General features: G+C 57.8%; 51 protein-coding genes, 1 tRNA gene and 2 pseudogenes (1 of these 54 running past the window's edge). 22 read left to right on the top strand and 32 right to left on the bottom strand.

Features of this window, described 5'->3' with window-relative positions; all coding sequences use genetic code 11:
* Positions 1-195: 195 nt before the first annotated feature.
* Positions 196-1,479 carry a cytochrome c gene (locus EDC30_RS16085; protein ID WP_132259868.1) on the bottom strand — a complete coding sequence of 428 codons (1,284 nt, stop codon included), beginning with the start codon at positions 1,477-1,479 and terminating at the stop codon, positions 196-198.
* Positions 1,480-1,493: 14 nt separating this feature from the next.
* On the bottom strand, positions 1,494-2,222 hold the full coding sequence (locus tag EDC30_RS16080; RefSeq protein ID WP_132259885.1) for a c-type cytochrome: 729 nt from the start codon (positions 2,220-2,222) through the stop codon (positions 1,494-1,496).
* A 344-nt stretch (positions 2,223-2,566) separates the two neighbouring features.
* Between EDC30_RS16080 and EDC30_RS16075 the strand changes: the two genes are divergently transcribed.
* Genes EDC30_RS16075 through EDC30_RS16065 form a run of 3 tightly spaced genes read left to right on the top strand, consistent with a single transcriptional unit; the run spans position 2,567 to position 5,191 of the window.
* Entirely contained in the window at positions 2,567-4,237 is a 1,671-nt protein-coding gene (locus EDC30_RS16075) for a nitrite/sulfite reductase (protein WP_132259867.1), read from the top strand.
* Positions 4,238-4,248: 11 nt separating this feature from the next.
* Positions 4,249-4,749, top strand: a complete 501-nt coding sequence (locus EDC30_RS16070; RefSeq protein ID WP_132259866.1) for a DUF934 domain-containing protein — start codon at positions 4,249-4,251, stop codon at positions 4,747-4,749.
* A gap of 16 nt (positions 4,750-4,765) precedes the next feature.
* Positions 4,766-5,191: a hypothetical protein gene (locus EDC30_RS16065; protein WP_243656820.1), complete on the top strand. Its 426-nt coding sequence runs from the start codon at positions 4,766-4,768 to the stop codon at positions 5,189-5,191.
* 239 nt (positions 5,192-5,430) lie between these two features.
* Here the strand turns inward: EDC30_RS16065 and EDC30_RS20010 are convergent.
* Positions 5,431-6,064: pseudogene (locus EDC30_RS20010) on the bottom strand (EAL domain-containing protein).
* 60 nt (positions 6,065-6,124) lie between these two features.
* Positions 6,125-6,442: a hypothetical protein gene (locus tag EDC30_RS16050; protein WP_132259864.1), complete on the bottom strand. Its 318-nt coding sequence runs from the start codon at positions 6,440-6,442 to the stop codon at positions 6,125-6,127.
* Between the two features lie 141 nt (positions 6,443-6,583).
* Between EDC30_RS16050 and EDC30_RS19830 the strand changes: the two are divergent.
* Together EDC30_RS19830 and EDC30_RS20005 are read left to right on the top strand one after the other, a co-directional pair.
* Positions 6,584-6,840, top strand: a pseudogene (locus tag EDC30_RS19830) (transposase); the annotation flags it as partial.
* Positions 6,841-6,867: 27 nt separating this feature from the next.
* Positions 6,868-6,996, top strand: a complete 129-nt coding sequence (locus EDC30_RS20005) for an integrase core domain-containing protein (RefSeq protein ID WP_132259882.1) — start codon at positions 6,868-6,870, stop codon at positions 6,994-6,996.
* A gap of 99 nt (positions 6,997-7,095) precedes the next feature.
* On the opposite strand, the gene EDC30_RS16040 is transcribed toward EDC30_RS20005, so the two are convergent.
* The 4 genes from EDC30_RS16040 to EDC30_RS16025 all read right to left on the bottom strand — a co-directional run bounded on the left by EDC30_RS16040 (position 7,096) and on the right by EDC30_RS16025 (position 9,191).
* Positions 7,096-7,170, bottom strand: a tRNA-Val gene (locus tag EDC30_RS16040).
* A 37-nt stretch (positions 7,171-7,207) separates the two neighbouring features.
* Positions 7,208-7,927 (bottom strand): DNA polymerase III subunit epsilon, encoded by a 720-nt coding sequence (gene dnaQ, locus EDC30_RS16035; protein WP_165973854.1) that lies wholly within the window; start codon positions 7,925-7,927, stop codon positions 7,208-7,210.
* A 13-nt stretch (positions 7,928-7,940) separates the two neighbouring features.
* A complete protein-coding gene (gene rnhA / locus EDC30_RS16030) occupies positions 7,941-8,387 on the bottom strand; it encodes a ribonuclease HI (protein ID WP_132259862.1) in 447 nt (148 codons plus the stop codon).
* 9 nt (positions 8,388-8,396) lie between these two features.
* A complete protein-coding gene (locus tag EDC30_RS16025) occupies positions 8,397-9,191 on the bottom strand; it encodes a class I SAM-dependent methyltransferase (RefSeq protein WP_132259861.1) in 795 nt (264 codons plus the stop codon).
* Here EDC30_RS16025 and gloB point away from each other — a divergent pair.
* Positions 9,190-9,963 carry a hydroxyacylglutathione hydrolase gene (gloB, locus tag EDC30_RS16020; RefSeq protein ID WP_132259860.1) on the top strand — a complete coding sequence of 258 codons (774 nt, stop codon included), beginning with the start codon at positions 9,190-9,192 and terminating at the stop codon, positions 9,961-9,963. The two genes, EDC30_RS16025 and gloB, sit on opposite strands and share 2 nt — an antisense overlap.
* A gap of 527 nt (positions 9,964-10,490) precedes the next feature.
* Positions 10,491-12,104: a transglycosylase SLT domain-containing protein gene (locus EDC30_RS16015; protein WP_132259859.1), complete on the top strand. Its 1,614-nt coding sequence runs from the start codon at positions 10,491-10,493 to the stop codon at positions 12,102-12,104.
* Positions 12,105-12,188: 84 nt separating this feature from the next.
* On the opposite strand, the gene EDC30_RS16010 is transcribed toward EDC30_RS16015, so the two are convergent.
* From EDC30_RS16010 to EDC30_RS15990, 5 genes are all read right to left on the bottom strand, one after another.
* On the bottom strand, positions 12,189-13,775 hold the full coding sequence (locus EDC30_RS16010) for an ABC transporter ATP-binding protein (RefSeq protein ID WP_132259858.1): 1,587 nt from the start codon (positions 13,773-13,775) through the stop codon (positions 12,189-12,191).
* Positions 13,772-14,788, bottom strand: a complete 1,017-nt coding sequence (locus tag EDC30_RS16005; RefSeq protein WP_243656821.1) for an ABC transporter permease — start codon at positions 14,786-14,788, stop codon at positions 13,772-13,774. The genes EDC30_RS16010 and EDC30_RS16005 overlap by 4 nt, the downstream gene beginning before the upstream one ends.
* A gap of 95 nt (positions 14,789-14,883) precedes the next feature.
* The gene (locus tag EDC30_RS16000) at positions 14,884-15,942 is read right to left on the bottom strand and encodes a microcin C ABC transporter permease YejB (RefSeq protein ID WP_132259856.1); all 1,059 of its coding nucleotides are present in this window, start codon (positions 15,940-15,942) and stop codon (positions 14,884-14,886) included.
* A gap of 40 nt (positions 15,943-15,982) precedes the next feature.
* Positions 15,983-17,782: an extracellular solute-binding protein gene (locus tag EDC30_RS15995; protein WP_132259855.1), complete on the bottom strand. Its 1,800-nt coding sequence runs from the start codon at positions 17,780-17,782 to the stop codon at positions 15,983-15,985.
* Positions 17,730-18,023 carry a hypothetical protein gene (locus EDC30_RS15990; protein ID WP_132259854.1) on the bottom strand — a complete coding sequence of 98 codons (294 nt, stop codon included), beginning with the start codon at positions 18,021-18,023 and terminating at the stop codon, positions 17,730-17,732. Before EDC30_RS15990 ends, EDC30_RS15995 begins: the two co-directional genes overlap by 53 nt.
* Between EDC30_RS15990 and fabI the strand changes: the two genes are divergently transcribed.
* Together fabI and EDC30_RS15980 are read left to right on the top strand one after the other, a co-directional pair.
* The gene (fabI, locus tag EDC30_RS15985) at positions 18,022-18,813 is read left to right on the top strand and encodes an enoyl-ACP reductase FabI (RefSeq protein WP_132259853.1); all 792 of its coding nucleotides are present in this window, start codon (positions 18,022-18,024) and stop codon (positions 18,811-18,813) included. The genes EDC30_RS15990 and fabI overlap by 2 nt on opposite strands.
* 389 nt (positions 18,814-19,202) lie before the next feature.
* Positions 19,203-20,606 carry a DEAD/DEAH box helicase gene (locus tag EDC30_RS15980; RefSeq protein WP_132259852.1) on the top strand — a complete coding sequence of 468 codons (1,404 nt, stop codon included), beginning with the start codon at positions 19,203-19,205 and terminating at the stop codon, positions 20,604-20,606.
* Between the two features lie 155 nt (positions 20,607-20,761).
* Here EDC30_RS15980 and senA read toward each other — a convergent pair whose 3' ends face one another.
* Positions 20,762-21,970, bottom strand: coding sequence for a selenoneine synthase SenA (senA, locus tag EDC30_RS15975; RefSeq protein ID WP_132259851.1), 1,209 nt, complete (start codon positions 21,968-21,970; stop codon positions 20,762-20,764).
* Positions 21,971-21,987: 17 nt separating this feature from the next.
* On the opposite strand from senA, the gene senB reads away from it, so the two are divergent.
* From senB to EDC30_RS15960, 3 genes are all read left to right on the top strand, one after another.
* On the top strand, positions 21,988-22,998 hold the full coding sequence (gene senB, locus EDC30_RS15970) for a selenoneine biosynthesis selenosugar synthase SenB (RefSeq protein WP_243656818.1): 1,011 nt from the start codon (positions 21,988-21,990) through the stop codon (positions 22,996-22,998).
* Positions 22,995-24,050 carry a selenide, water dikinase SelD gene (selD, locus tag EDC30_RS15965; RefSeq protein ID WP_132259850.1) on the top strand — a complete coding sequence of 352 codons (1,056 nt, stop codon included), beginning with the start codon at positions 22,995-22,997 and terminating at the stop codon, positions 24,048-24,050. The genes senB and selD overlap by 4 nt, the downstream gene beginning before the upstream one ends.
* 288 nt (positions 24,051-24,338) lie before the next feature.
* Positions 24,339-26,720 carry a penicillin-binding protein 1A gene (locus EDC30_RS15960; RefSeq protein WP_243656817.1) on the top strand — a complete coding sequence of 794 codons (2,382 nt, stop codon included), beginning with the start codon at positions 24,339-24,341 and terminating at the stop codon, positions 26,718-26,720.
* Here the strand turns inward: EDC30_RS15960 and ntrC are convergent.
* From ntrC to glnA, 4 genes are all read right to left on the bottom strand, one after another.
* The gene (ntrC, locus tag EDC30_RS15955) at positions 26,707-28,281 is read right to left on the bottom strand and encodes a nitrogen regulation protein NR(I) (protein ID WP_132259848.1); all 1,575 of its coding nucleotides are present in this window, start codon (positions 28,279-28,281) and stop codon (positions 26,707-26,709) included. The two genes, EDC30_RS15960 and ntrC, sit on opposite strands and share 14 nt — an antisense overlap.
* A gap of 57 nt (positions 28,282-28,338) precedes the next feature.
* Positions 28,339-29,427, bottom strand: coding sequence for a nitrogen regulation protein NR(II) (glnL, locus tag EDC30_RS15950; RefSeq protein WP_132259847.1), 1,089 nt, complete (start codon positions 29,425-29,427; stop codon positions 28,339-28,341).
* 65 nt (positions 29,428-29,492) lie between these two features.
* Positions 29,493-29,981 (bottom strand): DUF4124 domain-containing protein, encoded by a 489-nt coding sequence (locus EDC30_RS15945; protein WP_132259846.1) that lies wholly within the window; start codon positions 29,979-29,981, stop codon positions 29,493-29,495.
* 165 nt (positions 29,982-30,146) lie between these two features.
* On the bottom strand, positions 30,147-31,562 hold the full coding sequence (glnA, locus tag EDC30_RS15940) for a type I glutamate--ammonia ligase (RefSeq protein ID WP_132259845.1): 1,416 nt from the start codon (positions 31,560-31,562) through the stop codon (positions 30,147-30,149).
* A 403-nt stretch (positions 31,563-31,965) separates the two neighbouring features.
* Between glnA and EDC30_RS15935 the strand changes: the two genes are divergently transcribed.
* Positions 31,966-32,430 (top strand): rhodanese-like domain-containing protein, encoded by a 465-nt coding sequence (locus tag EDC30_RS15935; protein WP_132259844.1) that lies wholly within the window; start codon positions 31,966-31,968, stop codon positions 32,428-32,430.
* 66 nt (positions 32,431-32,496) lie between these two features.
* Here EDC30_RS15935 and EDC30_RS15930 read toward each other — a convergent pair whose 3' ends face one another.
* From EDC30_RS15930 to EDC30_RS15915, 4 genes are all read right to left on the bottom strand, one after another.
* On the bottom strand, positions 32,497-33,861 hold the full coding sequence (locus tag EDC30_RS15930) for a TAXI family TRAP transporter solute-binding subunit (RefSeq protein WP_132259843.1): 1,365 nt from the start codon (positions 33,859-33,861) through the stop codon (positions 32,497-32,499).
* 162 nt (positions 33,862-34,023) lie between these two features.
* Positions 34,024-34,587 (bottom strand): hemerythrin domain-containing protein, encoded by a 564-nt coding sequence (locus EDC30_RS15925; RefSeq protein ID WP_132259842.1) that lies wholly within the window; start codon positions 34,585-34,587, stop codon positions 34,024-34,026.
* 339 nt (positions 34,588-34,926) lie between these two features.
* Positions 34,927-36,597 carry a peptide chain release factor 3 gene (locus tag EDC30_RS15920; RefSeq protein ID WP_132259841.1) on the bottom strand — a complete coding sequence of 557 codons (1,671 nt, stop codon included), beginning with the start codon at positions 36,595-36,597 and terminating at the stop codon, positions 34,927-34,929.
* A 68-nt stretch (positions 36,598-36,665) separates the two neighbouring features.
* Positions 36,666-36,986 (bottom strand): hypothetical protein, encoded by a 321-nt coding sequence (locus EDC30_RS15915; protein WP_132259840.1) that lies wholly within the window; start codon positions 36,984-36,986, stop codon positions 36,666-36,668.
* 246 nt (positions 36,987-37,232) lie between these two features.
* On the opposite strand from EDC30_RS15915, the gene EDC30_RS15910 reads away from it, so the two are divergent.
* From EDC30_RS15910 to EDC30_RS15900, 3 genes are all read left to right on the top strand, one after another.
* Positions 37,233-38,105, top strand: coding sequence for a DNA/RNA non-specific endonuclease (locus EDC30_RS15910; RefSeq protein WP_207907307.1), 873 nt, complete (start codon positions 37,233-37,235; stop codon positions 38,103-38,105).
* 5 nt (positions 38,106-38,110) lie between these two features.
* Entirely contained in the window at positions 38,111-38,359 is a 249-nt protein-coding gene (locus tag EDC30_RS15905) for a hypothetical protein (protein ID WP_132259839.1), read from the top strand.
* A gap of 213 nt (positions 38,360-38,572) precedes the next feature.
* Positions 38,573-38,911: an HPF/RaiA family ribosome-associated protein gene (locus EDC30_RS15900; RefSeq protein WP_132259838.1), complete on the top strand. Its 339-nt coding sequence runs from the start codon at positions 38,573-38,575 to the stop codon at positions 38,909-38,911.
* 109 nt (positions 38,912-39,020) lie between these two features.
* On the opposite strand, the gene EDC30_RS15895 is transcribed toward EDC30_RS15900, so the two are convergent.
* From EDC30_RS15895 to prpB, 6 genes are all read right to left on the bottom strand, one after another.
* Positions 39,021-39,347: a hypothetical protein gene (locus EDC30_RS15895; protein WP_132259837.1), complete on the bottom strand. Its 327-nt coding sequence runs from the start codon at positions 39,345-39,347 to the stop codon at positions 39,021-39,023.
* A gap of 282 nt (positions 39,348-39,629) precedes the next feature.
* Positions 39,630-40,370, bottom strand: coding sequence for a 3-oxoacyl-ACP reductase FabG (fabG, locus tag EDC30_RS15890; RefSeq protein ID WP_132259836.1), 741 nt, complete (start codon positions 40,368-40,370; stop codon positions 39,630-39,632).
* A 308-nt stretch (positions 40,371-40,678) separates the two neighbouring features.
* Positions 40,679-41,872 (bottom strand): 2-methylaconitate cis-trans isomerase PrpF, encoded by a 1,194-nt coding sequence (prpF, locus tag EDC30_RS15885; protein ID WP_132259835.1) that lies wholly within the window; start codon positions 41,870-41,872, stop codon positions 40,679-40,681.
* Between the two features lie 55 nt (positions 41,873-41,927).
* Positions 41,928-44,528, bottom strand: coding sequence for a Fe/S-dependent 2-methylisocitrate dehydratase AcnD (gene acnD, locus EDC30_RS15880; RefSeq protein ID WP_132259834.1), 2,601 nt, complete (start codon positions 44,526-44,528; stop codon positions 41,928-41,930).
* Between the two features lie 176 nt (positions 44,529-44,704).
* Positions 44,705-45,859 (bottom strand): bifunctional 2-methylcitrate synthase/citrate synthase, encoded by a 1,155-nt coding sequence (prpC, locus tag EDC30_RS15875; protein ID WP_132259833.1) that lies wholly within the window; start codon positions 45,857-45,859, stop codon positions 44,705-44,707.
* A gap of 46 nt (positions 45,860-45,905) precedes the next feature.
* Positions 45,906-46,796, bottom strand: coding sequence for a methylisocitrate lyase (gene prpB / locus EDC30_RS15870; protein WP_132259832.1), 891 nt, complete (start codon positions 46,794-46,796; stop codon positions 45,906-45,908).
* Between the two features lie 220 nt (positions 46,797-47,016).
* Here prpB and prpR point away from each other — a divergent pair, with 220 nt between their 5' ends.
* On the top strand, positions 47,017-48,633 hold the full coding sequence (gene prpR, locus EDC30_RS15865; protein ID WP_132259831.1) for a propionate catabolism operon regulatory protein PrpR: 1,617 nt from the start codon (positions 47,017-47,019) through the stop codon (positions 48,631-48,633).
* A gap of 95 nt (positions 48,634-48,728) precedes the next feature.
* Here the strand turns inward: prpR and EDC30_RS15860 are convergent, their stop codons facing one another.
* Positions 48,729-49,457 carry a glutathione S-transferase gene (locus tag EDC30_RS15860; RefSeq protein WP_132259830.1) on the bottom strand — a complete coding sequence of 243 codons (729 nt, stop codon included), beginning with the start codon at positions 49,455-49,457 and terminating at the stop codon, positions 48,729-48,731.
* A gap of 190 nt (positions 49,458-49,647) precedes the next feature.
* Between EDC30_RS15860 and EDC30_RS15855 the strand changes: the two genes are divergently transcribed.
* Positions 49,648-50,286, top strand: coding sequence for a Crp/Fnr family transcriptional regulator (locus EDC30_RS15855; RefSeq protein ID WP_132259829.1), 639 nt, complete (start codon positions 49,648-49,650; stop codon positions 50,284-50,286).
* Here the strand turns inward: EDC30_RS15855 and EDC30_RS15850 are convergent.
* The 3 genes from EDC30_RS15850 to egtD all read right to left on the bottom strand — a co-directional run bounded on the left by EDC30_RS15850 (position 50,258) and on the right by egtD (position 53,010).
* On the bottom strand, positions 50,258-50,584 hold the full coding sequence (locus EDC30_RS15850; RefSeq protein WP_132259828.1) for a hypothetical protein: 327 nt from the start codon (positions 50,582-50,584) through the stop codon (positions 50,258-50,260). The genes EDC30_RS15855 and EDC30_RS15850 overlap by 29 nt on opposite strands.
* 126 nt (positions 50,585-50,710) lie before the next feature.
* On the bottom strand, positions 50,711-52,009 hold the full coding sequence (gene egtB, locus EDC30_RS15845) for an ergothioneine biosynthesis protein EgtB (RefSeq protein ID WP_424446924.1): 1,299 nt from the start codon (positions 52,007-52,009) through the stop codon (positions 50,711-50,713).
* 17 nt (positions 52,010-52,026) lie between these two features.
* On the bottom strand, positions 52,027-53,010 hold the full coding sequence (gene egtD / locus EDC30_RS15840) for an L-histidine N(alpha)-methyltransferase (protein WP_132259827.1): 984 nt from the start codon (positions 53,008-53,010) through the stop codon (positions 52,027-52,029).
* A gap of 304 nt (positions 53,011-53,314) precedes the next feature.
* On the opposite strand from egtD, the gene EDC30_RS15835 reads away from it, so the two are divergent.
* The 4 genes from EDC30_RS15835 to EDC30_RS15820 all read left to right on the top strand — a co-directional run.
* Positions 53,315-53,962, top strand: a complete 648-nt coding sequence (locus EDC30_RS15835) for an ABC transporter ATP-binding protein (protein ID WP_132259826.1) — start codon at positions 53,315-53,317, stop codon at positions 53,960-53,962.
* Positions 53,963-54,008: 46 nt separating this feature from the next.
* Positions 54,009-56,519, top strand: coding sequence for an FtsX-like permease family protein (locus tag EDC30_RS15830; RefSeq protein ID WP_243656816.1), 2,511 nt, complete (start codon positions 54,009-54,011; stop codon positions 56,517-56,519).
* A 65-nt stretch (positions 56,520-56,584) separates the two neighbouring features.
* Positions 56,585-57,661: a lipocalin-like domain-containing protein gene (locus EDC30_RS15825; protein WP_243656815.1), complete on the top strand. Its 1,077-nt coding sequence runs from the start codon at positions 56,585-56,587 to the stop codon at positions 57,659-57,661.
* A protein-coding gene (locus EDC30_RS15820; protein WP_132259825.1) for an ABC transporter transmembrane domain-containing protein crosses the window boundary here: on the top strand, positions 57,658-57,671 show its 5' portion. The gene runs 1,777 nt beyond the window's last position; 14 of the gene's 1,791 nt are visible here — the first part of the coding sequence; the start codon lies at positions 57,658-57,660; the stop codon falls past the right edge of the window. Before EDC30_RS15825 ends, EDC30_RS15820 begins: the two co-directional genes overlap by 4 nt.

The raw sequence follows: 57,671 nt of genomic DNA, 5'->3' as shown, positions 1-57,671 counted from the left end.
ATCTCAACACCGCCAGAACAGCCTTGTGACGCTTGACGGCTTCACGCCACTTTGCACGAAGCCGGGACAGAAATACAGAATCAGTTACGCGCCAAAAGGCCATCGCAGCTGAAGCCGCATGGTGACAAGTGCACAAGCATTGATGAGTCAGGCCTGTCCTGGCAATGTCGAATGACTTTGTGCCGTCAAGGCACATTACTCAACAGGAGCGCCCCGGAAACGGCCGACCTCGACTGAGGAAACCAAGGACCCTTTGTTCCCCCACGACATCCGGATATAGGAAGCGACTGCCGCAATCTCCTGGTCGCTCAAGGTCATGCTGAACGGCGGCATGCCATACGGACGTGGATTGCCACCTGTACTTGGCGGATAGCCGCCATTGAGAATCATCCGGATCGTGTTGGTGGCGGCGCTGGCAGACAATGACCTGTTGGCTGCCAAGGGCGGATACGCTGGTGGCATGCCCTTGCCATTCGCCTGGTGACAGTTCACACAATGGTTCTCATAAATGGCCGCGCCTTGCTTTAATACGGCTTCGACATCTCCTGTTATCTTCATTCTGCCGGTTTCAATGCCGGCATCCCGTTCCGGCAGCGACTTCAGATAAATCGACATCGACTGAATATCCGAGTCCGAAAGATGCTGCAAGCTGGAGGCAACCACTTCCGCCATGGGACCGAAGACGGCGCCGCGATGCGATACGCCGGTTTTCAGCAGGCTGGCAATTTCTTGCTCGGACCACTCCCCCAAGCCGGTTTCTTTTCCGGACGTCAGGGATGAGGCATACCAGTTTTGCATTGGAATCATGCCGCCAGCAAGATCGCCTTCTGCAGTTGTCCCACCCAATGCATTTCTGCTGGTGTGACAGGCGGCGCAATGGCCGAGACCTTGAACCAGGTAGGCGCCACGATTCCACTCGGTACTCTGATTGGCCTGAGCCTCGAATTCACCCGGCGTGAAATAGAGGGTGCGCCAGAACGCCAGCAACACCCGCTGGTTGTATGGGAATCTCAGCTCATGGTCTTTGTTCGCTTGCTTTACCGGCGCAACGGTCCTCAAGTATGCAAACATCGCGTCAGCATCGTTGCGGCTGACTTTCGTGTAGTTCGGATAAGGAAATGCCGGGTAAAGAAACTTGCCGTCTTTGGATTTGCCGTTATGGATGGCGCGCCAGAAATCGTCCGCAGTCCAGGAGCCAATTCCTGTTTCCTTGTCCGGGGTAATGTTGGAGGTATAGATATTGCCAAACGGCGTGGCGATTTGCCTGCCGCCCGCATACGACTCGCCACCCCTCGCCGTATGGCAGCCCATGCAATTGCCTGCGCGGGCAAGGTACTCACCCCGGGCAACCTGTTGGTTCGGATCGGCGCTGGCTACGCTACGTTGCTCGCTGCCTGGGTCGTGCGCGAGCTGATAACCGATGATCGCCAGAGGAATCAGGATGACTGCAGCAACGATAATGAGAAGAATGCGCTTCATGGGACGACTCGGCGTTATTGCGGCACGCTGCCACAAGGGATGGGGAGCTTGACGGAGTGGGCTGGAGCGGCCGCCATATTTTCCGGAACAGGTTGTGCGGCAAGCCATGCCGATACAGCGCTGATTTCATCAACGCTGAGTTGCTTGCTGATCTGCGCCATGCAATCGGGTGCCGCGGCTTTTCGCGAGCCGCTTTTCCATGCGCCGAACTGGGCGTTCAGATAGTCACGCGGCAGACCAACCAAGCTGGGGACAGAAGGTAACAAGCCAGTCAGTTTTTCCCCATGACAGGCGATACAGGCCGGAATGTTTCTCGACTGATCGCCTGAAAACACTAAAGCTTTGCCGCGCTCCAGTGTTGACGCTGGCAGGTTGGCTGGCTGAGGAGGCGGATATGGCGGATGGAGATTGGCAAAATGCTCTGCCATTTCCTTCAGATAGGTATCCGATAGATGGGCGACCATATAGGTCATTGCCGGATAACTTCGCCGCCCCTCACGGAAGTTCACTAACTGGTTATAAAGATAGCCGGCCGGTTTGCCTGCAATGCGTGGAAAGTAGCCTTCATTTGTTGCTCTTCCCTCTTTGCCATGACAGGCCGCGCAAGCAATCGCGCGTTGCGCGATGGTGTCTGGAACAGTTTGCTGTGCCAATGCGCCTGAATGAGCAAATGAAAGCGTCAGGCACAACAAGCAGGTTCTTATCGAAGAGCTGATCAGTTTTAGCGTATGAGATTTGCTCATGCTTGCAATAAGGTTAGGTTTATCCGGCGACATTCCTGCAAAAGAGACTGCCGATCTCAAAGTGTGCCGTTTTGAATTTGATAAAGACAGATTCAGATTGCCTTCAAAACACCATATCAGTTTCGATTCCACCTCGCCGGCCAAGTTTCAATTTATGCAATCATCTTAAGTACGAGTCAGCGCACGGTCTATAAGGCACAGGCTTTGCCTAAGACACTGAGCCTTTCAACAATCTTTTCCATGCCTATCTGATACGCTTTTCTAATCGGTTTCTGATTCTGTACTTTCTCTTGCTGCTCCACCACACTCCAGATCCAGAAAGTTGGTTCAGGCGAGGTAAACCGATGTATCAGTACGATCAATATGACGAACTCCTGGTCCGGGAGCGGGTAGCTGAATTTCGAGATCAGGTAGCACGACGTATTTCCGGCGAATTAAGCGAAGAAGAATTTCTGCCCCTTCGATTACAGAACGGGCTCTACATGCAAAAGCATGCCTACATGCTGCGTGTCGCCATTCCCTATGGCTTGTTGTCCGCCCGCCAGCTTCGTATGCTGGCCCATATCGCCCGCACCTATGACAAGGGCTATGGCCACTTCACGACGCGTCAAAACATCCAGTACAACTGGATTCAACTGGAACAGGCACCGGATATCCTGGCCGATCTGGCGACGGTCAACATGCATGCAATCCAGACTTCCGGTAACTGCGTACGCAATATCACGACCGAGCAATTTGCCGGAGTGGCGCAGGACGAACTGATCGATCCGCGGCCGCTTGCTGAAATCCTGCGCCAATGGTCGACGTTGAACCCTGAATTTGCCTTCCTCCCTAGGAAGTTCAAGATTGCACTCTCCTCTTCCGCAGAAGATCGCGCCGCAGTCAGGATGCATGATGTCGGCATCTATCTGCATCAAAACAGCGCAGGAGAAAAGGTGCTGAAGGTGTTCGCCGGAGGTGGCTTGGGCCGCACGCCGATTCTCAGTTCGCTTATCCGCGAAGACTTGCCGTGGCAGCATATGCTGACCTATGTCGAGGCCGTATTACGGGTCTACAACCGCTACGGCCGTCGGGATAACAAGTACAAGGCGCGCATCAAGATTCTGGTCAAGACCTTAGGCGCAGATGTCTTTGCCAAGGAAGTGGAAGAAGAATGGGCGCATCTGAAAGATGGCCCGGCAACACTGACCGAGCAGGAATACGAACGTGTCGCGCGCCACTTTCAACGGGCGCACTATGAGCAACTGCCGGATGAAGATACCGACCATCAACGGCATCTGGCTGAAGACAAGCGATTCGCCCAATGGGTCAAGCGCAATACCCAGCCGCATAAGGTGGCAGGTTACACGGCAGTTACCTTGTCGACCAAGCCCGGTGCGGCTGTGCCACCCGGCGATGTCACGGCCGAACAAATGGACTTGATTGCAGACTGGTCCGAGCAATTTGGCTTTGGCGAGGTGCGGATCGCACACGAACAGAATGTCATTCTGCCCGACATCCGCAAAAAAGACCTGTATGCGCTGTGGCAGCTTGCTTCCAGTGCTGGCCTGGGCACCGCCAACCTGGGACTGCTGACCGATATGATTGCCTGCCCTGGGGGCGACTATTGCTCCCTTGCGAATGCAAGATCGCTGCCGATTGCGCAAGCCATTGCACAGCGCTTCGATGACCTGGATTACCTGCTGGATCTGGGCGATCTGTCGCTGAATATTTCTGGCTGCATTAACGCGTGCGGTCACCACCATATGGGCAATATCGGCATTCTGGGCGTCGATAAGAATGGCGAAGAGTGGTACCAGGTGACCATCGGCGGTGCCCAGGGCAACAACTCCGCAATTGGCAAGATCATTGGACCTTCGTTCCGAGCGGAAGAAATGCCATCGGTGATTGAGAGACTGGTGCTGACGTTTTCCGAATGCCGCATTCAGGATGAAGCCTTCATCGATACGCTGACCCGTGTAGGCATCGAGCCGTTCAAAACCGGTGTCTATGGCCACGCAGAGCAAGCAAGCTAAGGAGAGATGATATGGCTAATGTCATCAAGATTATCAAGAGCGAACCGCAGATTGTGGAAGATGCGTGGACTGTTGTTCGCGGCCCGGAAGCAACGACGGAAGCCAACACTCGGCAATTGATTCTGCCAATCGCTTATCTGGAGAATGCGCCGGCTGAATATGAAGCCATCCAGCCCCGGGCGGTGTGGATTGCGCCGGATGACGAATTTGAGTCCTTAGCGCAGCACTTTCATAAGCTCGACCTCATTGCAGTTGATTTCCCGAGCTTCAGGGATGGTCGTGGATACAGCATCGGTTATCTGTTGCGAACCCGGTACAAGTGGCAAGGTGAATTACGCGCTATCGGGGACGTGTTGCGTGACCAGTTGAACTATATGCGCCGTTGCGGCTTTGATTCATTCGCCGTTCGCGCAGACAAGAACATTCACGACGCCGTCAAGAGCTTCAGCCATTACTCCGTGCAGTACCAAGGCGCCGTCGATCAGCCATTGCCTTTGTTTCGGCGTCGCTAGATCGTCAGGCGTCAATATGCTGACCATGGCCCATAAGCATAAGACCTTTGCAACGCTGCTCGCTGGCCTCGTTGGCGCGAGCGGCGCGCATCGCTTTTATTTATATGGAAAGCGCGACTTCTGGGCATGGACCTATGTCGGCTTGCTGCTTTTGTATCTTTGCCTGGCCTTGTCGGCTTATCTGGAGCTTTCGCCAATTAGCAGCATTCTGGTCGTGTTCCCGATACCCGCTTATGTTGGATTGATTGAAGCACTTGCGCTGGGATTAACGGCGGATGAAAAGTGGGATCAAATCCATAATCCCCAGTCCGGGCTGCGCACCAGATCGACCTGGCGGCTTGCCGTGGTCCTCGTGCTGACATTGTTTTTCGGCTTTATTGCGCTTGTCGCCGGCTTGGCGCGCGCAACAGATCTGTACTTAACCGGCGGATCGTTTGGGTAAGTAGGCTGTCGCTCTACCCTTGTCTTCTACCCTTGTCTATTAAAGAGCTCATCTGCTAGGCGATAAGCAGCCTGTCTGCAGCAATAACGCTGGTGGCAATGCGCTTCCGGCCGGAAGCAGACGCCCACGACCTGACACATCGCGTTTACTACACATAAAGGCCTGCGGATGCTGCAACGTTATTACCATCCTCGCGCATCGGACTTAGCACGTAAGCTGGGTTGAATGCTTTAACATCCTCAGGAAGAATGAGTAGATGGCATGAGTGGTAACACATTTTGACTGCTACTGTACGTCGAAAACCATGTTTTGAAGTCGCTTGCTGGCATCGGCTTGGCTATTACATAGCCCTGCGCAATATCGCAACCCAACTGCCGGAGCAAGTCGAACACTTCCGCGCTTTCGACTCCTTCTGCCACTGTTCGCATTCCCATGCGATGGGCCATTGAGATGATGGTTTCGATGATGTGCGCCGCTCTTACGTCATCGGGCAGTCTCTGTACAAAGTCGATGCAAATATTGCAGTGAGGAGTAACCCGTGCCGAAATCGTCGATTGAAGTAGTAACGTTGACTCTGGCCAGTCGATTAAGCTGGCCAATTATTCCTTCCACATCGGTCATAAGTGCGCCTTCAGTGACTTCAATTTCCAGTGACTCCCCACCCAAACCGTAGTCTTGAAGAAGGCGCAGAACCTGGTCTGAAAAATCTGGCTGCAAGAGATTGCGTGGCGACACATGCACTGCGACCGGAATATTAATTCCGCATTTCCTCCAATGCACCACTTGCTGCAACGCCTGATTTAACACGGACTCGGTGATCAAATGGATCAGGGTGCTTTGTTCGGTTCTTGAAATAAAGACGCCGGGTGGAATATATCCCCTTTCCGGGTGATTCCATCGTATTAAAGCTTCTGCACCGTATAACTGCCCATTTCAGATTGACACTTTCGGCTGGTAGTGAAGCGTCATTTGACCACTATCGATACCGTTCTTCAGTTCACCCAGCATGGAGAGATTCTCTTTGGCGTACACGGCGATTTTTGGCGTATAGGCCACACAATCGCGTCCATGCTGATGCGCGACCACAGACGCATCCTCAGCCCATTTTAAATACTGCTCCGGCGACTCGGTGATGGCGGTAAACGTAACGTAACCAATGCGGGAATCCGCATGAATGGGAACGCCGTTGAAAAGGAAAGGTTGGCGCAGCGCTTCAACGAGCGGCTCCAAGACATGTTGGATATCGGCCATGCCATTGCTACGGAAAAGCATCCCGACCTGTTTAGTCCTGGTGCGATAAACAGGAAATTTTTTCTCTTGGAAAGCATGCAACCGTTTTGACTTTCTACCCGAGATTAGTACGGACTTGACGCCTGCCTCTTGGGAGGCAGTATGAAGAAGCGATTCACCGAAGAACAAATCATTGGCATCCTGGAGGAAGCCGAGGCTGGAGCGAAGGTGGCTGAGCTAGACCGCAACTCGACATTGCCGATGCCACGTATTACAACTGAAAGGCAAAATTCGGCGGAATGACTGCGCCGGAGGTTCAGCGCCCGAAGGCCCTGGAAGCGGAGAATGCCCGACTCAAGCGATTTCTGGCTGAATCAATGCTGGACAACGCCGCCTTGAAGGATATCGTTGGCCGAAAGTGGTAAGCCCACAGATCAAGCGCACCTATCGGGTGTGTCGAAGAGTGGCGTTGCGAATACAATCAGCAGCGTCCACATAGCTCGTTGGGCTACTTGGCGCCAGAGCAGTCCGCAGACAGTTTTTTAACCGCAGACTCCATGTCCCTTCCGGACTAAATTGAGTGGCGGGTCAGGTCTGATAGCTAAATATTTTTGCGCAAAAAAGAAAAAAGGACCGAGCATTTCTGCTAAGTCCTTGATTCATCTGGTGTTCGTTGGTGGGCGGTGCAGGGTTTGAACCTGCGACCCCTGCCGTGTGAAGGCAGTGCTCTACCACTGAGCTAACCGCCCAACGTGGCCGGCATTATGGCACAAAAGAAGAAATGGATCAATTCGTATTCGCTGGCGCTACTTCGGCGCGCCAGACACAGGCGCCCTTCGATTCCTTGTCCACCCTGTCCAGCGTGGCTTCATGCTCGGCCAGTTCCTCGGCGCTCGCCTGCAGCACGATGATCGATTCGAGCGCGGCGACCGCCGCCCCGCTGCCATCCGCATGGCCGTCGGCTTCGCCGAGATCGATCGAGAAGCTCTCCTGCCCGCGCGTCATTGCCAGGTAAACTTCCGCCAGCAATTCCGCATCCAGCAACGCGCCGTGCAAGGTGCGGTGGGAATTGGAAATCTCGTAACGGTCGCATAACGCATCGAGCGAATTGCGCTTCCCCGGATGCATTTCCTTTGCCCGCACCAGCGTGTCGGTGACCTCGCTCACATGCTTGATAAAGGCCGGCCATCCCAGGCGCTCGAATTCGGCATCCAAGAAAGCCAGATCGAAGGGTGCGTTATGGATGATGATTTCCGCATCCTTCACATACTCGCGGAATTCTTCCGCGATTTCGGCGAACTTCGGCTTATCGCTCAGGAATTCGGTGGTCAGGCCGTGCACCTGCAGCGCGCCCTCTTCCGAATCACGCTCGGGATTGATATAGCGGTGAAAATTATTGCCGGTCAGGCGGCGGTTGACGACTTCTACGCACCCCACTTCGATGATGCGGTTGCCCGCGCGGGGATTGAGGCCGGTAGTTTCGGTATCGAGGACGATTTGACGCATGGCGGGAATCTTATCACAGCACCGATTGCCGGACCGACTCAACGCCGCGGTTGGCAAGCGCATCGGCGCGCTCATTGCCCTCATGACCGGCATGGCCCTTGATCCAGCGCCATTCGATCTTGTGGCGCGACTGCGCTTCATCCAGCGCCTGCCACAGGTCCACATTCTTGACCGGAGCGCGGGCAGCGGTTTTCCAGCCGCGCGCCTTCCAGCCATGGATCCATTCGCTGATCCCCTTCTGCACGTATTCGCTATCGGTGTGCAGGATGATTTCGCAGGGGCGCTTCAAGACCGACAGCGCTTCGATCACGGCGCGCAGCTCCATGCGATTGTTGGTGGTATTGAGTTCGCCGCCGAATAATTCCTTTTCATGCGAACCGGAGCGCAACCACGCGCCCCAGCCGCCGGCCCCGGGATTACCCTTGCAAGCCCCGTCGGTATAGATTTCTACTTTATCCACTTCAACCTGTTATTTGATTTGTCTGAGTCTGCGTATTCTATTGGTAGCCGGCACGCCCTGCGGCTGTACCTGCGCCATGCGGGTATTCCAGGCCGGCCCGATCAGCCGCATGCCCTTGACCCGCTTGATTGCCTGCACCACGTAAACTGCGCCAAGGTAGGGCCACCAGCGCTCGCCGGTCTCTTCCATGAACGCGAACCGGTTGAGCCACTTCTCGCGGCTGAATGGCGGCGCATAACAGCCGAAATAGCCGCGATTGACGCCGAGGTTCAGCAGTTTCATCCAGTCCTTTATGCGCGGCATGCTGATGAATTCGACATGCGGCGGCAGAAAAGGCGCCCCCGACAAGCGCCCGACAGCTTGCCGCACGGCCCACAGGCTCGCCGGATTGAAGCCGGTGATGATGACCTGGCCTTCCGGGATCAGAACACGTTCGACCTCACGCAATACCTGATGCGGTTCAGGCGCGAATTCAAGCACATGCGGCAGGACGACCAGATCGAGGCTATGCGAGGCAAAAGGCAATTCGGCGAAATCATGCACCACGACTACCGGCGGCCGGCTGCCATCCAAGGACTTGCCAGGCAATTGCGTATCCGACAACCACTTGTTGGGCATGCGGCTGGATTGCAGCGCATCGATCTGCGGCAGGCCGATCTGCAAGGCATTGAACCCAAAGATATCCGAGGTTAAGGCATCCAGCCTGGCCTGCTCCCATGCCCGCACATAGCTGCCCGCCGGCGTTTCGAGCCAGGATCCGAGCGCTATAATGGGTTTTTCTGATAAGGATTGGGGTATAGGCATGCTCAATGTATTAACGATTCCAGCCTTTGACGACAATTATCTTTGGGTGATTCATGACGGTCGGCATGCCGTCGCAGTCGATCCCGGCGACGCCACTCCCATCATAAAGGCTCTGCACGCACATGGTTTGATGCTCGACGCTATTTTACTGACTCATCGCCACGCTGACCATGTCGGCGGCGTAGCGGAGTTGTTGGAAAAGTGGCAAGTTCCTGTGTACGGCCCTCTCCAGGATCATATTCCTTTCATCACCAACCCGGTCGAGGACGGCGATCATATCCAGATTGCCAGGCCGGCACTGGACCTGACCGTCATCGGCGTGCCTGGACATACCCATGGCCATATCGCCTATTACGCCCAGGAACCACGATGGCTGTTCTGCGGCGACACCCTGTTTGCGGGCGGATGCGGCCGCATCTTCGACGGCACGCCGGCACAGATGGCTGAATCACTGGCAAAGCTGGCTGCCCTGCCCGACGATACACAGGTTTATTGCGCACATGAATATACCCTGTCCAACCTGCGGTTTGCTCGTGAAGTCGAGCCTGGCAATGCGGCGCTGAAGCAGCGCTTCGCCGCTGAAACGGCCAGACGCCAGGAGGGAATACCCACGGTGCCCTCGACGATTGGCCTGGAAAAGGCGACCAACCCCTTCTTGCGTTGTAATAGCCCGGAGATTGCAGAAAGCCTGAAGCGGGCGAACCGCTTGAAGGAGAACGATCCCGTGGCCGTGTTTACAGCTTTGCGGGAATGGAAAAACGGCTACAAATAATCATCATTCCAAGCCGGCCAATCCATCTTTGGTCAATCAGTTACATCACCTAGATTTACCGGTCCGCCTTGACAGGCGACACATACCCCATCCCGCGCTGGGCCAGCATGCCGTGCTGTTTTACCCGCACGATGCTATCCATCCCAACACTCCTTCGCTTAGTCAACTGAATGACTTGCCGCGAAATCCAGATTGCAATTTACTTAATGGCAATCAGAAATTCTGGAGTGTTGTTTGAGCAAGTCCTGTCAAGGTCATAAGACAGGCAAGCTAAGGCTGCGAAGGCTTTTTTTCAAGAACGGGAACTAAAGCGGCAAGTATTTATCCCTAGCAATGCCGGGAATTACCCTGCGGAAAATTTTGCAAGTCAAATCAACAATAACGGTGTTGGGATGAAACCATTAACGGCGCATAAATTCATTCACCCAAGAAATGTAAAATTCCTTGACGCAAGAAAAGCCTCTTCCTTACACTGTGCCCCTAATTTGCCGCCCACACATGCAGGGTCGGTCTTTGAAAGTCTGCCCATGCATCCAACGTTTAAATCCACGCTCGTCATTGCTGCCCTTCTTGTCGCCCAGGCGCCACTTGCTGCCCGCGCCGCCGACATTTCGCTTTACTTGCATGGCAGCGACTATCCTTCGCACTCCCTGGCGTTCGATGAGATGGATGTGTGGGAACGTATCCGCAAGGGCTTTGCCATTCCCGACCTCGACAATTCACTGGTCGTATCGCAAACCAACTGGTATTCAGCCCGTCCGGATTACATCCAGCGCACCACCACGCGCGCTTCGCGTTATCTCTATCACGTCGTCGAGGAACTGGAAAAGCGCCAGATGCCGACCGAACTGGCGCTGCTGCCGTTCATCGAATCGGCTTTCAATCCGCAAGCCTATTCCACCGCCAAGGCGGCAGGCATGTGGCAATTCATTCCCTCGACCGGCCGCGACTTCGATCTGAAGCAAAGCGTTTTCAAGGATGAGCGGCGCGACGTGCTGGCTTCCACCGAAGCGGCGCTGACTTACCTGCAGCGCCTCTACGGCATGTTCGGCGACTGGCAACTGGCGCTGGCCGCCTACAACTGGGGCGAAGGTTCGGTGCAGCGTGCCATCAACAAGAATCGCGCTGCCGGCCTGCCGACCGATTTCAACAGTTTGTCGCGCCTGATGCCTGCCGAGACGCAGAATTACGTGCCGAAGCTGCAGGCAGTAAAAAACATCATCGCCCATCCGGAGCAGTTCGGCATTTCCCTGCCGCGTGTCGATAACCAGCCCTACTTTGTCACGGTCGGCAAGACGCGCGACATCGATATCAAGCTGGCCGCGCAACTGGCGGAATTGTCGCTGGAAGAATTCAAGGCGCTGAACCCGCAATTCAACAAGCCCGTGATCATCGGCAGCGCCGATACGCAAATCCTGCTGCCGAAGAATAACGCCGCCAAATTCAAGGAAAACCTCGCGAACTGGGGCCACTCGCTGTCTTCCTGGACTGCGCACAAGGTTACCGGCGCGCGCGAACGCATTGAATCCATCGCCAAGCGCTTCGGCACCACGCCGCAAGTGATCCGCGAAGTCAACAACATTCCGCCAAAGATGGCCTTGAAGGAAGGCTCCACCATCCTGGTGCCGCGCACCGAACTGACGCCGCAGAAGGATATCGGCGCGGAACTGGCTGACAACGCCGTCATGAAAGTGGTGCCGGATTTGCCGGAGACACGCCGCGTCTATGTCAAGTTCGGCAAGCGCGATTCGCTCGAATCGCTCGCCAAGCGCCATAAGGTCAGCGTGGCGCAAATTCGCGAATGGAATGACTTAAAGAGCGACAAGGTTGCAACGGGCAAGCGGCTGGAACTGCATGTCCCCAACCGCGTCGCCGCGCGTGCTGTCGATGGCGACAATCGTGTCGAGAAACGCGCCGAAAAGCGCACGGTTGTCGCGCACAAGGGCAGCAACGACAAGGCGAACAAGGGTAAAAGCAAGAGCGCCCGCAATGAGCGCACCCGCACAGCGGAGGCAAGCTCGAAACGCAAATCATCTGCACCTGCAGCCAAGGCGTCCAAGTCCCGCGAAGTCGCTTCCAAGAAGCCGTCCACGACACCGCGCAAGACCAGCAAGACCGTCAAGGTCGCAGCAGCGCGCTGATCCGGCATTCTTCAGCGTCTCGGCAGCAAATTCAGCATCACCTTGACGCAAAACTCTGCCGGTTCCTTCCGGCAGCCTCCTGTTCTAGGCTGCCGGCAGGGATGCGTACTGCGCTGCCGCCAGTAAGCGCCTGGTGTATTCCTGGCGCGGCTGGCTGAGCACCTCTTCCGCCGTACCGCTTTCCACGACCTTCCCATCCTTCATCACCAGCACGCGGTGCGCCATGGCGCGGATCACTGCCAGATCATGGCTGATGAAGATGTATGCCAGGCCGTACTTTCGCTGCAGCTCCGCCAGCAGGTGCAGCACCTGCATCTGCACCGACACATCCAGCGCCGAGGTCGGCTCGTCCAGCAACAGCAATTCCGGTTTTAACACCAGGGCGCGGGCAATCGCAATCCTCTGCCGCTGCCCGCCTGAAAACTCGTGCGGATAGCGGGTCATCATTGCGGCGGTCAGGCCGACCTCTTCCAGCGCAGACGCAACCGCCGCCCGCAACTCTTCCTTGCCGAGGCCAGGCTGGTGCAGCGCCAATCCTTCGCCGACAATTTGCTCGACGGTGCGGCGCGGTGACAAGGAAGCAAACGGATCCTGGAACACCACCTGCATCTTGGCGCGCAAGGGCCGTACCTGGCCGCTGCTCATGTCGCTTACCGGCTGATTGTCGAACACGATCCGGCCATCGACCCGGGCCGAAGACAAGCGAAGTAATGCCATGCCGAGCGTGGATTTGCCGGAACCGGATTCGCCGACGATGCCCAGCGTTTCATGCGGGCGCAATTGGACATCGACGGTATCCACGGCGACGAATGGCGTCTTCTTGAACCAGCCGCGACGGGTGTCGAACACACAGCGCACACCATGCGCCTGCAGCAGTGCGTTGCCATCGGCCGGAGCTTTCTGCACCATGCGCTGCGGCCGGCTGTTCAAGAGCTTGCGCGTGTAAGCCTCACGCGGATTGGCAAACAGTTCGCGCGTAGGCGCCATTTCGACCAACCTGCCCTTTTCCATCACGCCGACGCGATCGGCGAAGTGGCTCACCAGGTTGAGGTCGTGGGAAATCATCAGCACGGCCATGTTTTCTTCGCGCTGCAACTGGTTGAGCAGTTCGAGGATCTGCACCTGGATCGTCACGTCGAGCGCCGTGGTCGGTTCGTCGGCAATCAGGAGCTTAGGCCGGCAAGCCAGCGCCATGGCGATCATCGCACGCTGTCGCTGCCCGCCCGAGAGCTGGTGCGGGTACGACAAGGCACGCCGCGCCGGCTCGGGAATGCCAGTCTTTTCCAGCAAGGCGACGGCCTGCAGCGCCGCGTGCTTCGCGCTCAGTCCCTCGTGCAGCATCAGCACTTCGGCGATCTGGTTACCGATGGTGAACAGCGGGTTCAGCGCCGTCATCGGCTCCTGGAAGATCATCGCCACATCCTTGCCGCGCACCGCGCGCATCGCCGACTCGGGCTTTTGCAGCAAGTCCTGGCCTTCGAACAGGATACGTCCCCGGTATTGGGCATCCTGGTTCAGGCGCAGGACGGACAGCGCGGTGACCGTCTTGCCGGAGCCGGATTCGCCGACCAGCGCCAGCTTCTCGCCCGGCGCAACCGTCAGGCTGACATCATCGACCACGGTATTGCCGCCAAAGGCGACCGACAGGTTCTGGATCTGTAAAAGACTCATGCCTTCCTCCGTACATCCAGCGCGTTGCGCAAGGCATCGCCGATATTGGTCAGCAGGAGCAGCATGGTGGTCAGCACGACAAAAGTCGACGTGGCGATCCACCAGGCATCGAGATTGTTTTTGCCCTGTGCCAGCAATTCACCAAGGCTGGGCGTCGAAGGCGGCACGCCCAACCCGAGAAAATCCAGGCTGGTCAGCGCCAGGATGGCGGCGCTCATGCGGAATGGCAGGAAGGTCACCACAGGCGTCAAACTGTTCGGCAGCACATGCCGCCAGATGATCTGTCCATTGGACAGGCCAAGCGCGCGTGCTGCCTGCACGTATTCCAGGTTACGGTTACGCAGGAAATCGGCACGCACGTAATCAGACAAGCCCATCCAGCCGAACAGCGAGAGCAGAATCAGCAACAGGCCAATACTTGGCTGGAAAATCGAGGAAAAAATAATCAGCAGGTATAACTCCGGCATCGATCCCCAGATTTCCATGAAGCGTTGAAATACCAGGTCGATCCGGCCGGCAAAGTATCCCTGGATAGCGCCGGTGATCACGCCCAGCACCACGCCGGTGATCGTCAATGCCAGGCCGAACAGGATCGAAATACGGAAGCCATACAACAGGCGGGCGAACACGTCGCGGCCCCGGTCATCGGTGCCCAGCCAGTTTTCACTGGATGGCGGCGCAGGGTTGGGCGACGTGGCAAAATAATTCAGCGTATCGAAGCGGTAATGGTTAAGGGGATAAATGGCCCAGTTGCCCGGCTTTTGCAACTGTTCCTGAATGAAGGGATCGAGGTAATCCGCCGGCGTTTCGAAATCGCCGCCGAATGCCTTTTCCGAATAATCATGCACGATCGGGAACAGCAACTGCCCGTTGTAACGCGCCACCAGCGGGCGGTCATTGGAAATCACTTCCGCCATCAGGCTGATGGCAAACAGGATGCAAAAGATCACCAGGCTCCAGTAGCCGCGGCGATTCTGCTTGAAGCGCAGCCAGATCCGGCGGCCTGGCGACATCGATGGCGCAGCCGCCGCCACCGCAGTGAAGGTGACGCTCTCCGGCACGACAGCGGTCGCCGGTTCCCTGGGTTCGGAAGGTACGGGCGTAAGATTCATCTGGCAAGACTTTCAAACTGGACGCGCGGGTCGGCCCACACATAGCAGAGGTCGCCGATCAGCTTGACCACGAGGCCGATCAGGGTAAAGAGATACAGCGTGCCCATCACCACCGGATAGTCCCGCCGGATCACCGATTCATACGATAATAATCCCAGGCCATCGAGCGAAAACAGGGTTTCGATCAACAGGCTGCCGGCGAAGAAAGCGCCGATGAAAGCGGCAGGAAAACCCGTCACCAAGGGAATCAGGGCATTGCGAAAGACATGCTTGTACAGCACAGTCTTTTCGCTCAAGCCTTTGGCGCGCGCCGTCAACACATACTGCTTGCGGATCTCTTCCAGAAAGGTGTTCTTGGTCAGCATGGTCATCACGGCAAAGGAGCTTGCCACCGAAGCCGTGACCGGCAAGGTAATGTGCCACAGATAATCCTTGATCTTGCCGAACCAGGACAGAGTTTCCCAGTCATCCGAAGTAAGGCCGCGGAGCGGGAACCATTGCACAAAACTGCCGCCGCCGAACAACACCAGCAAGAACACGCCGAGAACAAAACCCGGAATGGAATAACCGACCAGCACGGCAATACTGGAGGCGACGTCAAAGCGGCTGCCCTCGCGCACGGCCTTGGCGATGCCGAGCGGCAGAGAAATGAAATACGTCAGAAAAAAAGTCCACATGCCCAGGCTGATCGATACCGGCAGCTTGGACTTGACCAATCCCCACACATCCTTGTGGTGATAGAAGCTTTGCCCGAGGTCGAAGGTGGCAAAGCCCTTCAGCATTTGCCAGAAACGTTCCAGAGGCGGCTTGTCGAATCCGTACAATGCCTTGATTTCCGCCACCCGTTCGGCATCGATGCCTTGCCGCCCACGGTATTGCGATGCCCCGCCACCGCTTGCCTCGCCGGCGCCGACCTGTCCTTTCAGTTCCATCATGGCCTGCTCGACCGGCCCGCCGGGAACGAACTGGATGACTGCAAAGGTAATGGCAATCACGCCGAATAGCGTCGGCAGCATCAGCAGCAAGCGCTTGGCAATGTAAGCCCAGATATTCATGTGCCCTTCCCTAATTGACTATTCAGTTTCGCAATGCCGCTTACCTAGGCTTTTCTTCCCACCAGCTTGAGACGACGTAAGGGTTGGCCTGGTAGTACAAGGGCGCGACTTGTGGAATGCCGAAGCGGTTGCGGTAGGCCACGCGATGCGTCGATGAATACCAGTGCGGCACCACGATATATTTATGCAGCAGCACGCGGTCCAGCGCACGAGCCGCCGCGACCAGGTCGCGTCGCGTATCGGCTTTCACCAGCGTTTCGACCAGGCGGTCCACGACCGGGTCCTTCAGGCCCCAGGCATTGTCCGATCCAGGCTGGTCGGCCGCTTTCGAGCCGAAGCGGTCGAACATTTCATTGCCGGGGCTCGTAGTATCGGGGAAACGGATGCTGGTCATGTCGAAATCGAATTCCTCCATGCGTTTTTGCACCAGCGCGAAGTCTGCCGTGCGCTGGCTGACCTGAATACCGAGTTTTTCCAGGTTGCGCACATACACGCTGATCACACGCGACAAGGAGGGCTGGTCGTCGAGGATTTCAAAGGACAGGATTTCGCCTTTTGCATTTCGCAAGGCGCCATCCCGATAAGTCCAGCCCGCCTGCGCCAGCAAATCTCTTGCGGCCAACAGATTGGCGCGCAGCGAAGACGGCGGGTCGGTGCGCGGCGGCACCGGCGCCTGGCCGAATACGGCCGGATCGAGCTTGTTGCGCATGGGCTCCAGCAGGCGCAGCTCGTCCGCCGATGGCAAGCCGGTAGCGGCCATGTCGCTATTATTGAAGAAGGAATAGATGCGCTTGTACTGGCCATAGAACAGCTGCCGGTTCATCCATTCATAGTCGAGCGCCAGGCCCAGCGCGCGGCGCACGCGGATATCCTGGAATTGCGGGCGTCGCAGGTTCATGACGAAGCCCTGCATGCCGGCGCCGTTGGAATGCGTCAGCTCGCGCTTGACGATCTCGCCGTTTTCAAACTTCGGCCCCTTATAGCTGCGCGCCCAGTTCTTGGCGCTGTATTCGACCACCACGTCGAATTCCCCGGCCTTGAAGGCTTCCAGCCGCGCCACGTCATCCTTGTAGAAGCGGTAGACGATGCGGTCGAAATTGAACATGCCCTTACGCGAAGGAATCTCCGTACCCCAGTAATTCGGATTACGCTTGTAAGCGATGCTGCGCCCTACATCGTAGCGCTCGATGAGGTACGGCCCGCTGGCAATCGGCTCTTGCAACTGGATCTTGTCGAAGCTGGTGCCGGCAGCCCACTTGCGCGAAAACACCGGGACGCCGCCGACGATCAGCGGCAATTCATGGTTCTTTGACTTGAAATCGAAACGAACCGTGCGCTCATCGATCACTACGCACTGCTTGACGTCGGCAAACATGATCTTGAACTGCGGCGCGCCCTTGGCCATCAGCGTATCGAAGGAATACTTGACGTCCGCTGCCAGCACCGGATCGCCATTATTGAAACGCGCCTTCGGATTCAGATGAAAGGTCATCGCCATGCGGTCTGGCGCGAGCGTCATGTCGTCGGCCAGCAAGCCATACATCGTGGCGACTTCGTCGGAGGAACCCGTCGCCAGCGACTCGAACATCAGGTCCGACACACCGGCGGCAGACACCCCTTTCAAGGAAAACGGGTTGAACTTGTCAAAGCTGGTGCGGCGATCCGGATTGGCCAGATACAAGGTGCCGCGCTTGGGTGCATCCGGGTTAACGTACGCGAAATGGGTAAATCCTGCCGGGTACTTCGGCGTGTCATAAAGGGAAAATGCATGGTCGGCCCATGCCGGATTAGCCTGGCAGGCGAGCCAGGTCAGCAGCAATATCAGGGTTTTCTTCAGCATTCGTCAGTTCGTAACACCAGGGGAAAACTCCAGCGAAAAACAAAGCCGGCTCAAAGATAAGCAAATTTGAGCCAAGTCTGGCGTATTTTAAGCAAAGTTGTCTTAAACGGGCAGCAAAAACATGACCACTGTCAAGCCATCCAGCCCGGCCTCGATCCGGCAAAAATTTGCCGTCGGTGCCCATAACTCTTACAATCTCGCTCGTTTGCATCACTATAACAGTACATTCGGAGTATCCCATGGCATTCTTGCAAGGCAAAAAAATCCTGATTACCGGCCTGTTGTCCAACCGCTCCATCGCCTATGGCATCGCCACCGCCTGCAAGCGTGAAGGCGCCGAACTGGCGTTCACCTATGTCGGGGACCGCTTCAAAGACCGCATCACCGAATTTGCCAAAGAATTCGACAGTGAACTGGTGTTCAACTGCGACGTCGGCAGCGACGAACAGATCGAAGCCCTGTTTGCCGATCTGGGCAAGTCCTGGAGCCAGCTCGATGGCCTGGTGCACGCGATCGGCTTTGCGCCCCGCGAAGCCATTGCCGGCGATTTCCTCGATGGCTTGTCGCGCGAAGGCTTCAAGATTGCCCATGACATTTCCGCCTACAGCTTCCCGGCAATGGCGAAAGCTGCGCGCAACATGCTGAGCGACAAAGCCGCCCTGCTGACCCTGAGCTACCTCGGCGCCGAGCGTGCCATCCCCAACTACAACACCATGGGCCTGGCCAAGGCTTCCCTGGAAGCCAGCGTGCGTTACATGGCCGAATCGCTCGGCCCGAAAGGCGTGCGCGTCAACGCCATTTCCGCCGGCCCGATCAAGACCCTTGCTGCCAGCGGCATCCAGGACTTCGGCAAGCTGCTGGGCTTCGTCGCCTCGCACGCGCCGCTGCGCCGCAATGTCACCATCGAAGATGTCGGCAATGCCGCCGCCTTCATGCTGTCGGACCTGGCTTCCGGCATCACCGGTGAAATCACCTATGTCGATTGCGGCTTCTCGCACGGCATGGGCTTGAATCAGGCTGATTACGCTTGATTCAACACTGAGCAGAATAGCGGCAGGATGGCCGTCGATGCACAAAAAAATGGACGGCAACCGCCGTCCTTTTTTGCAGCCGGCTTCTGCCAGCCAAAACAAATCCTGCAGGGATTCGCATTCCCCTGTAGAATATCGTTCTTGCGGTGCAGCATACACCGTACAAGTAAGTAACAAGCAGCATCGCGAACCCTTCGCTTCACGTTAAAGCCCTCCCGCCTCCTGGTGTCGTTATCTGAACACCGTCCCGGCGCAAAGCTTTCTGTGCCGAAATCTCCTCTTCTCTACGAGTACGAGTTTTCAGTCGTTTCGTTGGTTGGCGTTGCATTTTTTGCGCTCGCATAATCCCGTCTGTGGATTTGCCGCGCTGATCTTTACGAAAGAAATGAATGACATTTGAATCATTGGGATTGCACGCGTCCATACTCAAGGCCCTGACCGATGCCGGTTACACTGAACCGACCGCGGTGCAGCAGCAAGCCGTTCCGGCAGCCATCGAAGGCCGCGACCTGTTGGTCTCGTCACAAACCGGTTCCGGCAAGACTGCAGCATTCATGCTGCCTTCCCTGCACAAGTTTGCATCACAAGAATCCGCTCCGGTTGGCAGCAAAACCCCTAATCAGGAACGCCAGGCAGCACGTGCACGCGGCGATCGTCCGCGCTTTCAGCCGGCACAACCGAAAATGCTGGTGCTGACGCCGACGCGCGAACTGGCATTGCAAGTTACTACTGCCACCGAAAAATATGGCGCTCACATGCGCCGCGTAAAGGCTGTGTCGATCCTTGGCGGCATGCCGTATCCGAAGCAGATGCAACTGCTGTCGCGTAACCCGGAAATTCTGGTGGCGACGCCTGGACGTCTGATCGACCACATGGAATCGGGCAAGATCGATTTCTCGCAACTGCAGATTCTCGTGCTCGACGAAGCCGACCGCATGCTCGACATGGGCTTCATCGAAGACATCGAGAAAATCGTGGCTGCCACGCCGGAAACGCGCCAGACCATGCTGTTCTCGGCTACGCTCGACGGTGTGGTTGGCTCGATGGCCCGCCGCATCACCCGCGAGCCGCAAGTGATCCAGATCGTCAGCGCCACCAAGCGCCATGAGAATATCCAGCAGCGCGTGCACTTCGTTGACGACCTGTCGCACAAGAATCGCATGCTCGACCAGCTGCTGCGCGACACGTCGATCGACCAGGCCGTGATTTTCACCGCCACCAAGCGCGACGCCGACACCCTGGCCGACCGTCTGACCATCGCCGGCTTTTCGGCCGCTGCCCTGCATGGCGACATGAACCAGGGTGCACGCAACCGCACCTTGAACTCGCTGCGTCGCGGCCAGGTGCAAGTGCTGGTTGCCACCGACGTGGCGGCGCGCGGCATCGACGTGCCGGGAATCACGCACGTGATCAATTACGATTTGCCGAAATTCCCGGAAGATTACGTCCACCGTATCGGCCGTACCGGCCGTGCAGGACGCAATGGCCTGGCGGTCTCGCTGGTGAATCATGCCGAAAACATGCTGATCAAGCGCATCGAGCGCTTCACCAAGCAAACGATTCCGGTTGACGTGATCGAAGGCTTAGAGCCGAAGAAAACGGCAGCGCCGGCACGCGCGGCGCGCAAGCCGCAAGGCTGGAAGCCGGGCGCCGGACGCAGCGCAGGCAATGGCAGCGGCCATGCCAAGCCGGGCCAGCGCACGTTCAGCAAGCCGAATGCGCCGCGCAAGGATGGCAGTGGTTACAAAGGCGCCCGTGCGGATGGTGGCGCACGCCGCTCGTACGGCGATTGATAAGCCATAAAGCTGCGTTAGGTGCAGCTTTAACACAAGACGGCTGCCGGGATTTTCCCGCAGCCGTTTTTATTTGCCCGTGCTGCTTCTAATACCAGTCAACTTGCCGATGGCAAGATAGCGCCATTCAGGCGCTCGCCAATTTATCAGGCTACTCAGAGCGCGCAGGTACGAAAACCGGCAAAGATATCGCGCCTTCCGGGCAAATAGAAATTGCGGAATTTCGCCGAGCGCATGCGCATGGGCGTGGCAAAGGACGCGCCGCGCAAGACCTGATGCGTGCCGAACCATGGCGCGGAATATTCGCGATAGGCATCAGCCGCAAAACCGGAATAGGCTTCGAATCGCGAAGCAGTCCATTCCCACTGCGCGCCCCAGCGAAAGTCCGGATGATTCGCCAAGGCCGCATATTCCCACTCGGCTTCGGTCGGCAGGCGCCGTTTGCTCCAGGTGCAAAACGCCTGCGCCTCATGCAGGCTGACATGGCGCACCGGCTCATTCGGCATTAGAGTTTCAAGTCTTCCGAAGCGACGTACCTGCCATTGCCGGCCATCGCGCTGCCAGTAAAGCGGCTCTGAACAAGCCTTGCGCCGCAGCCAATCCTGTCCATCAGGCGTCCACAGGCGGGCATCGTGGTAGCCCCCATCCGCGACAAATTCCATGTACTGCGCATTGCTTACCGACGAGGCATCGATCTCGAATGCCGACACTTCGCGACAGTGCGCCCATTTTTCATTATCGAAGACGAATCCGCCGCCTGCCGCGCAGCCGAGCATGAAGCTATTTCCTTCAAAACGGATTACGCCACGATTGCAAGACTGCGACGGCACTTGCCGAAGCCCGGGCGGCATTTCCAGGTCCAGGGTTTGCAAGGTATAAGCAAAGGCTTCGCCATGCATGTCTTCATGTGCGAGCGCCAGCCGGAATGGGTAAAGCGCGTCGTCGCGAAAAGGTGCCACGGCCAGCTTTTCCAATACCCTGTCATGCACCTGCCCGAAATACGACTTCAGCACATTTGCATCCGGAAGGTCGAGCGACCAGCGCTGATCATGCGCCACCGTATTGGAGTCGAACCAGCGGTCTGCGCCATCGAGAAGAGAGGGACGTTTCGCTGCCGCAGGATGGCTCGATTCCGCTTCCCGCAGGATGTACCATTCGGCGAACCAGGCGATATGCCCCAGTTCCCACAACGGCGGATTCACAATGGCAAGGCACGGCACGCGATCCGCCACATCCATCCCGGCGCGTTGAAAACAGTCGAACAAGGCCAGCGTATAATCGCGCGCATCATCGAAAGCTTGCGCCAGTTGGGCTGGCGAAGCCTTACGAAAAGAAATGTCCGCGAATGGCTGGATAGAACCCATACAGGAAACCGGCGAAAGTGAAGCCACATATTGTCATGATCAGCCCCGCGCTGGCAAATGCCAACAATGGCAACTGGCAGACCGCCAGCCGTTGGGCAAACTTCCTGCGCCAGCGCCACGCGGTGACGATCTTGCCAAGCAATGACCCGGAAACCTGGTCATCTATCGATAAGCCTGACCTGCTCGTCGCCCTGCATGCGCGCCGCTCGGCCGCGGCAATGGAGGCGTTACGCGAACGCTATCCGGATGTGCCTTCGATCGTGGTATTGACCGGCACCGACCTGTACCGGGATATCCATGTCGATACCAGTGCGCAGTTGAACTTGCAGCATGCCGGCCGGCTGGTGGTGCTGCAAGAAGCCGGCCTGCAGGAACTGGCGCCGGCATGGCGCGAGAAGGCATGTGTCATTCATCAGTCGGCGCCTTCATTGAAGCCCATCGGCGCCGCCTGCAAAAGCCGCATGCCGCGCTTCGAGGTTTGCATGATCGGCCATCTGCGGGCAGAAAAGGATCCGGCCACCTTCATGCAGGCAGCCGCCCTGCTCACCTCGCCAGGCATACGTCTCACGCACATCGGCGGTGCATTGGATGCCGAACTTGCCGCCATGGCCGAGGCCACTGCTGCGGCACATTCCCATTACCGCTGGCTTGGCTCGCTGGCGCACGACGATGTGCTGCATCACTTGCGGCGCTGCCACCTGATGGTGTTGACATCCAGGATGGAAGGCGGCGCCAACGTCATCATTGAAGCGCTGATGTGCGGCGTGCCGGTGCTGGCATCGAATATCTCCGGCAACCGCGGCATGCTCGGCGAGGATTACGAGGGTTATTTCGCGGTGGGCGATAGTGCCGCGCTCGCCCAGGCCATCGCGCGCGCAGCCGCTGATTCCGTGTTTTACAAGCGGCTGGCTGAGCAATGCCAGGCCCGCGCATTTCTCTTTACACCCGAGCGAGAGGAAGCGGCGGTGCAGCAGTTGGTGGATAATATGCTCAACAGCAAGTCAACTAACAGGAATCCCTTCCCATGAATGCACCTACCGATGCCGGCATCCGGCTGACTTCCTTTTCCCATGGCGGCGGCTGCGGCTGCAAGATCGCGCCCGGCGTGCTGTCCGAAATCCTGAAAAAGTCGAGCGGTTTCGCAGTGCCAAAGGAACTGCTTGTAGGCATTGAAACCTCGGATGACGCGGCCGTCTACAAACTGAATGACGAACAGGCGCTGGTGGCGACTACCGACTTTTTCATGCCCATCGTCGATGATCCATTCGACTTCGGCCGCATCGCCGCCACCAATGCCATCTCGGATGTGTATGCCATGGGCGGCACGCCGATCATGGCGCTGGCTCTCGTCGCCATGCCGGTCAACCAGTTGCCGATCGATGTCATCGGCAAGGTCATCCAGGGCGGCGAAGCAGCCTGTGCCGAGGCCGGCATTCCGATCGCCGGCGGCCACACGATCGATTCGGTCGAACCGATCTATGGACTGGTCGTCATGGGTCTGGTGCATCCGGACAAGCTCAAGCGCAACGCCGATGCCCGCGCCGGCGACAAGCTCATCCTCGGTAAGCCGCTCGGGGTTGGCATCCTGTCGGCGGCGTTGAAAAAGAATGCGCTCGATGCCGACGGCTATGCCGCCATGGTCGCCAACACCACCAAGCTCAACAAGCCGGGCAAGGCTTTGTCGGAACTGGCCGGTGTCCATGCCTTGACCGACGTCACCGGTTTCGGTTTGCTGGGCCACACGCTGGAACTGGCGCGCGGCGCCGGCCTGACAGCGCGCATCGACATGGCGAACGTGCCGCTGCTGCCGCGCGTGGCGCAATTGGCGGAAAGCGGTTACGTAACCGGCGCATCCGGCCGCAACTGGGCAGGATATGGCCATGAAGTCACGCTGGCGCCAGGCATCAGCCCGGTGCAGCAAGCCTTGTTGACCGATCCGCAGACTTCCGGCGGCTTGCTGGTATCGTGCGCGCCCGATGCAGTGGAAGCAGTGCTCGACCTCTTCCGCCGCGAAGGATTTGGCGAGGCTGCGGTGATCGGTGAAATGACCGAAGGCCTTGCCAGCATCGAAGTAAAGTAAAGGCTTCACCACCGAAGAGTTCCACAAAAGCCATTGATATTTCCGATGGCTTTTGTCCGTTTTTTCTTAGGGTCACATCATGAATTTTCATGATGCAAATTCAATGTGACCGAACTCACTTTACCCCGGCATTTTTTTTCGCTAACTTCTGTTGCAAGTTTATTCTCCAAGAGAGAGCCTGCGCACGAACTGTGCAGGACAGGGATTGGAGATTGAACCTTGCAAAGTCAAAACAATTCGGGCGCCACAACTGCTTCCAGCAAGACAAGATGGCGCCGGATTTTCTGGTTGTTTTTCTCTTTCGTCATCGTGCTCGGGGTAGCCGGCATCCTGACCCTATTTTCCGTCCATTCCTATATCAAGCGCCAGCAGACGACGCTGCCGGAACTGACCGCCATTGACAAGTTTCGCAATGCGCGGCCCAGCAAGGTCTTTGCCGCCGACGGTACGCTTCTCACCGAATTCAAACAAACCCAGCAAGTGCCCATCAGCTTGCAGCAAGTCTCCCCCTACGTATTGCAGGCCCTGGTCGCGACGGAAGACCAGCGCTTTTACGAACATGAGGGGATCGACCTGCGCCGTACCGCGGCTGCCCTGTTATATACCCTGACGGGTCGCGGCCAGGGCGGCTCGACCATTACCCAGCAACTGGCGCGCAATTTCTTTCCTGAAGAAATAGGCCGCGAGCGCAGCATCCAGCGCAAGGTGCGCGAAATGCTCACGGCGCTGAAAATCGAGCAGACCTACGGCAAGCACGAAATCCTGGAGCTGTATCTCAATACCGTGCCGTTCCTGTACAACGCCTATGGTATCGAGATGGCTGCCCGCACCTATTTCAACAAGCCGGCTGCCGAACTCAGCATCCCGGAAAGCGCGACCCTGGTAGGCATGCTGAAAGGCACGCACTATTACAACCCGGTAAAGAATCCCGAGCGCTCACTGAAGCGGCGCAACGTCGTGCTGCACCAGATGCTGCAACAAGGCTGGCTGACTCAACAGCAATTCGAACAATTCCGCGCGCAACCGCTAGGCGCCAAACTGTACCGCACGCCGCCTCCCGCCGTCGGGCCGGCGCCGCATTTCGCTGCCTACGTGAGCAAATGGCTGACCGACTGGTCCGAACGCAACGGCATCGATCTGTATGCCGATGGCGTGGTGGTGCAGACGACGCTGGATATGCGCCTGCAAGCCGCCGCCGAAAAGGCGGTCGAGCGGCAGACCCAGGCGCTGCAGCGCATTGCCGATGTCGAATGGGCGTCGAGCCAGCTCAACACCATGATGAGCGCCGATTCGTACGCCCGCAAGCACAAGCAGATCGTCCCGTTCAACTATCTATGGAAATCGCGCCCGGAACTCATCGAAACCTTCATCCGTGAAAGCGCCGACTACAAGAAATATGCCGCGGGCGGCGCCGGCCCGGCGATGGCCTATCTGCAGATGAAGACCGACCATGAATTCATGCGCCGGCTGCTGGCCGACAAAACCCGTCTCGAAGCCGGATTCGTCGCCATGGACCCGGGCAGCGGCGAAGTGAAGGCATGGGTAGGCAGCCGGGATTTCAGCGTCGACCAGTTCGACCATGTCGCCCAGGCGGTGCGCCAGCCGGGTTCGACCTTCAAACCCTTCGTCTATGGCGCCGCGCTCGAACAGGGCATCAGCCCCCGGCATACCTACCGTGGAGGCCGGGTGGAGATCATGCTGGCGGATGGATCGAGCTGGAAACCCTCCGACATGGATGTGGCCACCCGCCCGATGAGCTTGCGCGAAGGCCTGGTGTACTCGAAGAACACCATCACGGCCCAGGTCATGGAAGAAGTCGGCGTCGACCAGGTGGTGGAGCTGGCGCAGGCAATGGGCGTGCGGCAAAGCCGGCTCGACCCTGTCGTCTCGATTGCACTGGGCACGAGCCCGGTGACCTTGCTGGAGATGGTGACTTCCTATGCCACCATCGCGCGGGCCGGAGAATACCGGGCGCCGGTTGCGGTGAAGCGCATCCTGGACCGCAATGGCAAGGTCTTGGCCGAGTTTGGTGGCCAACCGGGCCAGCGCGTGCTTTCCGAGGAAGCCTCGACCGAACTGATCGACATGCTGCGCGGCGCCGTACGCCAGGGCACCGGTCAATTGGTCAGGCAGCAGTTCGGCATCAGCGCCGACGTTGCAGGCAAGACTGGCACCACGCAGAACAATACCGACGGCTGGTTCATCCTCATGCACCCGGAAATGGTCGCGGGCGCCTGGATCGGCTTCAATGACCAGCGCATCACCATGCGCAGCAGTTACTGGGGCCAGGGCGGCCACAACGCGATCCTGGTGGTGGGGGATTTTTTCAAGAATGCCTTGCGCGAACGGCAGATCGACATGGCGGCCAAGTTCCCGCTTCCCGAGCGCGAATTCATGACCGCCGGCTCCACCAGTTACGGCAGTGACGGCGATCCTGACGAAGCCGCCGGCAATGAATCCAGCGGGGCGCAAGCCAACGACCCGTTGCAGGAACAGGATGGCGGGATGCTGCCTCAGGCCGGACTTCCCGCAGGTCACGGCATCATCGTCCGACGCAAGGGCGACCGCATCCTGATCGGCGATGCCCCTGGCATACGAAGCCTGGAAAACGACCGGGCGCCCGCCGTTTCCAGCAGGATCGGCATAGCGGGACCGGCTAGTCTTCCTTGACGCCTGAAATCCCCAGTTCCTGAATTTTGCGGGTAATGGTATTGCGGCCAATCCCCAGCCGCACGGCAGCATCGTTCTTGCGGCCATGCGTATGTTTGAGCGCTGCCTTGATGAGGGTCGATTCAAACTGGCGGCCCAATGCATCCATCACTTCGGACTGGCCGGAGGATAGCATCTGCGCCGCTTCCGATTCCAGCAAGGAGAGCCAGCTTTCCTTGTCCGCGCCGTTGGCAGCGGAATAGCTCATCACATTCGGCGCCACAGCCTGGGGCATGCCATGCATCAGCGCGCCCCCCGGCGGTGCATCGGCAGCCGGCAATGCACCAACTTGCGTCGCCGCCGAGCTTGAGCTGACGGCCATGGTCAGCGCCATTTCCGACGCGGCGACAAGATGAGGCTCGCTACCCTGCTCGTCGATCAGATCCTGTGGCAGATCCTTGATTTCGACAGTCTGGCCCGGCGCCATGACCGTGATCCAGTTGCACAGGTTTTCCAGCTGCCGCACGTTGCCCGGCAATTCGCGCGTGGCCAAGAATTGCATGGCGCTTTCCGACATGCGCTTGGGTTCGACGCCGAGCTGCTTGGCGCTCTGGCTGAGGAAATATCGCGTCAACAGCGGAATATCCTCGCGCCGTTCACGCAGGCTGGGAAGTCGCAAGCGAATGACGTTCAGGCGATGAAACAAGTCTTCGCGGAACAAGCCATCCTTGACGCGCTGTTCCAGGTTCTGGTGAGTCGCCGCGATGACGCGCACGTTAGCCTTTAAAGGCTGGTGTCCGCCGACGCGATAGAAATGGCCATCGGACAGCACGCGCAACAGCCGTGTCTGCAAATCGAAGGGCATGTCGCCGATCTCGTCGAGGAACAGCGTGCCGCCCTCGGCTTGCTCGAAGCGGCCGCGCCGCGTCACCTGGGCGCCGGTAAAGGCGCCGCGCTCATGGCCGAACAATTCGGACTCCAGCAAATCCTTCGGGATTGCCGCGGTATTGAGCGCGATGAACGGCTGCGAGGCGCGCGGACTGTGCTTGTGCAGCGCACGCGCGACCAGTTCCTTGCCGGAGCCCGATTCGCCGGTGATGAGCACGGTAACATTGGATTGCGACAGGCGGCCGATGGCGCGAAACACATCCTGCATCGCCGGCGCCTGGCCTAGGATTTCCGGCGTTTCGGTGCTGGCCTGTTCGACGCTGGCTTCTCGCAGGCTTTCTTCCAGCGCGCGCCGGATCAGTTCAACGGCCTTGTCGACGTCGAAAGGCTTGGCGAGGTATTCGAAGGCGCCGCCCTGGAATGCCGCCACGGCCGAATCGAGGTCGGAGAAGGCGGTGATGATAATGACCGGCAGTCCCGGATGACTGGCCTTTACTGCCTGCAGCAGCTCCAGCCCGGTTTCGCCCGGCATGCGGATATCCGACACGAGGACTTGCGGCGTGCTGGTCTTGAGCGCATCCATGGCATCGCGCGCATTGCCGAAGCTGCGCGTAGCCAGGTTTTCGCGGGCGAGCGCCTTTTCCAGCACCCAGCGAATCGATTCATCGTCATCAACAATCCAGATTGGTTTCATATTCTCTTTCTCTCATACGCTGCGGCCAGCTCGCTTTGTTCAAACCTGCTCAAGCGCTCAAGGCAGCGGTATCAAAATCCTGAAATCCGTGCATCCCGGCCGGCTGGCGCATTCGATCACGCCCATGTGCTGCTGCACGAAAGTCTGCGCCAGGGTCAAGCCCAACCCGCTGCCGCCTTCCCGCCCCGATACCAGGGGATAGAAAATGCGGTCCTGGATTTCGGGTGGAATGCCGGGTCCGTTGTCGATGATATGCAAATCTAATGCCAGTCGATAACGAACCTTGGCCAGCGTCACCTGACGCGCGATGCGGGTCTGGAAAATCAGCTGTGCATCGCCGGCCGCGATGCGCGGTGCGAGCGCCTGGGCAGCGTTATGCGCGATGTTGAGCACGGCCTGGATCAGCTGCTCCTTGTCGCCCCTGAATTCCGGAATCGACAGGTCGTAATCGCGCTTGATCGCCAGCCCGCTCGGAAACTCCGCCGTGATCAGGCTGCGAACGCGCTCGAACACTTCGTGGATATTGACGTCGCCGACGATGTGCGGCCGGCGGTGCGGCGCCAGCAGGCGATCCACCAGCGTTTGCAGCCGGTCCGCCTCCTTGACGATGACCTGCGTGTACTCGCGCAGCTCCTTGAGATGACGTTCGGGCAGTTCCAGCTCCAGCAATTGCGCCGCGCCGCGAATGCCGCCCAGCGGATTCTTGATTTCGTGCGCCAGGTTGCGGATCAATTCCTTGTTGGCCTGGCTCTGGTCCAGCAGGCGCTCTTCGCGGTCGAGCTTCAACTGCTGCACGTTTTCGCGCAGCTCGATGAGAATCGCCATGCCGGGCTTGTCGAGCGCGCTGACGATGCAGTGCACATGCAAGGGCTCGCGGCCGCTTCGTTCCAGCGTCAGATCCTGGCGCCAGTCGGCAAACAGGTTCTCGGTCGCCTGCCTGAATACCGCATTCAACGAGTCGGCATTCAAAAACATTTCAGTAAACCGCAGCTGCGACAGCGCCTTGACGGAGCTTTCGAGCAAATGCTCGGCTGCGGGGTTGGCATACACAACGCGGTTGTCGTCATCCAGGATGATGATCGCCGAAGCCAGCAGATCCAGCCCTTCCAGGCCACGCGGCGGGGTCAAGTTTGTGTTTGAAGCCATGCAGTCAATTATAGAAATTAAAAAGGCCGCATGATGCGGCCTCTTCCTTCAAGCAATTGCCATACCTACTTCAAGTTGGCGATTTCACGCTTGAGCGCCTCGACATTTTTTTCCGTGCGCTCGACTTCCTGTTTCATTGCGGCCGTCCGTTCCTGGTATTTGGCATAGTTGCGTTCACCGCCCTGGCGCTCCGGCTCGCCATTGTTATATTCCTTCTTCAGGCTCGCCAGCTTTTGCTCTTCGTTTTTCAACTCATCGGCCAGGATCTGGCGACGGTCATTGTCACGCGCCTTTTGTGTGCCGCTATCGACCTTGGGAAAATCGCTCGGCGTGGATACCGGTCTCGGTGCCGAAGCCGAAGCCGGACGCACTCTCGTTCCTTCTACGGTGGTGATACCGGGCAGCTCCACGCGCTTGCAGCCTTTTGTGCCGCCGGTATTCTTGTATTCCTTGTTGCCGCGCTCGTCCACGCACAAATACACCTCCGACTGCGCATGCACGTTCGCAGCACAGATCGTCGCCAGCAATACAGCTAAGGAAATGGCAAATTTCATAAATTACTTAATGGAAAGTAACATTTTGGATTGTCAGTTTAGGATAAGAATCAACGGATTACAATTGCTGCTTGACACTTTTCCTCATATTACAACGATTAATTTGCCCTGAAAAAAACTAAAGGGCGGGAAAACCCGCCCTTTAGCTAGCACGCTGTTACTGGATTACAGCGAGTAGTACATGTCGAACTCGATCGGATGAGTCGTCATGCGGAAGCGCTGCAATTCCTGCATCTTCAGCTCGAGGTAGGCATCGATCATGGTGTCGCTGAACACGCCGCCACGGGTCAGGAACTCGCGATCCTTGTCGAGGGCTTCCAGCGCCTGGTCGAGCGAGGAGCACACGGTCGGGATCAGCTTGTCTTCTTCCGGCGGCAGGTGGTACAGGTCCTTGGTCGCTGCTTCGCCCGGATGGATCTTGTTCTGCACGCCGTCCAGACCTGCCATCAGCAGCGCGGCAAAGCCGAGGTACGGGTTCATCAGCGGATCCGGGAAACGTGCCTCGACGCGGCGGCCTTTCGGATTCGCCACGTGGGGAATACGGATCGAAGCCGAACGGTTCTTGGCCGAGTAAGCCAGCTTGACCGGAGCTTCAAAGCCAGGAACCAGACGCTTGTACGAGTTGGTGCCCGGGTTGGTGATCGCATTCAGTGCGCGAGCATGCTTGATGATACCGCCGATGTAGTATAGGGCGAACTCGGACAGACCGGCATAGCCGTCGCCGGCGAACAGGTTCTTGCCATCCTTCCAGACGGACTGGTGCACGTGCATGCCCGAACCGTTATCGCCAACCAGCGGCTTCGGCATGAAGGTCGCGGTCTTGCCGTAGGTGTGAGCGACGTTCCAGATCACGTATTTCTGGGTCTGGGTCCAGTCAGCGCGTTCCACCAGGGTGGAGAACTTGGTGCCCAGCTCGTTCTGGCCGGCGCCGGCCACTTCGTGGTGGTGCACTTCAACCGGAATGCCCAGGGATTCGAGGATCATCGACATTTCCGAACGCATATCCTGGAAGCTGTCGACCGGCGGAACCGGGAAGTAGCCGCCCTTGACGGTCGGACGATGACCGGTGTTGCCGCCTTCGAACTTCTCGCCGGTGGACCAGGAAGCTTCTTCGGAATCGATCTTCACGAAGCAGCCGGACATGTCGGCTTTCCAGCGCACGCTGTCAAAGATGAAGAATTCGGGTTCCGGACCGAAATAGGCGGTATCGCCCAGTCCGGTGGACTTCAGGTAGGCTTCGGCGCGCTTGGCGATCGAGCGTGGATCGCGGTCATAGCCCTTGCCGTCGGACGGTTCGATCACGTCGCACTGCATGAACATCGTGGTCTCTTCCATGAAAGGATCGATGTTAGCGGTGTTCGGATCGGGAATCAGGATCATGTCAGATGCCTCGATACCCTTCCAGCCGGCGATCGATGAACCATCGAAGGCGTGGCCGGATTCGAACTTGTCAGCGTCGAAATGCGAAACTGGCACGGAAACGTGTTGTTCCTTGCCCCGGGTATCAGTAAAACGGAGATCAACGAATTTGACTTCGTTGTCTTTTACCATCTTCAAGACCTCTGCGACCGTTCTTGCCATGCGAATCTCCTAAATGTAAGCGGAAATTAAATACAAAATTTCAAATTGAAATTGAACCGACCGTCAGCGAAAACCGCATCGCAAACGTGCTTGAGCAAAATCAATAATTCACCCAGGAATGATAGCAGGTTCCATGCCATCAACTGAACACAAAAATTCTTCCAAACGAATAAGAAAATAAGGCTTTTACATATCAAAATGCGTTAAATCCGGTAATTCCCAAAAATGCCACGCACCAATATGATGCAATAAAAATTTATTGCACTATTTTGGGGATATGACACGAATACGTCGCCATAGTGCACCAGTTTGGTGACTCACTTATCCAGCCTCATCAAGCCCGATCTATCGGTCTGGCGGACAGGACTATAATCGTTCCCACATTATTTGGATGGATAATCCCATGACAACTAAAGATGAAATTCTGGCAAGAGCTGGGGAGCGCGCCAAGGAAAACAATTTGCCGTACGCCGGCGCGGTTACTCCCCAGGAAGCCTATGTCCTGCTGCAGGCCGATCCGCATACGAAGCTGGTGGACGTGCGTACTGCCGCGGAACGAGACTGGGTCGGTCGGGTTGCGGTGCCCGAGGAACAGCATCAGGCAGTCCAATGGAATCTGTATCCGGGCGGCGTCCATAATCCCGATTTCGTTGCCCAACTGGCACAAGCTGCCGGCAAGGATGACACCATCTTGTTCCTGTGCCGCTCAGGCGTGCGTTCGCGGCATGCCGCCAAGCTTGCGACCGAACAGGGGTACAAGCATTGCTACGATATCCTGGAAGGATTCGAGGGCGACAAGGACCAGCATGGCCATCGCAAGACCGTTTCCGGCTGGTGCAAGCACAACCTGCCCTGGATCGGCGCCTGAGCACAAGCCTTGGCACCCAAACAAGGCAGCTGAATTGCACAGCATTTAGGTCGCGCGCCGTTTAAATCACGCGTTGAAGTCGCGTGCCGGTTCACGCGCTTCGCCGGCCTCCATCAGCCACTGGATGCGCTTGCGCACCAGATTGATATGGCTGCGCAAGCCGTACAGTTCTTCGGCAAAGGAAAGCGGGATCGAGACATGGTTGGCCTTTTCCTCGATCTCGTCCAGGCGCTGCAACTGTTCCCGGTAGACGGTCGCCCGCTCGGGTGGCGGCACATCTTCGATGGCTTGCTCGACGGCGCGCAGCGTGCCATACCAGCGATAGACGCGCGAACGCACCTTCCAGACATAGAGTGGCGGAATGATCCGCGATAGCGGCACCGCCAGCGCACCCACGGCGATGATGACAACCCACATGCGGCTCAGGAAATTGGCCAGCCAAAATGGCAAGTACCGCTCGAGAAACGATGGGCCATTGCGATAATATCGCTCGGCATCCCGCGCAACCGGGATTTCCGTATAGTTTGCAGTCGGAAATGCCTTTTGCGCATTGAACCAGCCGGCGCCGCCATGAATGTTTGCCGCAGCCTGCACAAACAGGTCCATCAGCGCCGGATGCAAATCCTCGCGCGCCACCAGCGTGGCGGTCGGCGCGATCAGGTGAATGTCCTGCGCCGGCAGGTTCTTGCCGAGATCGACGATCCCGCGCGGCAGCACGACATGCGTAAGAAATGGCAGGCGGCGCGTATAGGCTTCCGCCTGCGGAAAGTCCAGCAAGCGGATTCCCGGCGTCTGCAGCAGCATCTGAATCAGCGGCGCATCCGGCGCGGAACTGAATACCACGCCATCGATCCGCCCCGCCAAGAGCTCCACGGTTGCCGGCGTATTGTCCAGCGTGCTCAGGTGCAATGCAGCCGGATCGACATGGTTCGCTTCCAGCAAACTCTTGAACAATTGCGGCACGCCGGTGCCATCCTGGCCGACATTGATGCGCAAGCCTTTCAACTGGCCCAACTCGTTGATCTTTTTGGTACCGCGCAGGAAGATCCAGACCGGTTCCGTAAACAAACTGCCCAATGACACCAGGCCCTGGCGTTCCGCCTCGGACTGCTCTGTCGACCCGCTCTGGACAAAGGCGATATCGATGCCGGAATCGTTATCCTGGAGACGCTTGAGATTTTCCTGGGACCCGGGCGAAGCACGCAATTCGATGGCGATGCCTTGCCTGGCCAAAATTGCAGCATATTTTTTGCCGAATTCTTCATACGCACTGTTTTCCTGCCCGGTAGACATGACGACGTGCTTTGGCGGCGAAGGATCGATGAGCCAATACGCGCCTATGCATAGCGCGAGCACCAGCAAACTTGCCGGGCCGGCCGTGACTATCAGGTCACGCAGGGAGAAACGGGTGAAGCGGAAAATTTTTGGCATAACGAAAGGCAATCAGGAATGCCGACACCATGCCAAGAAACTCCCAGAGGCGCAAGTCACCTGTTGAGGTTTTATGTGATCCGTTTAAATGGACAAGCAATGAAAAAGAGCGACCTTAGCCGCTCCTTTTTATCTTCTTTCAATTTACGAAATCGCCAGATTTTACGTCCGCATAACAGGCCAGGCCTCGTGTTTCGTCGACGGCAGCATATCAGCATGAGTGCGGCCTTTCTCATCAACCTCATGCAAAAATTTTGCGGCAATATCGAACCATTGTTCGTTTGGCAGAAGTCCGATTACTACAGGGAAAAGTTTTTCCTCTTCCTTGGCAAAACGCTCATGCAAATGATGGCAGTACTGCTCCATTTCCGAACAAAGCTTTTTTACACCGGTAACGCCCTGCTCGAATGCATAGCGCCATTGGTCGTGCAAGGCACGCAAGAGATCCATGCAGCGTGAACTCAGGTTTTCCAGTTCTGCAAGAATGGGATCGGCCTTGCGGGTCGATTGACGGATCGCCGGAATGACGTATGTTTCCACCTTCCGCTTATGACAATATTCTTCAAACTGCTCCAGCTTGGAAATGGCGCTCTCCAGACACGCCCTATTGATGTTGTGGAGATTCTGCAAGATATTCAGAATTTGGGCATGCAGGCTGGAAAGCATGCTACGGGCGTTTTTTTGTTCCACTGACAATGTCACAAGGGAATAAGTGGCGGTCAACATATCGAATTACCTCCTTTTCCGCGCTATTTGATTGCTAGCAATCAAAAATTGATGGCTTGTCTCTTGATTTCTTATAAACGACGTCTTGTTTTTTATTGACGCCTGTTACTTTGCAGCTTGGAGAAGGATTATATGAACAGGTCCTACAATCCAATTTGAGCCAGATCAACGTGAACATAGACGTCGAAATAGCAATTTTTACAACATTTTTCTTTCCTGTTTTGCAAAACAAAAATGCCCAACATTGACGCATTAATAAGATGCGCCCCTGTTAGGCATGACTTCCTAAATTCGGTTCCCGCAGTCTGTCAGACAAAACCGACAATCGACTCTTTGAAATTATTCGAGCTTTGCTGCGTGTTCGCGGGTGGCGTGAAAGGTTAATTGCGGCCAGCGTTCCTGCACATGTCGCAAGTTAACCGCAGATGAGGCCAGATAAGCCATATTTCCAGCAGCATCGAAAGCCACGTTATTTCCAGCAATTGATTTCTCGAAATCAGCCAATGCTTTTTTGTCATCGCTCGAGATCCAACGGGCGGTATTGATGCTGGTGCCCTCGAAGACAGCGTCGACACCATATTCGTTCAACAGGCGGCTGGCGACCACCTCGAACTGCAGCACCCCGACCGCGCCGAGAATGAGATCGCCGCCATGCACCGGCTTGAAAACCTGTACCGCGCCCTCCTCGCCCAATTGCTGCAAGCCTTTGTGCAATTGCTTGATCTTCAGCGGGTTACGGATGCGGACGGTACGGAAGAAGTCCGGGGCAAAATAGGGAATGCCGGTGAATTGCAGCATTTCGCCTTCGGAAAAGCTATCGCCGATCTGCATGTTGCCGTGGTTGGGCAAGCCGATGATATCGCCGGCGTACGCTTCTTCGACCTGCTCGCGCGTCGAGGCCATGAAGGTCACCACGCTGGAGACCTTGATCTCGCGTCCGATGCGCAAGTGCTTCAATTTCATGCCACGCTCGAAACGCCCCGAGCAAACGCGCAGGAAGGCGATGCGGTCGCGGTGCGCGGGATCCATATTGGCCTGGATCTTGAAGACGAAGCCGGAAAACGGCGTTTCCTTCGGATCGACCGAACGGACGGTCGCATCGCGTGGGCGCGGGCCCGGCGCCCAGTCGATCAGGGCGTCGAGGATTTCGCGCACGCCGAAATTGTTGATGGCGGAACCGAAGAACACCGGCGTTTGCTTGCCTGCCAGGTAAGCATCGAGATCGAAGGGATGCGAGGCGCCATGCACCAGTTCAACTTCCATCTTCAGCTGCTCGATCTCGAGCGGGAACATCTCCGCCAGGCGCGGGTTGTCGATTCCCTTGATGACTTCGAAAGTCTGGTCAGCCCGCTCGCTACCGGGTGCAAACAGCAGGATTTCATCGCGCAGCAAGTGGTATACGCCGCGGAAGCTCTTGCCCATGCCGATCGGCCAGGTCACAGGCGCGCACTCGATCTGCAGGACCGATTCGACCTCATCGAGCAATTCGAGCGGATCGCGGGTTTCGCGGTCCATCTTGTTCATGAAGGTCAGGATGGGCGTGTTACGCATGCGGCAAACGTTCAGCAGCTTGATGGTCTGCTCTTCCACGCCCTTGGCGGCGTCGATGACCATCAGCGCCGAATCGACCGCCGTCAGCACGCGGTAGGTATCTTCGGAAAAGTCCTGGTGACCCGGCGTATCCAGAAGATTGACCACATGGTCGCGGTATTCGAACTGCATCACCGAGCTGGCCACGGAAATGCCGCGCTGCTTTTCGATGTCCATCCAGTCGGAGGTGGCGTGACGACCGCTCTTGCGGCCCTTGACGGTGCCGGCAAGCTGGATCGCGCCCGAAAACAGAAGCAGTTTTTCGGTCAGCGTGGTTTTACCCGCGTCCGGGTGGGAAATGATGCCAAAAGTGCGGCGGCGCGCTACTTCACGGGTGATTTGCGCCGCGCTGACAGTGCGTGATTCGCTGGAAGCGGATTCAGGAGCTGCGGCCGCCGGCAGGTCGGATTCGGTAGACATGGAAGGGTAAAGCGTAAAACTCGCAAGTCTACCGGCTCTTGAACACGAAGTCTAATACCCGGGTCGCCTTACCTGCCATGACGGTGGCCGCCATCCCAGTGACCATGGTGATGATGGCCGCGGCCACGCCAGTATGCGGGCGGCGGAGCATAGTAATAAGGAGCGTAGCCAACCATCGGCACCGGTCGCTGGACCACGACAGGAGGCGGCGGCGCGACGACGACCGGAGGAGGCGGAGCAACCACGACAGGCGCGGGATATGCATAACCTCCGGAACCGACGCTGACCGACCAATCGACGCGATCCCTTGCCATGGCAGCCGGGCTCGCTGCCATCAAGCCGGCGCCCAGAATCGCTGCGCCGGTAATCAGGGTAAATAATCTGTTCATTTCTTGCTCCTTGGTGGCCTAAGTTTGTGCAGTTGCTGTACTGTGAATGTAAAGCAGCAAGCGATCGGCAACCAGTGCATGCACGGTAAGTTTTGAAACAATTTGTATCTTGGGCGCGGTCATCTCTCGAATTAAGGGACCATAAAAAAAAGCCCGCAGTGCTTGCGCATTGCGGGCAAAAACAACTCCAGGGGGAGTGTATTGAAGGATCAGGTGCAATGTTAATGAAGTATCAAAAGAAAGTATTTGCGATATCGCAAATACTTGCAGTTTAGATTTTTTGTTATCGCAATGTTGAAAATGAAATTGATTTTGGCTGGCTTGTTAATGATCGCAAGCCCAGTCGTTACCCTGGGATTTGGCTTTGAAGCCGATTGCAGAGACCAGTTTGCCGATGGGGCGGCACCGGAAGTCATCGCAGAAAAACTGGCGGCGAAAACCCGGAAATTATGTTTTGAAGGATTTGCGGTCTTGCATTCCGGCGTATCGCGCACGCCATTATGGTCTGCCGAGCGACTGACGCCAGCCCGGCTTGAACAAGCCAAGACAGTTGAGCGCAAAGATGCCTTTCATGAAGAAAAGCGCATTCCGTTCTGGCAGCGCGCGGAACTCGAAGATTATAAGCGTTCCGGTTTTGATCGCGGCCACTTAAGTCCTGCGGGCGACATGCCGACCGAACAGGCGAAGTTCGACAGTTTTTCGCTGGCCAATATCGTGCCGCAACACCCCAGAAACAATCAGATCCTGTGGGAGGGAATCGAGTACAGCACGCGCGAGCTAGCCTTTGAGCGTGGTGACTTGTACGTGATCACCGGGCCGATTTTCGAGGGTTCCACACTCGAGCGCCTGAATGGACGCGTGCTTGTACCGACCCATCTTTTCAAGGCAATATACGATCCGATAAACAAGGAAGCCGGCGCCTATGTCGCCAAAAACGAAGCTGGCATGGCGTATCAGGTCATCAGCATCGAAGAACTTGAAGCGCGTATCGGCATTCGGCTTTTTCCCACGATGCGGGCAGATATCCGAACAAAGGCAATGGCGCTGCCGCGTCCCCGGCCATACAAGTATCGCAACCGCGATAACAGGCAACGGCAATCTAAAGAATTCATGAGGTAAATACCATGGCACAGTTCAAACCTTTTCAGGATGAGACGACTTCATTGACTCTGGACCAGTTAACCATCGAGAACCGGATGGATCGCATCGCCGTATATGGAAGCTTGCAAATCACGCGCGACAAATCAGGCTTGCAATGGGCACGACAATTAAAGGAATGGCTTGATGCAACAGTGGCGGCGCTGGAGCAAGAGGTATTGCCGGAACAGGTGGAAATCAGACCAAAGGAAAGGATCGAAAACCCATTCAAGTGAAGCACGATCCGGCACATCCGAATCGCCCTCCTCTTGCCGACGATCTTTTCCAGCATAGAAGTCTCTGCCTGCAATATCGCGGCTCAATTCCGAGCTCAATCCTAAGCAATACGTTTCATTTTTCACACCAGTATCCAGGGTTCTGGTGTAAGCTTTGAGAGCGGGCGGAACGATCCGCTCGCTCTTTGAGCAACCATTTTTGTGACAGGCATTATGCAAAATCCTCTACAAATATTATTCAGAGACATCCCGCCATCGGAAGCCATGGATGCTGAAATCCGCAAGCGCGTCGCCAAGCTGGAAAAGCTGTGCAGCGATCTGCTGGGTTGCCAGGTATCGGTCGAATCCGAAGCCAACAAAAAGCAGCAAGGCAAACTGTACCGCGTGCGGGTCGACGTGACCGTGCCGGGTTCTGAGCTGGTTGTAGATGGGTCGCGTACTGCGAATGAAGATGCCTACGTGGCGGTACGCGACAGTTTTGACGCCATCACCCGCCAGGTGGAAGAATATGTGCAGCGTCGCCGCGGCGACGTGAAGTCGCATACCGCATGAACGTGCCTATCGTTCTCTCATAAATGAAAAGGCCTTGGCGCGCTCAGCTCCAAGGCCATCAACATCAGTCGCACCTATCGCGACAATGGCGGTTATATATGCCGCCTCTTCAGTGCAGGTTGTGCTTCAGGTCGGACAGTTCCTGATGCGCCTGCATGACTGCATCGCGGACATTCTGATTCAGATTGCCGGCCTGTTCACACGCTGCCTTGGCCCGATCGCCCAAATCTTCCAGACTATCGACGCACTGGATGATCTGCTGTTCATTCTGTGATTGAATGACCTGCTTGGCCTGACCGGTCTGCTGATCCAGTTCGGTGATGCATTGCTTTAAATCCGAAGGAATATTAGGAGAACTTTGACACGCCTGGCTCATTTGCCTGACGGTTTGCTCGATATGGTTGAAGCGCTGCTGAATTTCGCTGGATTGCATCATCTTGATTCTCCTTGCTTGAAGTTATCCAGAGCTGGCTCTGGTGCAATGACTTTCCACACTCCCCTTTGATTTGACCGCATGCTTGAGCAACGGAGTGCCCTGCCCGTCTTGTAGTTGTTATTTGATAAGGGGGCAATAGTGAAGTTCCAGGCGTACCCGGCTCAAGCCTCGACTTGGGACAAGGCATTCTTGCGCACATAAAAAAGCGCGAGGCTTTGCTCGCGCTTTTTCCGCTTGTTCAGCGGGATTAGAATTTTTCCGGACGCGGAAGTGTCGTCGCTATTACAGCGTCAAGCCGCCGGTGACCTCGATAACCGCGCCATTGATATAGCTTGCCTCATCGGAAGCCAGGAAGGCAAAGGTGTTGGCGATTTCTTCCGGTTGGCCCAGACGCCCCATAGGAACGCGATCTTCCATCGCCTTGATGACATCTGCCGGCATATCCTTGAGGATGGTAGTGGCGATGAAGCCGGGGCAGACGGAATTGACGCGGATGCCCTTGCGGCTCAGTTCGCGGGTCCAGGTCTTGGCCATGCCGATGACGCCGAACTTGGAAGCGGCATAGTTGGTCTGGCCGAAATTGCCGTACAGGCCGACGATGGATGAGGCATTCACGATGCTGCCGGATTTTTGTTCCAGCATGATATCGACCACGGCCTTGGTGCAGTTGAACACGCCTTTCAGGTTGACGTCGATAACCTTGTCGAACTGCGCTTCGGTCATCTTTTTCAGGGTTGCATCCATCACGATGCCCGCATTATTGATCAGCGTATCGATGCGGCCATATTTGGCCATGACGCCATTGACCATGGCCACGATGGTTTCCATCTTGGTGACATCCACGGCAAAGCCGATTGCCTCGCCGCCGGTTTCGCGAATCTGGTTCACCACCGCATCGACGCCAGCCTGATTCATGTCGCAGACGACGACCTTGGCACCTTCCTTGGCGAATTTCAGAGCGGTAGCTTGGCCAATGCCCTGCGCCGATCCGGTGATGATGGAAACCTTGTTAGCGAGTCGCATGTCTTCTCCCCTATTCATAATATGGCTAAAAAAAAGCATCACCGGAACATGGCCGGATAGAGATATTGTAGAACCGGATTTTATGGTTTCATAATGAATTACCGGTCAACTGACATAATTTAACCCATTCACACCTTACAGTTAAGCTAGATCAGCAGGAATTGTGGTTTATTGCTACTTGCAAAATATAATTCGTACCAAATCTTTCGCGATCACAAAACTTCGCACCAAATTAAAACAGCGGCTCGATGGCCGCTGTTTTTTTGGTTCTCTGATTTATTAGCACCGGTGATTGCGGCGCCCCGTCATCAAATCACGTCGCCGGGAATACGCACCCAGCCTTCCATCAGCACGCGCGCGCTGCGGCTCATGATCGCCTTGGTGACGCTCCATTCGCCATTGGCCTGGGTGGCCTCGGCACCGACGCGCAGGGTACCCGAGGGATGGCCAAAGCGTACGGCATTGAGTTCGCCACCGCTGGCGGCCTGGTTCACCAACGTGCCGCGAATCGCCGCCGCCGTGCCGATGGCGACTGCTGCGGTTCCCATCATGGCGTGATGCAGTTTGCCCATGGAGAGTGCGCGCACCAACAGGTCGATATCGGATGCCTTGACTTCCTTGCCGCTGGAAGCGACGTAATCCTTCGGCTTGGCGACGAAGGCGATCTTCGGCGTGTGCTGGCGCTTGGCAGCTTCATCGATATTCTTGATGAGGCCCATGCGCAGCGCACCGTAGGCGCGGATCGTCTCGAAACGAGCCAGGGCATCGGCATCGCCGTTGATGGCTTCCTGCAGCTCCGTGCCGGTATAGCCGATATCTTCAGCGTTCACGAAGATGGTCGGGATGCCGGCATTGATCATGGTGGCCTTGAAGGTGCCCACGCCGGGTACTTCGAGATCGTCGACGAGGTTCCCGGTCGGGAACATCGAGCCGCCGCCCTCGCCTTCGCCTTCATCGGCGGGGTCGAGGAATTCGAGCTGCACTTCGGCAGCCGGGAAAGTGACGCCATCGAGTTCGAAGTCGCCGGTTTCCTGCACCTCGCCATTGGTAATCGGCACGTGCGCAATGATGGTCTTGCTGATATTGGCCTGCCAGATGCGCACGGTCACGGTGCCGTTCTGCGGAATGCGGCTGGCATCGACCAGGCCGCTGGCCACCGCAAAGGAGCCGACAGCCGAAGACAAATTGCCGCAGTTGCCGCTCCAGTCGACGAAAGGCTTGTCGATCGAGACCTGGCCGAACAGGTAATCGACGTCGTGGTCGGGACGGCTGGACTTGGCGACGATGACAGTCTTGCTGGTGCTGGAGGTGGCGCCGCCCATGCCGTCGATCTGCTTGCCGTAGGGGTCGGGGCTGCCGATGACGCGCATGAGCAGCTTGTCGCGAACCTCGCCCGGCACTTGCGCGGCAGGAGGCAAATCCTGCAGGCGGAAGAACACGCCTTTGCTGGTGCCGCCACGCATATAGGTGGCGGGAATCTTAATTTGGGGTACGTGTGCCATTGACTGATTCCTGAAAAAACCGGGCGGTACGTATTAAGTACCGCCCTACTTGGCTTTACGCCGCTTTTGCCGACGACGATTCGAGGAAGTCCTTGGCGAAGCGTTGCAGCACGCCGCCGGCTTCGTAGATCGAGACTTCTTCCGCGGTGTCGAGACGGCAGGTCACCGGCACTTCGACGCGATTGCCATCCTTGCGGTTGATGACCAGGGTCAGGTCCGCGCGCGGCTTGCGCTCGCCGATCACGTCATATGTCTCGGTGCCGTCGAGGCCAAGCGTAATGCGATTGACGCCCGGTTTGAACTCCAGCGGCAGCACGCCCATGCCGATCAGATTGGTGCGATGGATACGCTCGAAGCCTTCGGCAACAATCGCTTCCACGCCGGCCAGACGCACGCCCTTGGCGGCCCAGTCGCGCGAGGAGCCCTGACCGTAGTCAGCGCCGGCGATGATGATCAGCGGCTGCTTGCGATTCATGTAGGTCTCGATGGCTTCCCACATGCGCATGACCTGGCCTTCCGGCTCGACGCGCGCCAGCGAACCGGCTTTCGCCTTGCCTTCGGCATCGCGCACCATCTCGTTCTTCAACGTCGGATTGGCGAAGGTGGCGCGCTGCGCGGTCAGGTGGTCGCCGCGGTGGGTCGCGTAGGAATTGAAGTCTTCTTCCGGCAAGCCCATCTTGGCCAGGTATTCGCCGGCTGCCGAATTCGGCATGATGGCGTTGGACGGCGACAGGTGGTCGGTGGTGATGTTATCCGGCAGCAGGGCCAGCGGACGCATGCCTTTCAGGGTGCGTTCGCCTGCCAGCGCGCCTTCCCAGTACGGCGGACGGCGGATATAGGTCGACATCGGACGCCAGTCGTACAGCGGGCTGACCTTGGAAGCATCTTCCTTCTTGATGGTGAACATCGGCTCGTAGACGTTGCGGAACATCTCCGGCTTGACGCTCGTCTTCATGATGGCATCGATCTCTTCGTCCGAAGGCCAGATATCCTTCAGGCGGATTTCCTTGCCATCGACTACGGTCAGCACATCCTGTTCGATATCGAAACGCACCGTGCCGGCGATCGCGTAGGCCACCACCAGCGGCGGCGAAGCCAGGAAGGCTTGCTTGGCGTACGGGTGGATGCGGCCGTCGAAATTGCGGTTGCCCGACAATACGGCGGTCGCGTACAGGTCACGGTCGATAATCTCTTGCTGGATCTTCGGATCGAGCGCGCCGGACATGCCATTGCACGAGGTGCAGGCATAGGCGACGATGCCGAAGCCGAGCTTTTCCAGTTCGGGCAACAGACCCGCTTCCTTCAGGTACAGCTCGACCACCTTGGAGCCTGGAGCCAGCGACGACTTCACCCAGGGCTTGCGCACCAGGCCCAGCTTGTTGGCATTGCGCGCCAGCAGACCTGCGGCGATCACGTTGCGCGGGTTGGAGGTGTTGGTGCAGCTGGTGATGGCGGCGATGATCACGGCGCCGTCCGGCATCTGGCCGGGGACCTCTTCCCACTTGCCGGCGATGCCCTTGGCGACCAGCTCGGCAGTTGCCACACGGGCGTGCGGGTTCGACGGACCTGCCATGTTGCGCACGACAGTCGACAGGTCGAACTTCAGCACGCGCTCGTACACGGCATTCTTGAGCGAATCCGACCACAGGCCGGCTTCCTTGGCATAGGTTTCCACCAGCTTGACTTGCTCGTCATCGCGGCCGGTCAGCTTCAGGTATTCGAGGGTTTGCTGGTCGATCGAGAACATCGCCGCGGTGGCGCCATATTCAGGAGCCATGTTGGAGATGGTCGCGCGGTCGCCCAGGGTCAGGCTGGCAGCGCCTTCGCCGTAGAACTCGAGATAGGAGCCGACCACTTTCGACTTGCGCAGGAATTCGGTCAGCGCCAGCACGATATCGGTGGCGGTGATGCCCGGCTGACGACGGCCGGAAAGTTCGACGCCGACGATTTCCGGCAGGCGCATCCACGAGGCGCGGCCGAGCATGACGTTTTCGGCTTCCAGGCCGCCCACGCCGACGGCGATCACGCCCAGCGCATCGACGTGCGGCGTGTGCGAGTCGGTGCCGACGCAAGTGTCCGGGTAGGCGACGCCGTGATCGTTGTGAATCACCGGCGACATCTTTTCCAGGTTGATCTGGTGCATGATGCCGTTACCCGGCGGGATCACGTCGACATTCTTGAATGCCAGCTTGGTCCAGTTGATGAAGTCGAAGCGGTCTTCATTGCGACGATCTTCGATGGCGCGGTTTTTTGCGAAGGCATCGGGATCGAAGCCACCGCACTCGACGGCCAGCGAATGGTCGACAATCAGCTGCACCGGCACGACGGGATTGACCTTGGCCGGGTCGCCGCCTTGATCGGCGATGGCGTCACGCAGGCCGGCGAGATCCACCAGCGCGGTCTGGCCGAGAATGTCGTGGCAGACCACGCGTGCCGGGAACCAGGGGAAGTCGCGTTCACGCTTGCGCTCGATGAGCTGGATCAGGCATTCGTTGAGGATGGCAGGATCGCAGCGGCGCACGAGATTCTCGGCATGCACGCGCGACGTGTACGGGAGCGTATCCCAGGAGCCGGGCTTGATGGCTTCGACAGCGGCACGCGCGTCGAAATAATCCAGCTTGGTGCCCGGCAGGTTTTTGCGGTAGGAAGTATTCATGAATCAGTCCTCGATATTCAGGCGGCCAGGCTTGCCATGAATTATGGCAAGCCTGAAACGTCGGAAAGACGGCGTAGCGAGCGGTACATGGGCATGCCGAGAAGCGCAACCGTACTTGAGTACGGTGAGCATCGCAGGCTTGTCCATGGATCGCGCAGTAGCCGGATGCCGACGTTTTACTTGCGGTCCTTCAGCGGCACAAACTTCAGATCTTCCGGGCCAACGTAGTTCGCGCTCGGGCGGATGATCTTGTTGTCGATGCGTTGCTCGATGATGTGCGCGGACCAGCCGGAAGTACGGGCGATGACGAAAAGCGGCGTAAACATCGCGGTCGGCACGCCCATCATGTGGTACGACACAGCCGAGAACCAGTCGAGGTTCGGGAACATCTTCTTGATATCCCACATGACGGTTTCCAGGCGCTCGGCGATATCGAACATCTTCATCGAACCGGCTTCCTGCGACAGCTGGCGCGCCACTTCCTTGATGACCTTGTTGCGCGGGTCGGAAATGGTGTACACCGGATGGCCAAAGCCGATCACGACTTCCTTGTTCTCGACGCGCTTCTTGATGTCTGCTTCCGCCTCATCCGGATTGTCGTAGCGTTTCTGGATTTCGAAGGCGACTTCATTGGCGCCGCCATGCTTCGGGCCGCGCAGCGCGCCGATGGCGCCGGTGATGGCCGAGTACATGTCGGAACCCGTGCCGGCGATGACGCGGCCGGTGAAAGTCGAGGCGTTGAACTCATGCTCGGCGTACAGGATCAGCGAGGTGTGCATCGCTTTTTCCCACGATGCCGACGGCTTTTCGCCATGCAGCAGGTGCAGGAAGTGACCGCCGATGGAGTCATCATCGGTTTCCACTTCGATGCGGCGGCCGTTATTGCTGAAGTGGTACCAGTACAGCAGCATGGAGCCGAGCGATGCCATCAGGCGGTCGGCGATATCGCGCGCGCCCGGCGTGTTGTGGTCATCCTTTTCCGGCAGCGCGCAACCCAGCGCCGAGACGCCGGTGCGCATGACATCCATCGGATGCGAAGCGGCGGGCAAGGCTTCCAGCACGGCTTTCACGTTCGCCGGCAGGCCGCGCAGGGCTTTCAGCTTGGCCTTGTAGGCCTTCAGCTCGGCGGCGTTAGGCAGCTTGCCGTGCACCAGCAGGTGGGCGATTTCCTCGAATTCGCAGGCATCCGCTACGTCCAGGATGTCGTAACCACGGTAATGCAAGTCGTTGCCACTGCGGCCGACAGTACACAAGGCGGTGTTACCTGCTGCAACGCCCGACAGGGCCACGGACTTCTTCGGCTTGAAACCGCTGGTTTGTTGTTCGCTCATCGTCTTCTCCTAGATCAGAATGTCAATTCAATACGGTAAAAAAGAATTACTTGGCTTTTTGCTGGGCGAACAGCGCATCCAGCTTTTGCTCGAAGTCGTGATAGTTGATGCGCTCGTACAGCTCCATGCGGGTTTGCATGGTATCGACCACATTCTTTTGCGTGCCGTCGCGGCGAATCGCGGTGTAGACGTTTTCCGCTGCCTTGTTCATGGCGCGGAACGCCGACAGCGGATACAGCACCAGGCCGACATCGACCGACTTCAGCTCTTCGACGGTATACAGGGGCGTGGCACCGAACTCGGTGATATTGGCCAGCACCGGCACCTTCACGGCGTCGGCGAAAGTCTTGTACATGTCGAGCTGGGTGATCGCTTCCGGGAAGATCATGTCGGCGCCGGCTTCGACGCAAGCCTGGGCGCGGTCGAGCGCGGCTTCCAGGCCTTCGACGGCGAGCGCGTCGGTGCGCGCCATGATGACGAAGTTTTCATCGGTGCGGGCGTCCACCGCTGCCTTGATGCGGTCGACCATTTCCTGCTTGCTGACGATTTCCTTGTTGGGACGATGGCCGCAGCGCTTGGCGCCGACTTGGTCTTCGATATGGATGGCGGCGGCGCCAAACTTGATCATCGACTTGACGGTGCGGGCGACGTTGAAGGCCGAGGAACCGAAACCGGTATCGACGTCCACCAGCAACGGCAGGTCGCACACGTCGGTGATGCGGCGCACGTCGGTCAGGACATCGTCGAGGTTGGAAATGCCGAGGTCAGGCAAGCCGAGCGAACCGGCTGCGACGCCGCCACCGGACAGATAGATTGCCTTGAAGCCGGCACGCTTGGCCAGCAAGGCGTGGTTGGCATTGATGGCGCCGACAACTTGCAAGGGGGCTTCTTCTTTTACCGCTTTGCGGAAGGCTGCGCCTGCGGAGATTTGGGTCATGTATGCACCTTTATGTGGGTGAAATGTGTTGCAATGGTGCTAGTACTTTGCAATGGCTGTGCCAGGCTTTTGCCAGGTTCCTGACAACCTTGCGTCTGTCAAATTTAGATTTTCAATTCAATTACTTACGTAAAGATTGTGAAAAATGCAATTTCCAACGCAGCTTTCCCTATGTTTCATTCAGCGTTACAATTGAAACGAATGAAACGTAAAATGAAACATGACACGTCCTACTTTTCCTCCGCGCGAAGGCGCTGACAAGCCGGTCATCTGGACCGTCTCGATCTCGCGCCTGTTCGACTTGTTCCGCGACATCATGGTCGAGTTCAATGACCGTGCCACGATCGAGCCGATCCACCTTGGCTTCGAAGATGCCGTGCAGCATATCCGCGAACGCATGGCCACAGAACGCTGCGACGCCATCATCGCCGCCGGTTCCAATGCCGCCTATCTGAAAAGCCGCATCGCCGCCGTGCCGGTAGTGGTCGCCAAGGCCAGCGGCTTCGATGTGATGCAGGCGCTGGCGCGCGCGCGCAAGATTTCGCCCGATATCGGCATCGTCACCTATCAGGAAACCATGCCGGCCTTGGCGCAGTTCCAGGAAACCTTTGGACTGAAACTGGTACAGCGCACTTACGCCACCGAAGAAGATGCCCGCGCCGCGATCAGCGAATTGAAAGCCGCCGGGGTCAAGGCCGTGGTCGGCGCCGGGCTGATCACCGACCTGGCCGAGGAAGCAGGCTTGACCGGCGTGTTCCTGTATTCGGCAGCCACCATCAGGCAGGCGTTCGAAGATGCGCTGGAAATCGCCCGCTTCACGCAACTGGAAACCTCCCGCAGCCGGTTGCATCCGCAAGCGGACTCGCTGCGCGCGCGCCACGGCCTGAACGACTTGCGCGGCGAGTCCGAAGCCATGGAACGCGTGCGGAGGTCGATCGCCCTCTTTGCCCGTTCGCCTGCCACCGTGCTGATCCAGGGCGAGACCGGCACCGGCAAGGAACTGGTGGCACAGGCAATCCATCGCGAAAGTCCGCGCACACGCCATCCCTTCGTCGCCATCAATTGCGGCGCGGTGGCTGAATCGCTGCTGGAATCCGAACTGTTCGGCTACGAAGAAGGCGCATTCACCGGCTCGCGCCGCGGCGGCCATGCCGGCCTGTTCGAAGCCGCCAATCACGGCACGCTATTCCTGGACGAGATCGGCGAGATGCCGCCGCCGCTGCAGACCCGCCTGTTGCGGGTGCTGGAAGAACGCGAAGTGGTGCGCGTCGGCGGCACCCGGCCAATTCCGGTGGATGTGCGCATCGTGTCTGCCACGCATTGCGACCTGGAGGCGCGCATTCGCGATGGGCGCTTTCGTGCCGACCTGTTTTATCGCCTGGGCGTGCTGCGCGTGAGCTTGCCGCCCTTGCGTGAACGAACAGACGATCTGGTCGCGCTGGCGGAATGGTGTCTGAAGAATGCGCTGGCGGCGCTCAATGTGAGGCCGCACGCCAACCTGCATGCCGAAGTCGTCGCCTGCGCGCCGCTCCTGGCCAGTTATGCCTGGCCTGGCAATGTACGCGAATTGCGCAATCTGATGGAGCGCCTGGCGCTGTTCCTGGCGGCGAATCCTTTGCAAGCCTTGACGCCGAACTTCGTGCTGGGAGTAGCGCCGGAACTGTTACAGCAATCCGCCGGGACTAATCTGCCAATACCAGTCAGCACGCCGGTAGCATTACCACAGGAAAATATTGCCGAAGTGCTGGCGCGCTTTGGCGGCAACCGGGAAGCGGCAGCCAGACATCTCGGTATCAGCCGCACTACCCTTTGGCGCAAGTTACGGGAACTGAAATAGGTAGAGATAGGCAAATCGCAGCCGATACCGCATATGTATTTATCAGCCCAGTTTCGAACGGTCTTACATGTCGCCCAAGCAGTCATTCGCCCCGGCTAACGCTCCAGCTCGGGATAATGCCGGAAGATTCCCTCTTCAGAAAAAGGCAGGCGGCGCTCCGACGCCAGGTAAGCGGCGATATTCGGGCGCTCCTGCACCCGATCGTGCAGTTCGACCAGGCGCGGATAATCGGGCTCCTGCTTTTGCATCGCGCGCGGAAACGCATACCGCAAGCCTTCGATCACCTGGAAGATCGACAAATCCACGTACGATAGCTTGCTCCCGACCATGAAGTCGCCGCGACGGGGATTGGCCGCATGGACCTGCTCAAAGTAGCCAAGGAATTTCGGCAAGCGGCTATCGATGAATTCCCGTGCCCGCTTTTTGGCTTCTTTCTTTTGATCGTCGTAATACAGGTTCACCGAGATGGGATGATGGGTATCGTGCACTTCGACCACCAGGTCGGCCACGGTCAATTGAAGCTGATGCGCCCACAACCGTCCGGCTTCGTCGCGCGGCGCCAAGCCCAGTTTGCTCCCGAGGTAAAGCAGGATATTCGCCGTCTGCCCGATCAGGAAATCGCCATCCTTCAAAAACGGCGGGGCAAACGACACTCTGCCTGAAGCGCCCTCTTCCAGCAATGTCATCATGGCTGCCATGCCGCCACCCTGCCGGGCCGGCTGGCGTGCCACATCAATATATTCGGCCGCCGCTTCTTCCAGCGCCAGGCGCACGAATTCGCCGCGTCCTTGAATATCAGGCCAGTAATAGAGTTCGTATGCCATGCCTGCCTCCGGTGCCGTCCGCATATCTGCATTATCGTCAATTGGTAAGCGAAGTGCGGCATCCGTATCAAATGTCCACACGATATTTATTTATTACAATTTTTCAGGTAGTCTCTGCGTCTTGCAGCCAGGCATTAAACGTAGATGAAAATGTAGATAAAAGCCGGCGACTCTTACACGAGGAAGTCTTGTGAAATCGAGCTTAGTTGTCCCTGACCTGTCGGCGAAAGATGCCGACGACTTGCTGGAACGCGCTGTTGTCCGTACTTTTCCGCGTAACACCATCATCATTAACGAAGGCGACGCCCCCAACGGGGTCTACTTCATCATCTCGGGCACGGTACGGATTTTCCTGGCGGATGAGGAAGGCAACCAGATCGTCATTTCGACCATGGGCGCGGGCGATTATTTCGGTGAAATGGCGCTGGAGCCAGGGTCGCGCTCTGCTTCCGTGATGGCAATGGAGCCGGTGAAGCTGGCCATCATTACTCTCGAAGATTTTCGCAGCTTCCTGCGCAGCCACCCGGACTTTATTTTTTCCCTGCTCGGCAAGCTCATCCGCCGTACAAGGGCATTGAACCGTAACATCAAGAGCCTGGCGCTGCTGGATGTCTACGGCCGGCTGGTGCAGTTGCTCAATGACCTGGCCGAAACCGTCGATGGCGAACGGATGATCCTGGCCCCGCTGACCCAGCAGGAAATCGCCAGCCGGATCGGTTGCTCGCGCGAGATGGTCAGCAAGATCATGAAAGACCTCGTCGCCGGCGAATACCTCGATATCTCGCGCAAGCGTATCGTGATCAAGCGCCGTTTGCCGACCTCATGGTAGCGGGACGATACCAGTCGCTGCCGATTTCCTTCGCCACTTCAGCTTGCGCCCTCGACTGGGCCACCATGTAATTGCACATCGCCGTCAGGTGCTGCATGCGTTGGGCAACCAGGTCAAGTTCCGCTTCATTGGCTGCAATCGGTTGTTCCGGCCGACGCCGGCGATCCCTGCCTTCACGACGGTCGTACAGCACAAACCCCTCTTCAGTGACATACGGAGGCGCCTTGTGCGGCGCCACACGTCTTTCTTCGCGAGCACGCTCCACCATGACCCGGCTTTCCTGAAAATCTAGATCCATCGCATTTTCCCCTGTAAGACAATTTATTTTCTAAGGAGAAATATTAAAGATCTTTGCAAAGGAACTCTGTAAGCTATTGCACTGCGGCAATGTGAAAAATTACCGAAATCCCTCGTGCGGCAAAACTCAGGAGCGTGCCAGGCGGATGCCGGTAAATTGCCAGCGTGCCGAAGCGGGAAAGAAATTTCGGTAGGTATGACGAGCATGTCCGGGCGGCGTCGCGCAGGATGATCCGCGCAAGACATATTGGTTGACCATGAACTTGCCGTTGTATTCGCCTATCGCGCCGGGCGCAGGCGCGTAACCGGGATACGGTGAATAGCTGCTGGATGTCCATTGCCAGCATGCGCCGAACAGTTGCAGCACCTTGCCTTGCCATGCGGCTGGTAGCAGCGTGGCATTCTGTTCGGCTTCATCGCTTTCTCGGCTGGCTGCGAGTTCCCACTCAGCCTCGGTCGGCAACCTGGCGCCGACCCAGCGCGCGTAAGCATCTGCCTCGAAATAGGAGAGATGGCTGACCGGCGCGTGCAGGTCGAGCGGCTGCAAACCATGCAGGGTGAATTCGTACCATTCCTGCTGATCCGTTTCACTAGTCGGCCGCATGTCCTGACAAGTTTCCCCGGATGCGCGCCAGTACAAGGGCCGGCTGATCCGATTGGCTTGCGCCCAGTCCCATCCTTCCGATAGCCAAAGCGCCGGATCGGCATATCCGCCATCGTTCACGAATGCCAGATACTCGCCATTGCTGACCACGCGCGACGCCAGCTGAAACGCTTCGACAAACTGGCGATGGCGCGGCAGCTCGTTGTCGAAACAAAAGCCCGTGCCTGCGTGCCCGATTTCCACTACTCCGGCTTCAAAGGATAGCCATTGCAGAGGCAAGGCCTGGCCCGGTTCAGGCGCCGGCTCGCCGTGATAGGCAGGAAACAGCGGATTGTGAGAAAGCAGGTGCTTGACATCGGTAAGCATGAGTTCCTGGTGCTGCTGCTCGTGATGCAGCCCCAGCTCGACCAGCGGCAGCACGGCCTCGTCGACATCAGTCTGCGACAGCAAGCTCATCATGCGGGCATCGACGTGCCGGCGATAATCGAGCACTTCAGAAAGCGCCGGCCGTGTCAGCAAACCTCGTTGCGGGCGCGGGTGCCGGTCACCCACGCCGTTGTAGTAAGAGTTGAACAGCATGCGGAATTGCGGATGGAACGGTTGAAAATGCTGCTCATACCGTTCCAGGATAAAGGTTTCGAAAAACCATGTCGTATGCGCCAGATGCCATTTGACCGGACTGGCATCCGGCATCGACTGCGCGCAGCAATCCTCTTCGGACAGCGGCTCGCAAAGCTGCATCGAATGCGAGCGCACGCTGAAATACTGCTGTGCCAGCGCCGCGGCGCCGCGCGAAAATTGAACGTCGACTTGCATGTTCATGACAGGTCCACTGAAGATTAATGGGTGGCAGGCGCGTAACACACCATGAACCATCCCCGCTCATCGGTCCAGATGCGCGGCGCGGCGAAACCTGCCTCCTGCAGCATCTCGCGGAAGCCGTCGCGCGTGTACTTGTAGCTGCTCTCGGTATGGATGCGTTCGCCTTCCACAAAGCGCCGGCGCCCATCCGGCCACGACACGATGACATCGCGCCGCGCTTCCAGGTGCATTTCAACCCGGCTCTCGGCAGCATTGAAGAAGCCGCGATGACGCCAGTCGCGCAAGTTGAAATCGGCGCCGATCAGGACATTCATGTGATGGAGCAGATTGAGGTTGAACGCGGCAGTCACGCCCAGCGCATCATCATAGGCGGCGTCGAGCAGCCGTTTTTCCTTGACGAGATCGACGCCGATCAGCAAGCCACCGACCTGCCCTGCGCCGCAGGCATGATGAATCCGGCGCAGGAATGCCAATGCTTCAGCGGGGGTGAAATTGCCGATGGAGGAGCCAGGATAAAAGAACAGCCGGTGCTCGGCGTTGACGACTTCCGGCAAATCCAGTCCTGAAGAAAAATCCATGCCGATACCGGTGATAGGCAAGTCGGGATAGCGGCACTTAAGCTGCGCCACCGCGTCGCGCAGGAATTCGACCGAGATATCGACGGGCACGTACTGGCGCGGCGCCAGCGTATCGAACAGCCTGGCAGCCTTTGCGCAATTGCCTGCTCCCAGATCGACAAGCGTCACGCCTGTTCCGATGGCTTTGGCCATGTCGGGCAAGTGGCGAGCGAATATCTCAGCCTCGGTTCGCGTCGGATAATACTCTGGCAATTCGCAGATTGCCTCGAACAATTTGGAGCCTAAGGCATCGTACAAGAACTTGGGAGCGACACGCGCCTCGGTCTCCAGCAAGCCATTCAGTAATTCGGCGCGGACGACGGCATTATCTTGCTGAAAAACTTGAATGAATCCATCCGGCAAATACCCACTTGGTTTCTGCATAGCGACTGGTCCAGTTGATGCGGCAAGGCATGCGGCCATCCTCACAGCAATGCATGGTGAATTTGGCTATCATAGCGAAGGAATCACGCCTGCCGGTTGAGACCACACAAAGCCATCCTTGCTTACCAGCCAAACAAATCCAATAACCTCGCAGGAAAGCTTACCATGTTCATGCATCCGTCCTCGCCTTGTAAAAAGGGATTACCGCCAAGCCGGAAAATGGTTTACCAGGCGCATGAGACTCATGTCGCGTAATCGCATGCTTAAACCAATAATACGCGGCATGCTCCGCTAGGAAGACACGATGCTGGAACTGCAAGGCCTCGGCAAGGCCTATACCAATGGACGCCAGGTGCTCTCGAACCTCTCCTGGAAACTCGAGCAAGGCGAGTATGTCGCCATCATGGGAGAGTCCGGCGTCGGCAAGTCGACCTTGCTGAATCTGATTGCCGGCCTGGATACACCGGATGCCGGCGAAGTCATCGTCGACGGCATTGCCATGTCCGGGCTTGATGACGATGCCGCCACTATCGTACGCCGTAAAAAATTCGGTTTCATTTTCCAGGCTTTTCATATCCTGCCGCACCTGAATATTTTGCAGAATGTCGCGCTGCCGCTCATGCTGAATAACTTGCCGCAAGACCGTGCCACCGAGATGCTGGCGGCAGTCGGCCTGCATGGACGCGAACGCGATTTTCCGCGCCAGCTGTCGGGAGGCGAAATGCAGCGCGTGGCGATTGCCAGAGCGTTGGTGCATCGACCCGGATTGCTGCTGGCGGATGAGCCCACAGGCAACCTGGACCCCGACACGGCGCATAGCATTCAGGAATTACTGCGCAACGAGATCAAGACCAACAAGGCCTCAGCCATCCTGGTGACGCATTCACCATTGGCGGCGGCCAGCGCCGATCGCGTGCTCGTGCTCGGTCGTGATGGCTTGCATCCAGCCTAACGTGGATATGGGGACAGGCCTGCAATCCGCCCCTTTTCAGCGCCTCATGCGCTGGCTGCTTGCCGGCGAGTGGCGCGCTCATCCCCTGCGTAGCGCCATTGCCATTCTGGCGATTATGGTGGGCGTAGCGCTCGGCTTTGCCATCCATTTGATCAACAGCGCCGCGCTCAATGAATTTTCCGCCGCGGTACAAACCTTATCCGGCCAGGCGGACCTGCAAGTGCGCGGCACGCACGCCTGGCTCGATGAGAATCTCTATCCGCAACTGGCGCAGCATCCGGATATTGCCACCGCCAGCCCCGTGCTTGAACTCGATGCCGCGCTGCATGGGCAAGACAAGCCCTTGAAGATCGTCGGCATCGATGTCTTCCGTGCGGCGCTGGTTACACCGGAACTCATCGGCCGCGCCATGGAAGAAAACCGCACCGATACCCTGGCGGATGACACCATATTTCTTTCAACGGCAGCACAACAATGGCTGAATGTACAGCCCGGAGCAATGCTGTCGCTGCGGGCCGGCACGGAAACCGTTCAGCTGCGCATTGCTGGCACACTCACCGGTGCACGGCCAGGGCAGCGTCTCGCCGTCATGGATATCGCGGCATTGCAATGGCGCTTTCACCAGCTTGGCAAGCTGTCACGCATCGACATCAAGCTCAGGGAAGGCGTGCCACGCGCGGCATTCCGGACGGAGTTGCAAGAACAGTTGCAAGGCCGGGCCATCGTCAACGAACCCGAGACACAGCAGACGCGCACGGAAAACATGTCGCGTGCCTATCGCGTCAACCTCAACGTGCTGGCACTGGTGGCCTTGTTTACCGGCGCCTTCCTGGTGTTTTCCAGCCAGGCGCAATCCGTCATACGCCGCCGCAGCCAGCTTGCGCTGTTGCGCGTGCTTGGCATGACGCGCTCTCAGCTATTGCTGCAATTGCTGCTGGAAGGCGCCCTGCTTGGATTGCTCGGCTCGCTGCTGGGGCTGGCCGGAGGATATGCCGCTGCCGCGGCTGCGCTGCATTTCTTTGGCGGCGATCTCGGCGGCGGCTACTTCCCCGGCGTACAGCCTACCGTACAATTTTCACCGACAGCCGCGATTGTATTTTTCTTGCTCGGCACCGGTGTGGCAATCGCAGGCAGCGCGGTGCCGGCGTGGGAAGCGGCGCGTACGCAACCGGCGCCGGCACTCAAATCCGGCAGCGAGGAAAGCGCCTTATCCAGGCTGTCGTCGCCCTGGCCTGGATTGCTATGCCTGTTCTTGGGAGCGCTGTTCACGCGCTTGCCGCCGCTGAATGGCTTGCCGGTATTCGGTTACCTGGCCGTCGCGCTGCTGCTGATCGGCGGCATTGCCTTCATGCCGCGTCTGGCCGCATTCCTTTTCGGCAGGCTGGCAAGCATGCTTCGGCAGAGCCGCGCTCCGCTCATGCTGGGTCTCGCACGTCTGGCCAATGCGCCCAATCAGGCTTCCATCGCCTTGGGAGGCGTGCTCTCCAGCTTCAGTCTGATGGTGGCAATGGGCATCATGGTGGCAAGCTTTCGCGTATCGGTGGACGACTGGCTGACACGAGTATTGCCTGCAGATCTGTACGTACAAACTGCTGCCTCCGGCAATACGGGCGGCTTTAGCCCTGAGCAGCAGAACGTGCTCGCCGCGACGCCAGGCATCGCCCGCGCCGATTTCCTGCGCATGAGCCAGCTGAACCTCGATCCGGCCCGTCCGGCCGTGGCACTGATCGCCAGGCCGATCGATATCAACGATCCTGGCAAGGTCATGGCGCTAACCGGCAATGCCCTGCCCTTGCAAGACATTCCGCGTGATGCCATACCCATCTGGGTTTCCGAGGCGATGGTCGACCTGTATGGTTACGTGCCAGGCAAGCAGGTCCGTCTGCCGATTGCGGGCCAGCTTCGGGACTGTATCGTTGCCGGCGTCTGGCGCGATTACGTGCGCCAGTTCGGCGCCATCCAGATGCGTCAGGACGATTACCGACGTCTCAGCGGCGACCTGTTGGCTGACAACGCAGGCCTCTGGCTTGGGCCCGGCGCCAAGGTGGATGAAGTCATTGCATCCATTCGCCGCTTGCCGTTCGGCGCTGCGCTTGAATTTTCGCAGCCTGGTGAAATACGCAATGCTAGCCTCAAGATATTCGACCGCAGCTTTGCCGTCACCTACCTGCTGGAAGCAGTCGCCGTGCTGATCGGCCTGTTTGGCATCGCGACGACATTTTCTTCGCAAACGATTTCGCGGATGCGGGAGTTCGGCATGCTGCGCCACATCGGCATCACGCGCCGGCAAATCCTGGGCATCCTGGCCATGGAAGGATTGCTGCTGACCGTGATCGGCATCGCTGCCGGCTTTGCGCTCGGCTTTGCCATCAGCCTGATCCTAGTGTATGTCGTCAACCCGCAATCCTTTCACTGGACCATGCAACTGCACATGCCGTGGCAATTGCTGGCAAGCGTGGCGGGCGCGCTCCTGATTTCAGCAACATTGACCGCGGTGGCAGCAGGCCGTAATGCCGTATCCGGCAGCGCGGTGCGCGCCGTTCGGGAGGATTGGTAATGCAGATCAGCATAGGCAACTCGCCAAGGATTTCCCTTTATTTACGAGCGCTCATCAGGATAGCCATGCTGGCGTTGATGGTCGCAAGCGCGGCGACGGTGACAACTAGCGCAAGGCCCGCGCTTGCCGCGCCACCCAAATTGGCAGCCGTCGTGCCAGGAAAGTCGCTCACCTTCCCGCAAGACTATGGCGCGCATCCGAATTTTCGTACCGAATGGTGGTATGTCACCGGCTGGCTCCAGGCACCGGATGGCAAGCCGCTGGGCTTTCAGGTCACCTTCTTCCGCTCGGCGAGCGATCATGACCGAGCCAATCCAAGCCGCTTCGCACCGCATCAACTGATCATTGCGCATGTGGCACTCTCCGACCCGGCATTGGGCAAGCTATTGCATGACCAGAAAAGCGCGCGCGAAGGATTTGGATTGGCATACGCCAGGCAAGGCGATACCGACGTCAAGCTCGACACCTGGAGTTTCAGGCGCAACAAGGATGGACGTTACCTCGCCAGCATTGCCGCACGCGAGTTTTCTCTCGAACTGGAGCTGACGCCACAGCAGCCGCCGATGCTGCAAGGCGAACAGGGATTTTCCCGCAAGGGGCCGCTCCCGGAACAGGCAAGTTATTACTACAGCCAGCCGCAGCTCAAGGTCAGCGGCAACATCGTCCGCGCCGGCAAGGCACAAACGGTAACTGGCAGCGCCTGGCTCGATCACGAATGGTCCACCAGCGTGCTGGACGCGAGCGCCGCCGGCTGGGACTGGCTGGGAGTGAACCTCGACGATGGCGGCGCACTGATGGCATTCCAGATCCGCGGCAAGGATGGCAAGAAGATATGGGCACATGCCGCCATGCGCGACGCCGCCGGCAATGTCAGTAAATTTGCAACCGACCAGGTCGATTTCATCCAGCAGCGCCGCTGGCGATCGCCGAGCACTGGCGCCAGTTACCCAATCGAGCAAGACCTGGTCGTCGGCCCGCATACCTGGCGCATATCACCGCTGCAGGACGATCAGGAACTCGATTCACGTCAATCCACCGGCGCCGTCTACTGGGAAGGCGCTATCAGGCTCGAACGTAACGGCCAGCCGTCAGGCAAAGGCTATCTGGAACTGACAGGCTACGTCAAACCGCTGAAACTATGACTACAACGAC

This window comes from Paucimonas lemoignei, assembly GCF_004342585.1.
In the GTDB taxonomy this organism is placed as follows: Bacteria; Pseudomonadota; Gammaproteobacteria; order Burkholderiales; family Burkholderiaceae_D; genus Paucimonas; species Paucimonas lemoignei.
This window is presented reverse-complemented; position numbering and strand designations above follow the sequence as displayed.

Bases quoted from the DNA above. Each gene is read 5' to 3' on its own strand.
- EDC30_RS16085 (WP_132259868.1), bottom strand. From the start codon at position 1,479: ATGAAGCGCATTCTTCTCATTATCGTTGCTGCAGTCATCCTGATTCCT.
- EDC30_RS16015 (WP_132259859.1), top strand. From the start codon at position 10,491: ATGCATCCAACGTTTAAATCCACGCTCGTCATTGCTGCCCTTCTTGTC.
- egtB (WP_424446924.1), bottom strand. From the start codon at position 52,009: ATGAACATGCAAGTCGACGTTCAATTTTCGCGCGGCGCCGCGGCGCTG.
- EDC30_RS15935 (WP_132259844.1), top strand. From the start codon at position 31,966: ATGACAACTAAAGATGAAATTCTGGCAAGAGCTGGGGAGCGCGCCAAG.
- EDC30_RS16005 (WP_243656821.1), bottom strand. From the start codon at position 14,788: ATGTCGCCAGGCCGCCGGATCTGGCTGCGCTTCAAGCAGAATCGCCGC.
- glnL (WP_132259847.1), bottom strand. From the start codon at position 29,427: ATGGCTTCAAACACAAACTTGACCCCGCCGCGTGGCCTGGAAGGGCTG.
- senA (WP_132259851.1), bottom strand. From the start codon at position 21,970: ATGGGTTCTATCCAGCCATTCGCGGACATTTCTTTTCGTAAGGCTTCG.
- EDC30_RS15900 (WP_132259838.1), top strand. From the start codon at position 38,573: ATGCAAAATCCTCTACAAATATTATTCAGAGACATCCCGCCATCGGAA.
- dnaQ (WP_165973854.1), bottom strand. From the start codon at position 7,927: ATGCGTCAAATCGTCCTCGATACCGAAACTACCGGCCTCAATCCCCGC.
- gloB (WP_132259860.1), top strand. From the start codon at position 9,190: ATGCTCAATGTATTAACGATTCCAGCCTTTGACGACAATTATCTTTGG.
- EDC30_RS16050 (WP_132259864.1), bottom strand. From the start codon at position 6,442: ATGGCCGATATCCAACATGTCTTGGAGCCGCTCGTTGAAGCGCTGCGC.
- prpF (WP_132259835.1), bottom strand. From the start codon at position 41,872: ATGGCACACGTACCCCAAATTAAGATTCCCGCCACCTATATGCGTGGC.
- EDC30_RS15860 (WP_132259830.1), bottom strand. From the start codon at position 49,457: ATGGCATACGAACTCTATTACTGGCCTGATATTCAAGGACGCGGCGAA.
- EDC30_RS15945 (WP_132259846.1), bottom strand. From the start codon at position 29,981: ATGAAATTTGCCATTTCCTTAGCTGTATTGCTGGCGACGATCTGTGCT.
- EDC30_RS16070 (WP_132259866.1), top strand. From the start codon at position 4,249: ATGGCTAATGTCATCAAGATTATCAAGAGCGAACCGCAGATTGTGGAA.
- EDC30_RS15835 (WP_132259826.1), top strand. From the start codon at position 53,315: ATGCTGGAACTGCAAGGCCTCGGCAAGGCCTATACCAATGGACGCCAG.
- prpC (WP_132259833.1), bottom strand. From the start codon at position 45,859: ATGAGCGAACAACAAACCAGCGGTTTCAAGCCGAAGAAGTCCGTGGCC.
- EDC30_RS15830 (WP_243656816.1), top strand. From the start codon at position 54,009: ATGCGCTGGCTGCTTGCCGGCGAGTGGCGCGCTCATCCCCTGCGTAGC.
- selD (WP_132259850.1), top strand. From the start codon at position 22,995: ATGAATGCACCTACCGATGCCGGCATCCGGCTGACTTCCTTTTCCCAT.
- fabG (WP_132259836.1), bottom strand. From the start codon at position 40,370: ATGCGACTCGCTAACAAGGTTTCCATCATCACCGGATCGGCGCAGGGC.
- EDC30_RS16075 (WP_132259867.1), top strand. From the start codon at position 2,567: ATGTATCAGTACGATCAATATGACGAACTCCTGGTCCGGGAGCGGGTA.
- EDC30_RS16010 (WP_132259858.1), bottom strand. From the start codon at position 13,775: ATGAGTCTTTTACAGATCCAGAACCTGTCGGTCGCCTTTGGCGGCAAT.
- EDC30_RS15995 (WP_132259855.1), bottom strand. From the start codon at position 17,782: ATGCTGAAGAAAACCCTGATATTGCTGCTGACCTGGCTCGCCTGCCAG.
- fabI (WP_132259853.1), top strand. From the start codon at position 18,022: ATGGCATTCTTGCAAGGCAAAAAAATCCTGATTACCGGCCTGTTGTCC.
- EDC30_RS16025 (WP_132259861.1), bottom strand. From the start codon at position 9,191: ATGCCTATACCCCAATCCTTATCAGAAAAACCCATTATAGCGCTCGGA.
- glnA (WP_132259845.1), bottom strand. From the start codon at position 31,562: ATGGCAAGAACGGTCGCAGAGGTCTTGAAGATGGTAAAAGACAACGAA.
- prpR (WP_132259831.1), top strand. From the start codon at position 47,017: ATGACACGTCCTACTTTTCCTCCGCGCGAAGGCGCTGACAAGCCGGTC.
- ntrC (WP_132259848.1), bottom strand. From the start codon at position 28,281: ATGAAACCAATCTGGATTGTTGATGACGATGAATCGATTCGCTGGGTG.
- EDC30_RS16080 (WP_132259885.1), bottom strand. From the start codon at position 2,222: ATGAGCAAATCTCATACGCTAAAACTGATCAGCTCTTCGATAAGAACC.
- acnD (WP_132259834.1), bottom strand. From the start codon at position 44,528: ATGAATACTTCCTACCGCAAAAACCTGCCGGGCACCAAGCTGGATTAT.
- EDC30_RS15825 (WP_243656815.1), top strand. From the start codon at position 56,585: ATGCTGGCGTTGATGGTCGCAAGCGCGGCGACGGTGACAACTAGCGCA.
- EDC30_RS15980 (WP_132259852.1), top strand. From the start codon at position 19,203: ATGACATTTGAATCATTGGGATTGCACGCGTCCATACTCAAGGCCCTG.
- EDC30_RS15920 (WP_132259841.1), bottom strand. From the start codon at position 36,597: ATGTCTACCGAATCCGACCTGCCGGCGGCCGCAGCTCCTGAATCCGCT.
- EDC30_RS15915 (WP_132259840.1), bottom strand. From the start codon at position 36,986: ATGAACAGATTATTTACCCTGATTACCGGCGCAGCGATTCTGGGCGCC.
- EDC30_RS15930 (WP_132259843.1), bottom strand. From the start codon at position 33,861: ATGCCAAAAATTTTCCGCTTCACCCGTTTCTCCCTGCGTGACCTGATA.
- EDC30_RS16065 (WP_243656820.1), top strand. From the start codon at position 4,766: ATGCTGACCATGGCCCATAAGCATAAGACCTTTGCAACGCTGCTCGCT.
- prpB (WP_132259832.1), bottom strand. From the start codon at position 46,796: ATGACCCAAATCTCCGCAGGCGCAGCCTTCCGCAAAGCGGTAAAAGAA.
- EDC30_RS15905 (WP_132259839.1), top strand. From the start codon at position 38,111: ATGGCACAGTTCAAACCTTTTCAGGATGAGACGACTTCATTGACTCTG.
- egtD (WP_132259827.1), bottom strand. From the start codon at position 53,010: ATGCAGAAACCAAGTGGGTATTTGCCGGATGGATTCATTCAAGTTTTT.
- EDC30_RS15925 (WP_132259842.1), bottom strand. From the start codon at position 34,587: ATGTTGACCGCCACTTATTCCCTTGTGACATTGTCAGTGGAACAAAAA.
- EDC30_RS16000 (WP_132259856.1), bottom strand. From the start codon at position 15,942: ATGAATATCTGGGCTTACATTGCCAAGCGCTTGCTGCTGATGCTGCCG.
- EDC30_RS15895 (WP_132259837.1), bottom strand. From the start codon at position 39,347: ATGATGCAATCCAGCGAAATTCAGCAGCGCTTCAACCATATCGAGCAA.
- EDC30_RS15990 (WP_132259854.1), bottom strand. From the start codon at position 18,023: ATGGGATACTCCGAATGTACTGTTATAGTGATGCAAACGAGCGAGATT.
- EDC30_RS15850 (WP_132259828.1), bottom strand. From the start codon at position 50,584: ATGGATCTAGATTTTCAGGAAAGCCGGGTCATGGTGGAGCGTGCTCGC.